We start from the raw sequence: 57,671 nt of genomic DNA on the forward strand, positions 1-57,671 counted from the left end.
GGTAGTGAAATGGGAATGGATCGTGCAGCTGCGGACTATATGGGCATGCTGGCAACCGTAATGAACTCCCTAGCTTTACAAGATGCACTTGAAAAATTAGGCATTGAAACACGTGTTCAATCTTCTATTGTGATGACTCAAGTAGCGGAGCCATACATTCGTCGTAAAGCAGTTAGACATCTTGAGAAAAAGCGTGTCGTTATCTTTGCAGCAGGGACAGGTAATCCGTTCTTCTCTACTGATACGACTGCCGCATTACGAGCAGCAGAAATTGACGCTGATGCAATTTTAATGGCTAAAAACAATGTTGATGGCGTTTATTCAGCAGATCCTAAATTGGATGAGACAGCCATTAAATATGATACACTCACATACTTAGACGTTATCCAACAAGGCTTACAAGTAATGGATTCAACGGCTTCTACTTTATGTATGGATAACGATATCCCGCTAATTGTTTTTTCAATTACGGAGCCGGGTAACATTAAACGTGCTGTACAAGGCGAGAAAATCGGAACAGTTGTTAGGAGGAATGTATAATGGCTAAACAAGTATTAGAACAAGCAAAAGAAAAAATGAACAAAACAATCGCTGCTTTCTCACGTGAACTAGCTTCTATTCGTGCAGGTCGTGCGAATGCATCTCTATTAGATCGTATTTCGGTTGATTACTATGGAGCCCCAACACCAATTAACCAACTTGGGGGTATTTCTGTACCTGAAGCGCGTTTATTAGTAATTACACCTTACGATAAATCAATTTTAGGTGATATTGAAAAAGCAATTATGAAATCAGATATTGGTATCACACCAACAAATGATGGTTCTGTCATTCGTCTAATGATTCCAGCTCTAACGGAAGAGCGTCGTAAGGATCTAGTAAAACAAGTGAAAAAAGAAGCGGAAGACGCAAAAATTGCTGTACGTAATGTTCGTCGTGATGCAAATGATGATTTGAAAAAACTTGAAAAAGCTGGCGAAATCACAGAAGACGATCTACGTGGCTTTGGTGAAGATATCCAAAAATTAACAGATGAATTCATTGTGAAAGTAGATCAAGTAGCGAAAGATAAAGAAAAAGAAATTTTAGAGGTGTAAACTATACTTTTACACGTCTATGATGGAACTTTTTGATGAGATGAAGGCGTCCTATACTTAACAGGACGTCTTTTCTCTTTATTATTCATAGTCAAATTGCTTACTCATGTAGAGAGCATTTATGAAATGTGAAAAGGTCATTAATGATACAATCATCGATTTTTTAACAAACTCATTCTTTAATATGTGTATAGTTCTAAAACAAGCTAGTACATACATAGTCAATTTAGAGGGAAAAAAAAGACAAAAGGCGCTTTTGTTTGTTATGATAGGTTAGTATACGTCCGATTAGTTGTAGTGGGGGAGTTAGCATGTTTAAAAAGCTATTAGGTAAACAAATAAATATGGATACACTATCATTGGAGGAGCGTGTGGCCCTAACTAAAAGCGAGCCGATTCCTGCCCATGTAGCGATTATTATGGACGGAAATGGACGTTGGGCGAAGAAACGAGCTATGCCACGTGTTGCTGGTCATCATGAAGGAATGAAGACGGTACGTAAGGTAACGAGATTTGCGTCAGACTTAGGTATTAAAGTCTTAACTGTCTATGCATTTTCCACTGAAAATTGGAAGCGACCAAAACCTGAGGTTGATTTTCTGATGCGGCTACCTGTTGAATTTCTAGGTTCTTTTTTACCAGAAATGATGGAGCGTAATGTACGTGTCGAAATGATTGGTGACCCCTCTTTATTACCTGCCCATACACAAAAAGCGTTGTATGAGGCAATGGAAGAAACGAAGCATAATACAGGGCTTATTTTAAATTTTGCGTTGAATTATGGTAGTCGTTCTGAAATGGTCAATGCCATGAAGAGGATGCTTCAGAAAGTGCAGGACGGTCAATTAACGATGCAAGACATAACAGAAGATTGCTTAACATCTCATTTAATGACGGCCCATTTACCTGAGCCAGATCTTTTAATTCGTACAAGTGGTGAAGTGCGATTAAGTAACTTTATGCTATGGCAGCTCGCCTATACAGAATTTTGGTTTACAGATACATTGTGGCCAGATTTTAGTGAGGAAACCTTACTGGAAGCGGTGGAAAACTATCAGAAACGTAATCGCCGTTACGGTGGGTTGAAGGGAGAAGAAACAACTTGAAACAACGTATTATCACGGCAATAATCGCAGCAGCACTTTTTATTCCGTTCGTTATTTATGGCAAAGTACCGTTTACCATACTTGTGCTTGCAATGGCTATTGTCGGTTTTTATGAAATATTAAAAATGAAAGGTATTTCCATTTTTTCTGTGCCTGGCTTCTTAGGGCTGGTCACGTTAATTTTACTTGTTATCCCGAAGGACTGGAGTGAACAGGTTGTAGAATTAATAGGCTACTCGTCTAATCTAATGGTAGTCTATGGTCTCATGATGCTACTTCTTATTTACGTGGTTTTAGTGAAAAATAAAATAACTTTTGATGAAGTTGGTTTTATTTTATTAGGTGCATTTTATGTGGGATTAGGATTCCATTATTTAATTGAAACAAGAAATGTTGGATTAGAGTATGTTGTTTATTGCTTATTGGTGGTTTGGACAACAGATTCCGGTGCTTATTTTGTAGGCAGAAAATTAGGGAAAAATAAGTTATGGCCAGAAATCTCACCAAAGAAAACGATTGAGGGTTTTATAGGTGGAATTGTCATTGCTGTCATTTTTGCAGTTGGTATGCAACTCATTTACCCATTCGCAAATGGTTATATATCACTTGTTTTTGTAACGATTTTTGCCTCAATCATTGGTCAAATGGGCGATTTGGTAGAGTCCGCTATTAAACGTCATTTTGATGTAAAAGATTCGGGCAATATTTTACCAGGGCATGGCGGGATTTTAGATCGCTTTGATAGTCTATTATTTGTCGTGCCACTACTTCATTTTCTACATTTATTTGGTAATTAATCTGTATACGAAAAGGCAGCTTGCTAAATCATTTGCTTAGATAGAAAAAAGGGGACAATTTGTTGTGAAAAAAATTAGTTTATTGGGTGCTACTGGTTCAATCGGTTGGCAAACCTACGATATTTTAAAAGAACAACGTGATGCTTTTCAATTAGTGGCTTTTTCTTCAGGGAAAAACTTAGAGAAAACGCGAGAAATGATTGAAACATTAAAGCCCGAATTAGTTTCAGTGCAATTAGAAGAAGACGCACTTACGCTTGCTAGTGAGTTTCCAAATATCCAATTTACGTTTGGAGCAAAAGGACTTGTAGAGGTCGCAACACACCCAGATTCGACTGTACTAGTCAATGCCGTGCTTGGAAGTGTAGGGCTTGAATCAACATTAGCAGCCATTCGTATGGGCAAAACGATTGCTATTGCTAATAAAGAAACCCTTGTAACTGCTGGACATTTAGTGATGGCAGAGGCGAAAAAATACAAGGCAACCATTTTGCCTGTAGATAGTGAGCACTCTGCCATCTTCCAATCGATGAATGGCGAGAATCCGAAAAATATTGAACGTTTGATTATTACTGCTTCTGGTGGTAGCTTCCGTGATAAAACGCGAGAGCAATTAAAACACGTGACGGTCGCAGATGCACTTAATCATCCGAACTGGTCTATGGGTGCAAAAATTACGATAGATTCCGCTACAATGATGAATAAGGGATTAGAAGTCATTGAAGCACATGTTTTATTTGATATGCCATATGATAAAATAGATGTACTTTTGCATAGAGAAAGTATTATTCACTCTCTAGTTGAGTATCATGATACTAGTGTTATTGCTCAGCTAGGTACACCAGATATGCGTGTGCCAATCCAATATGCTTTAAGCTACCCAGATCGTATACCATTACATAATGGTCAGCGACTAAATTTAGCGCAAATTGGTCAACTACATTTTCAAGAGATGGACTTTGAGCGATACCCTGCTTTACGTTTAGCATATGAGGCTGGTCGTATGGGTGGTACCATTTTGACAGCGATGAATGCAGCAAACGAAGCAGCAGTTGCAGCCTTTTTACAAGGGAAAATCACATTCCTTGAAATTGATGAGACGATTGAGCGTGTGATGCAAGCACACCAAAACATTGCAATACCAGATTTACAAACCATATTACATGTGGATAGTGAGACAAGAAAAATAGTGTTAGACATGGTAAAATAACGAAAGCACTGTATCGTTAACTAATCGCTATTAAAGGTGGGGTAATATGCAAACAGCCATTGCATTTATATTAATATTTGGCATGCTCGTCTTCTTCCATGAACTTGGACATTTCTTATTCGCCAAACGTGCAGGCATTTTAGTACGTGAATTTGCTATCGGAATGGGTCCCAAAATTTATGGGAGAACACATGGAGAAACAATGTATACCATTCGATTATTACCTATCGGGGGATACGTACGTATGGCCGGCGAGGATATGGATGGCACTGAATTACAGCCGGGCTACCGAATAGGGCTTATTGTGAATGAGGATAATATTGTTAAAAAAATTATTTTCAATCAAAATAATAAGCAGTTACCAGATTTATTATTTTTAGAAGTTGAACGTGCTGATTTAGAGAAGGAGTTATTTGTAGAGGGCTATGATGAAGAAGAACGTTTAGTTCGTTATCAAGTGGCTAGAGATTGTGTTCTTGTGGAAAATGGACGTGAACTGGTCATTGCACCACAGGATCGTCAATTTAATGCAAAAACAGTTGGCCAACGAGCAATGACCATCTTTGCAGGTCCTTTGTTTAACTTTATTCTTGCGTTTGTGATTTATTTAGTGATTGGATTAATCCATGGAGTACCAACTTATGAGCCAATCATCACGGAAGTAGTAGAGAATGATCCAGCTGCACAAGCAGGGATGCTTGCAGGAGATAGAGTAACATCTATTAACGGACAAGCTGTTGAAAAATGGCAGGATTTAGCCGCTATCGTTCAAGATCATCCAAACGAAGATATTGCCGTGACAGTTGAACGAAATGGACAATCTGTGAACTTAAATATGACCGTGAAGGAAATCCAACAGGACGGTGAAAAATATGGTCAAATAGGTGTGCGCTATGAAAGCCCAAGGGAGTTTAACCCAATAAAGGCGGTTGTCTATGGAGCACAAGAAACCTATAATATGACTGTGAAAATATTTGAACTATTAGGTATGCTGATTACTGGTAAGTTCACAATCGATGCACTTTCTGGTCCTGTAGGTATTTATAAAGCAACAGAGCAAGTTGCCCAGTATGGTATTATGAACTTAATGAATTGGGCAGCAATGCTAAGTATTAACTTAGGAATTATGAACCTACTTCCATTACCAGCACTTGACGGAGGTCGTTTATTATTCTTTGGTTTTGAAGCGCTACGTGGTAAACCAATTGACCGTCAAAAAGAAGGGATTGTACATTTTGTAGGAATCGTCCTACTGATGATTTTAATGGTGGTCGTTACATGGAACGATATACAACGATTCTTCTTTTAAATAATCTACAGTTAAATGAAATTTGATTTCCTAGCTTTGAGCGCAATTTCGATGAAACATTGCGCTCAAAGCTAAATTTGTTTATGCTATTGAGAGTATAAACTTATCTATTGAAAAAGGTGGAACACTGAATGAAGCAAAGTAAAACATTTATCCCAACGTTACGTGAAGTACCTGCTGATGCTGAAGTAAAATCACATAAGCAATTACTACGTGCAGGGTTTATTCGTCAAAATACAAGTGGGGTATACTCGTATTTACCGCTTGCAAAACGTGTGCTAACAAAAATTGAAACAATTATCCGTGAAGAAATGGAAGCTATCAACTCCATTGAGCTTCTAATGCCATCCCTACAATCTGCTGAGCTATGGCAGGAGTCAGGTCGCTGGGAAAAATACGGGCCAGAATTAATGCGTTTAAAAGACCGTCATAACCGTGATTTTGCATTAGGACCAACACATGAAGAAGTCATTACTACTTTAGTACGTGATGAAATTAAATCATACAAAAAATTACCGTTAACATTGTATCAAATTCAAACAAAATTCCGTGATGAAAAACGTCCTCGCTTTGGCTTACTACGAGGAAGAGAATTTATCATGAAAGATGCTTATTCTTTCCATGCGTCACGTGAAAGTTTAGATGAAACATATGAAGATATGTACCGTGCTTATTCTAATATTTTCTCCCGCCTTGGCTTAAACTACCGCGCCGTTATTGCAGATGCAGGTTCAATTGGCGGTAAAGGTACACATGAATTTATGGTGCTTTCTGAAATCGGTGAAGATACAATTGCATACTCGGATACTTCGGACTATGCAGCAAACATCGAAATGGCTGAAGTCATCGTTGACTATCAACCATCTGATGAAGCTTTAAAAGAAGTGGAAAAAGTAGCAACACCAGAACAAAAAACGATTGAAGAAGTTTCAGCATTCTTAAAAGTAGAGCCAGCCAATGTCATCAAATCTTTAGTTTTTGATGTAGATGGTGAGCTTGTTGTAGTCCTAGCACGTGGGGATCATGAAATTAATGATATCAAATTGAAAAATGCACTTGATGCAGGGTCAGTGGAACTTGCTAGTGAAGCAGCAATTAAAGATTTATTAGGCTGTGGCGTTGGTTCAATTGGTCCAGTGAAACTACCAGTAGACGTAAAAGTAGTAGCAGACCAAGCAATTAAATCCATCCGTAATGGTATTGCAGGTGCTAACGAAGATGGATTCCATTTAGTCAATGTTAACCCAGAGCGTGATTTTGCAGTTAATGACTATTTAGATATTCGTTTTATTCAAGAGGGAGATCCTTCTCCTGATGGACAAGGTATCATTAAATTTGCAGAAGGTATCGAGGTTGGTCATATTTTTAAATTAGGTACTACATATTCTGCTAAAATGAATGGTACTTTCTTAGATGAGCAAGGAAAGGCTCAACCATTTATTATGGGTTGCTATGGTATTGGTGTATCTCGTATTCTAGCTGCTGTAGCTGAGCACTTCCAAGATGACAATGGCTTTACATGGCCAACACAATTAGCGCCATATGATATTCATGTTGTGCCCGTTAACACAAAAGATGAGGCGCAAGTGGCATTAGCAGAGGAGCTTTATGGCTTATTAAAATCATACCGTTATGATGTGCTATTAGATGATCGTCCTGAACGTGCAGGTGTAAAATTCGCGGACGCTGATTTAATTGGTTTACCTGTTCGAGTAACTGTCGGTAAAAAAGCAACAGAGGGTATTATAGAGGTGAAATTCCGTCAAACGGGTGAAACATTTGAATGGAAAAAAGAAGAAGTCATTGATCACCTTAACGAATTTTTCCGTAAAAACTAATGACCTGCTAGAAGGTTGGTTATAATTGGAAGCTAATGCTTTTGATAGAGGCTTTCGTATAAATTTGATAAGATAGATATAAATAATTCGCGACACTTCTGCGGGACAGTGAGCCAAGCAAGCAACAACAGATGGTAAAATCTCTGTTAAACTTGAAGAGCGCCCGCAGTGTGGGAGCGAATTTTTTTCTTGAATTCTCATCATGCGTTTGAGACGAATTAGAACATGAGGCTAAATAAGCTGCCTCTTTCTGAAAGTAGGTGTCATTAGATTGGAACAGCAACAAGAGGCAAGAATGAGACTTCGAATGCTCTTGCAACAATTAGAGTTAACAGATGATGTATACATGTCATTTTTTGAGGAAGGTGAATTATCACGCCTGACAGTTCATAAAAAGGACAGACTTTGGCATTTCACCATTAAGTTAAGAGATATACTACCGTTTCCGTTATATCAGCTTTTCCGTACGCATTTGACAGAGAAGTTTTCAGCGATTGCGCAAGTTAATACGACATTTGAAACGTTAGAGCAAAATGTGACAGAGGAACTGGTGCAAGCTTACTGGCTAAATGTTGTGGAACAAATTGATGAGATGGCCCCACCGCTTAAAAATTGTCTCGTCTCTCAAATACCAACATGGAACGGCCAAAAGATGACATTATCCTGCATGCAGGAAATGGAATTTATGATGCTAAAAACAAAGTATGCTGACAAGCTAGCAGAAAGCTATGGTCAATTTGGTTTTCCTCGTATGGCAATCGACTTTGTGCTACAAGAAGAAACGGAAGAAATGATTGCGGCACAGGAAGCGTTTATGGAGCAGAAACGTCTGGAAGAAGTGGCTCTGGCACAGCAAGCGATGCAGGATTTCCAAAAGCGTGAGCAAGAGAAGAAGGACAATCCAGCACTGGCGAACCTTGGTGACCGTCCATTCCAACTTGGAATGCATATTAAAGATGATGAAATCATGGAAATTAAACGGATTGTTGAAGAAGAACGCCGTGTTATTATTGAAGGATTTGTCTTTGATGCGGAAATTAAAGAGTTAAAAAGTGGACGTTCCTTATTACAAATCAAAATTACCGACTATACAGATTCTATCATTGTTAAAATGTTTTCTCGTGATAATGATGATGCCGAATTAATGCAGCATCTGAAAAAGGGCATGTGGGTTAAAGTTCGAGGCTCTGTGCAAACAGATACATTCATTCGTGATTTAATCGTCATGGCGAATGATATTAATGAAATCAAAAAAGAAACACGACAGGATTTAGCACCAGAGGGTGAAAAGCGTGTTGAGTTACATTTGCATACACCAATGAGCCAAATGGATGCTGTTACACCTGTTGATCGGCTTGTTGCACAGGCTGCAAAGTGGGGGCATCCAGCAATAGCTATTACGGATCATGCGGTTGTGCAATCTTTCCCTGAAGCATATGCGGCGGGGAAAAAACATGGCATTAAGATTATTTATGGTCTGGAAGCAAATTTAGTGGATGATGGTGTACCAATTGCCTATGCTCCAGAGCATCGTTTATTGGCAGACACAACGTATGTTGTTTTTGACGTAGAAACGACAGGGCTATCCACTGCATACGATACGATTATTGAGTTGGCTGCAGTTAAAATTAAAGATGGACATGTTATCGATAAATATGAAAGCTTTGCAAATCCACATCATCCACTTTCGGCCACTACCATTGAATTAACAGGTATTACAGATGATATGGTTCGAAATGCACCAGAGGTAGAGCAGGTCATTAAAGAATTTCATGCCTTTATCGGTGACGCAATTGTTGTCGCTCATAACGCGTCATTTGATATAGGCTTCCTCTATACAGGCTATAAAAAATTTGGTCTTGAAGAGACGGTCCATCCTGTAATTGACACATTAGAGCTAGCAAGGTTGCTTTATCCTACAATGAAAAACCATCGTTTGAATACCCTTTGTAAAAAATTCAATATTGAATTAACACAACATCACCGAGCGATTTATGATACAGAGGCGACAGGGTATTTACTGCTGCAGCTATTAAAGGATGCGGATGAGCTAGCTATCAACTACCATGATGACTTCAATAAGCATGTTGGTGGTGGGGATGCCTATAAAAAAGGTAGACCTATGCATTGTACGATTTTAGCAGTAGATAATGCAGGCTTAAAAAACTTATTTAAAATCGTCTCTCATTCGCATACAAAAACATTCTATCGTGTTCCTCGGGTGACACGGGCAGTGCTTGAGCAATATCGCGAGGGTTTATTAGTAGGATCTGGTTGTAGTAATGGTGAAGTATTCGAAACAATGATGAATAAGTCTCCTGAGGAAGCAGAGAAAGTCGCTCGTTTTTACGATTATATTGAGGTGCAACCGAAGGCTGTATATGCGCCATTAATCGAACGAAATGTTGTGCGTGATGAATGGACATTAGAAGATATTATCCGTAAACTTGTTAAACTTGGGAAGAAGCTAGATAAGCCTGTTGTTGCTACTGGCAATGTCCATTATTTAGATCCAACAGATGGAATGTTCAGACAAATACTCATTGGTTCACAAGGTGGAGCGAATATTTTAAATCGATCCAAGCTACCGGAGGTTCATTTTAGAACAACTGATGAAATGCTGAAAGAATTTGATTTTTTAGGACCGGATCTTGCAAAAGAAGTGGTTGTGACGAATGCTCAAAAAGTAGCAGCAAGTATTGGCGACGTCAAACCGATTAAGGATGACCTCTATACACCAAAAATTGAAGGCTCTGATGATGAGGTAACCAATTTAACTTATGAAATGGCCCATCGTATTTATGGTGAGGACTTACCAGAAATCGTGAAAGCTCGAATTGAGAAAGAATTAAAATCGATTTTGGGTCACGGTTTTGGGGTAATTTATTTAATTTCTGCCAAGCTAGTGAAAAAATCATTAGCTGATGGCTATTTAGTAGGGTCACGTGGTTCGGTTGGTTCTTCGTTAGTAGCAACTTTTATGGAAATTACAGAAGTTAACCCATTACCTCCTCACTATATTTGTCCTAGTTGTAAACATTCCGAGTTTTTCGATGATGGATCTGTCAGCTCTGGCTTCGATTTACCAAATAAAGACTGTACAGAATGTGGAACACCTTATAAAAAAGATGGTCAAGATATACCATTTGAAACCTTCCTTGGTTTTAAAGGTGATAAGGTACCCGATATCGATTTGAATTTTTCGGGTGAATATCAACCACAAGCTCACAACTATACAAAGGTGCTATTTGGTGAGGATTATGTATACCGTGCCGGAACAATTGGTACAGTGGCGGAGAAAACAGCATATGGCTATGTAAAGGGCTATGCAAATGATCATAATTTACATTTCCGAGGTGCGGAAGTTGATCGTTTAGTTCAAGGCTGTACAGGCGTAAAACGTACATCAGGGCAACACCCTGGGGGAATTATTGTTGTACCTGATTATATGGATATTTATGACTTCTCTCCAGTACAGTTCCCTGCAGATGCGCAGGATGCAGAATGGCGGACAACCCATTTTGACTTCCACTCGATTCATGACAATATTTTAAAGCTTGATATACTTGGACACGATGATCCGACGGTGATCAGGATGTTGCAGGATTTATCTGGAATAGATCCAAAAACAATTCCAACCGATGATCCTGTCGTGATGAAAATTTTTAGTTCTCCAGAAACGTTAGGAGTCACAGAAAAGCAAATTGGCTGTAAGACAGGAACATTGGGTATCCCGGAATTTGGTACACGTTTCGTACGTCAAATGCTAGAAGATACAAAGCCTTCCACATTCTCAGAGCTTGTACAAATTTCTGGACTTTCACATGGAACAGACGTATGGCTAGGCAATGCACAGGAATTAATTCAAAACGGTACATGTGTGCTGAAAGAAGTAATTGGTTGTCGTGATGATATTATGGTGTATTTAATTTACCAAGGTCTAGAGCCGTCATTAGCCTTTAAAATCATGGAATCTGTTCGTAAAGGGAAAGGTTTATCAGAAGAGTTTGAAGCCGAGATGCTCGCCAATAAAGTACCAGGCTGGTATATCGAATCCTGTAAAAAGATAAAATATATGTTCCCAAAAGCCCATGCGGCAGCTTACGTGTTAATGGCTGTACGTATTGCATGGTTCAAGGTACATTTCCCAATTCTTTATTATGCAGCGTATTTCACAGTTCGGGCAGATGATTTCGATTTAATTGCGATGGTTCAAGGATCACAAATGATTCGAGCACGTATTGATGAAATTAATATGAAAGGTTTAGATGCATCCACTAAAGAGAAAAACTTATTAACGGTGTTGGAGCTTGCGTTGGAAATGTGTGAACGAGGTATGAGTTTCCAAAAGGTTGACTTATATCGCTCTCAAGCCAGTGAATTTGTCATTGATGGCAATTCACTCATCCCTCCATTCGACGCGATACCAGGCCTTGGGACTAACGTGGCCAAAACGATAGTAGCTGCTCGTGAAGAGGGAGAGTTTTTATCCAAGGAAGATTTACAGCAACGTGGTCGTGTATCCAAAACACTTATTGAATACATGGATCAGCTTGGATGTTTAGAAGGCATGCCTGATGCTAATCAGTTATCACTATTCTAGTATGGGATTTGTTTCGTATTGAAAGGTCTTCATGCATTTTCAAATTCCTGACACAATATGGTTATCTTTAATGACGGAAATTTGCATTGTGTCGAGAACTGTGCTATTCTTATGGTAATAATTTGTTGATATTTTTCCAGCAAAAGAGTGGGGCATACCCGCTCTTTTCTGTTGTTTAACCGTAGCAAAACAAATTTTGACTAACAGCAGGTAAGACCGTTAAATTTCACCAAAGCAACTGGTGGAATTTCTGTTTTATTATGGTTCATTACTGCGTTAACTGATAGTAATGAACAATTCATACGCTAGAATTTGATAAATACAGGAGGAAATAATGAGCAAAGTACCATCTTTAATTGAAGAGCTCGCTAAACCAATTGTGGATGAGTTAAATCTTGAGCTAGTGGATATTGAGTTCGTAAAAGAAGGACGTAACTGGTTTTTACGCGTCTATGTTGATACACCTGAGGGTGCAATTGACATTGACCAATGTGCTCAAGTTAGTGAACGACTAAGCTTGTTATTGGATGAAAAAGATCCAATTACACAAAATTATTATTTAGAGGTTTCTTCACCTGGAGCGGAACGTCCATTAAAAAAAGATACAGATTTTGAAAAAGCAGTTGGCAAATTTATTTACGTAAAAACCTACAAGCCCATCAAGGACATGAAGGAATTCCTAGGCTACTTAACGTCATACGATGAACATACATTAGTGATGGAAGTGCGTATTAAAACACGTAAAATGACAGTAACAATTGAACAAGAAAAAATCGCATTGGCACGTCTTGCCATTGATTTTTCAGCATAATGCATATTTAGGAGTGAAAACAAAATGAGTAGTGATTTGTTAGATGCGCTGAATGCGCTAGAAGAACAAAAAGGAATTTCAAGAGATGTGTTAATTGAAGCCATTGAAGCGGCATTAGTTACAGCTTACAAACGCAACTTTAACCAAGCACAAAATGTTCGAGTGGACTTAAATTTAGATAAGGGCTCAATTCGTGTATTTTCACGTAAAGATGTGGTGGAAGAGGTAGAAGATGATCGTTTGCAAATTTCGCTAGAAGATGCAAAAATCATTAATCCAGCTTATCAGCTAGAGGACATCGTGGAGCAGGAAGTAACGCCACGCAACTTCGGACGCATTGCTGCACAAACAGCAAAACAGGTAGTCACACAGCGTGTACGTGAAGCGGAACGAGGTTTAATCTATGAGCAATACGTAGATCGTGAAGATGATATCGTAACGGGTGTTGTTGAACGTTTAGATGCTCGTAATATCTATGTAGGTCTTGGGAAAGTAGAAGCGGCATTGCCAGTTAATGAACAAATCCAAGGTGAATCCTATCATCCACATGATCGTATTAAAGTATATATTACAAAAGTTGAACGTACGACACGTGGACCTCAAGTGATTGTGTCTCGTACACATCCTGGTTTATTACGCCGATTATTTGAGATGGAAGTACCTGAAATTTATGAGGGTATTGTAGAGATTAAATCAATTGCACGTGAAGCTGGAGATCGCTCTAAAATTTCTGTCTTTGCACATAATGAAGAAGTAGATCCAGTAGGTTCATGTGTTGGGGCAAAGGGAGCTCGTGTACAAACGATTGTCAATGAACTAAATGGTGAAAAAATTGATATCGTAGAATGGTCTGAAGATCCAGTTGTCTTTGTAGCTAATGCATTAAGCCCATCGAAAGTATTAGATGTTCAAGTGAATGAAGAAGAAAAATCGACAACAGTTGTCGTACCAGACTATCAATTATCTCTAGCAATTGGTAAACGCGGGCAAAATGCACGTCTAGCAGCGAAGCTTACTGGTTGGAAAATTGATATTAAGAGTGAGACAGATGCTCGTGGATTAGGTATTTATCCTTCGGCTACAAGCACTTTCATCCCTGCGGATGATGAAGAAAGTGATTTTGATGATGTAGCAGTTGACTTATATCAAGACGACGAAGAATAAGTAAGAAAGCCCGTGTGACAAGTTAGCTGACAGTATTCAGTGGGCCCCCTACGCCGACTGAATACTGTCAGAGCGTCAAGTAGAGCATAACTTGTCCACCTCTTACGACAAGCTTCAGAGAGGAATGGTGATTCTTATGGCTGTAAACAAAAAAGTACCTCTTCGTAAATGTGTAGCAACTGGAGAAATGCTACCAAAGAAAGAGATGGTACGTGTTGTTCGTTCAAAAGAGGGCGAAGTAAGTGTAGATGTCTCCGGAAAAAAACCTGGGCGTGGTGCCTATGTCTCTAAATCAGAGCAGGCAGTTGACATCGCGCGTAAGAAAAATGTATTAGGGCACCAGCTTGATGTTAAAATTCCTGAAGAAATTTATGAGGAACTTATTTTGCTGATTCGTAGGGAGTCAATTTTATGATAAATCAAGCAATATTTAATTTGCTTGGGATCGCGGCAAGAGCACGTAAAGTGATTTCAGGAGAAGAGCTAGTAGTAAAGGAAGTCCGTAATGGCAATGCTAAGATAGTATTGCTTGCAAACGATGCTTCTAAAAACTCTAGTAAGAAAATTCAAGATAAGTGCACGTACTACAACGTTGAGTATCATGTAATTGGAGATCGTTATGATCTAGGACATGCTACAGGTAAGGAGGCCCGAGTGGCTTTAGCTATTACCGATAAAGGTTTTGCACGTAAATTGTCTAGTCTACTCAACGAAAACTAATCGGGGGTGAGCAGATGACCAAAATCAGAGTTCATGAATATGCGAAGCAAGTGAATAAAACGAGTAAAGAGGTTATTGAAGCACTAAGTAAATTAAATGTGAGTGTAACAAACCATATGTCTATGTTAGAGAAAGACGCTGTGGCAAAGTTAAATCAAACATTTAAAGCAACACCTGAGAAAAATGTAGCAAAACAATCAACTCAAAACATGGCACAAAAACCTCAATCAAATGGCCAGCAAAAACCACAGCATTCGGTGAAAAAGCAAGAAGGACAAAGGCAGCAATCTGCTACTTCTAAGCCAAAAGCAAACAACCAGCAACACGCACAGCAAAACTCAAATTCGTCTAACGAAAAATCTAAGAATACAAAAGGTAATCAAAATAGAAATATGACACAAAATAATAATAATAACAATAATAATAATAATCGTAGAGGTGGCGGTGGTTACAACCAACGTCCAAAACCAGGGATTCATGGAGGCAAACGTCGCCATCCAAAAACGCATCAACCGTCTATACCAGTTAAACAAAAGGAACTGCCAGAAAAAATTACTTTTGTTGAATCATTATCAGTAGCGGAATTAGCAAAAAAATTACACCGTGAGCCGTCTGAAATCATTAAGAAATTATTTATGCTTGGGGTAATGGCAACAATTAACCAAGAATTAGATAAGGATGCAATTGAATTAATTTGCGCAGACTATGGTGTAGAAGTGGAAGAAGAAATTCGTGTAGATATTACGGATTTAGAAACACACTTCGAGCAAACAGAAGAAGTGAACGAAGCTGAATTATCAGAACGTCCACCAGTTGTAACAATCATGGGTCACGTTGACCACGGTAAAACAACATTATTAGATTCTATTCGTAATACTAAAGTGACAGCAGGAGAAGCTGGCGGTATTACACAACATATTGGCGCATACCAAGTAACGGAAGGCGATAAGAAAATTACTTTCCTTGATACTCCAGGGCACGCAGCTTTCACAACAATGCGCGCACGTGGTGCAAAAGTAACGGATTTAACAATTCTAGTTGTAGCTGCTGATGATGGCGTCATGCCACAAACAGTAGAAGCGATTAATCACGCTAAAGCAGCCGAAGTACCAATTATTGTAGCTGTGAATAAAATGGATAAACCATCAGCAAATCCTGATCGTGTGATGCAAGAATTAACAGAGCATGGCCTAGTTCCTGAAGCATGGGGTGGCGAAACAATTTTCGTACCAATTTCTGCATTAAAAGGTGAAGGCATCGATACATTGCTCGAAATGATTCTACTTGTAGCTGAGGTTGGTGAGCTTAAAGCGAACCCAGATCGTTTAGCACTTGGTACAGTTATTGAAGCGCAACTTGATAAAGGACGTGGCTCTGTTGCTACGTTATTAGTACAAGATGGAACTTTAAAAGTAGGTGACCCGATTGTTGTAGGTCATGCGTATGGTCGTGTACGTGCGATGGTGAATGACAAAGGTCGTCGTGTGAAAGAAGCTGGCCCATCAACACCAGTAGAAATTACAGGTTTAAATGATGTACCTCAAGCTGGTGACCGCTTCGTAGTCTTTGAAGACGAGAAAACAGCACGCCAAGTTGGGGAAACTCGTGCCATGTCAGCAATTCAAGCACAGCGTTCAGAAAAGCAACGTGTTACGCTGGATAACTTATTTGAACAAATGAGCCAAGGCGAAATGAAAGAGCTTAACTTAATTGTGAAAGCTGACGTTCAAGGTACTGTTGAAGCAATGGCTGCTTCCTTAATGAAAATTGATGTAGAAGGCGTAAATGTGAAAATCATTCACACAGGTGCTGGTGCTATTACAGAATCTGATATTTCTCTTGCAGCAGCTTCTAATGCGATCGTTATTGGATTTAACGTACGTCCAGATGTTAATGCAAAACGTGCAGCGGAAGAAGAGGGTGTAGATATTCGCTTACACCGCATTATCTATAAAGTAATTGAAGAGATTGAACAAGCGATGAAAGGTATGCTTGATCCAGAGTTTGAAGAAAAAATTATTGGTCAAGCAGAAGTTCGTCAAACAATTAAAGTATCAAAAGTTGGTACAATTGCTGGTTCATATATAACAGAAGGAAAAGTAACGCGTGATTCAGGTGTACGTGTGATCCGTGATAACGTAGTAATATTTGAAGGTGAGCTAGATACGCTTAAACGCTTCAAAGATGAAGTGAAAGAAGTGGCAAGAGGATACGAATGTGGTATTACGATTACAAACTTCAACGATATTAGAGAAGGCGATATTATTGAAGCCTATATTATGGAAGAAGTTAAACGCGTCTAATGATCGTATATGCAGAGGTTGAATTCATCATTCAAACTGCCCATTCGTTAAAGGAAAAACGTGCTGTTTTACAGCGTATGATTACCCGCACAAAGCAGAAATTTAATGTTTCTATTGCGGAAATTGACCATCAAAATGTATGGCAGCGTACGAAATTAGGACTTGTTGCTGTTTCTTCATCAAAAGATGCAGCTGAACGGGAAATAAACCACGCGCTCCATTATTTGCAGTCAAATCCATCATGGGAACAGCTTGATGTGTGGCGAGATTATTTATAAGTAACAGTAGATAGTTGAGAGCGTGATACAGCAATAAAATATCAACTATCTGTACATCGAAATAGAGGTGATAAATTATGTCTCTACGTTCAAACCGTGTTGCTGAGCAAATGAAAAAAGAGCTTGGCGATATTATTGGCCGTAAAATAAAAGATCCGCGTGTTGGTTTTGTGACTGTTACAGGTGTTGATGTAACAGGTGATTTACAGCAAGCGACAATTTATATTACATCTTTAGGCAATGAGCGTGAACGTGAAGAAACGCTAAAAGCTTTAGTAAAAGCTTCTGGCTTCATTCGTTCTGAAATCGGATCACGCATTCGTTTACGACGTACACCAGAATTAATCTTTGAATTTGATTCATCGATTGAATATGGTAACCGTATTGATTCATTGCTAAGAGATTTACACAAAGAATAAGCTAAAAAAGTCTGCCACATGCATGTTTATGCAGGCAGACTTTTTATCTTCATGGAAAAGGTTATATTGCCAATGAGTAATTAATTATAGAGTAGGCAATTTGGGAGGAGCTATATGAACGGTATTTTACCGCTTTGGAAAGAAAGAGGCATGACGAGCCATGATTGTGTCTTTAAATTACGCAAAATTTTGCGGACAAAAAAAGTTGGGCATACAGGTACACTTGATCCAGGTGTTGAGGGCGTACTACCAATTTGTATTGGCCAAGCAACTCGAATAGCAGAATATTTAACGGACGCAGGGAAAACCTATGAAGCAATTATTTCAATCGGTCGTACCACGACAACCGAGGATGCAGAAGGTGAAACCGTTGAAGAAAATCTTACGATAAAAAAATTTTCTCGTGAACAGTTGCTAGAGGTTTTAGCTTCATTAACTGGAGTTATTGAACAAACACCACCCATGTTTTCAGCAGTAAAAGTAAATGGGAAGCGCCTCTATGAATATGCGCGAAAAGGCGAAAGTGTTGAAAGACCAACTCGTCAAGTCACAATTTATGATTTAGAGCTTCTTGATGAGCTAGCACAATATGAGGGGCAAGAAATTACATTTCCAGTCCGTATCGCTTGCAGTAAAGGGACCTATATACGAACATTAGCTGTGCAAATTGGTGAGGCGCTTGGCTATCCAGCACATATGAAGGAACTCGTACGAACTGCTTCAGGTACCTTTACACAGGATAACTGTTTTACATTAGCACAGGTTGCTGAGCTAATGGAGGCTGAGCAAGGGGCTACCTGTATTTTACCTGTCGAGTATGCATTAGCAGACTATCCATATATTGAGATTACGAATGCCAATGAAAAAGAAATTTTCAATGGACAAGTGCTTCCAGCAGATGCATTATTAAATAGTCATGATAAAATTGTGTATGGAATCAATGGAAAGGCAGTTGCGGTTTATCAGGCTCACCCTACAAAGGATGGTTTGATGAAGCCACATAAGATGTTTCCGACGATAGAGTAGGAGGATTTTTTCAATGGAGGTCATTCATTTAAAATACCCACATCAATTACAGCAACGAGAAAGTATCCAGCCGTATTCATTAGCTCTTGGCTTTTTCGATGGTGTACATAGAGGGCATCAAGCAGTTATCAAGGCAGCTAAGGAAGAGGGGGACAAGCGACAAATTCCAACTGCAGTGATGACATTCGATCCACATCCTTCATTAGTCCTTGGTGGACGTAACGAAAAGGTTTTTTATATTACACTCTTACAACAGAAATTACAGTTGTTTGAAGAACAGGGTGTGGATACGGTATTCGTTGTCCATTTCACTTCTGATTTTGCCAAACTTTCACCAGCAGCGTTTATTGATACATTTATTCGTGGATTAAATATTCAACATGTGACAGCTGGCTTCGATTATTCGTTTGGCGCATTTGGTAAGGGAACAATGGAAGATATGCGTGTATTAAGCAATGGTGAATATGGGGTAACGATTGTTGAGAAGAAAACAGATGATGTTGAGAAAATCAGCTCTACCCGTATCCGCAAGCTATTACAAGAAGGCGACATGGAAGAAGCAACAGTGCTATTAGGGAGACCATTTGAAATCAATGGCATTGTTGTACATGGTGATAAACGTGGGCGTACCATTGGCTTCCCTACAGCAAATGTCCAAGCTTTAGAAGGAACGTTTATTCCAGCAAGTGGTGTCTATGCTGTTCGCCTGCTTGTGCAAAATAACTGGTATGATGGTGTTTGCAATGTGGGCTATAAACCAACTTTCAAAGATCCAAATGATAAGCAATTATCGATTGAAGTCCATATTCTAAACTTTGATAAAAATATCTATGGTGAAGAAGTACATGTAGCATGGTATAAACGCATTCGAAGTGAACGAAAATTTGATGGTATTGAGGCATTGAAGACGCAAATTGAAAAGGATAAACAAGAAGCAATTCGTTACTTTAACGAGCTATAAGCCTTACTTCATTTCGTAATTAGAAGATCTAATTCGACGTTTTACTTGCTTGACCAAGTGATTTATGGTAACATTCATAAGTGCATAAATGCTTAACCTTAGCTTGGTATATCGATGACTCCAACGTTTACTGTGCTAATGGGGATTAATTATAATTTAGGAGGTCCATACAAATGGCTATTACAAAAGAACGTAAAAACGAAATTATCGCTGAGTACCGTACTCACGAAAGTGACACTGGTTCACCAGAAGTACAAGTTGCAGTATTAACAGCAGAAATCAATGCTCTAAATACTCACTTACGTACACACAAAAAAGATTTCCACTCTGAGCGTGGTCTTCTTAAAATGGTAGGTCGTCGTCGTCACTTATTAAAATATCTTCGTGAAACTGACGTACAACGTTACCGTGAACTAATCAACCGTTTAGGCTTACGTCGCTAATTTATAGCAGAAGTAATCCTATATTAGACTGTAGACAAACAGTAGTTTGTCTACAGTCTTTTTTTATAGCTAATCATCAATACGAAATAACATTCATAATGATTGTTATTTTGTTCAACAATAAGCCATAACTTTTTTACACTACGATGAACGATAGATAAAAATGATTTGATACTTCATAAAAGGGTGATATATTCTAATCACATTTCACAGCCCATGTTCAAGTCATTGTAATCATCTTTTGCAAGTGCAATTGAAGTAGATAAATTGAATGCGAGGTTGCTTTTATTTTTCATGAATTATAATCTAGCAAATTATAGGTAGAGGCTCGAAACAATTGGTAGATAAGCGTCAATCATACAATCTAAATGCTATCATTGAATACTAGTAAAACGATGGCTATGGGTTAGAAAACGTTCTGTATTAATGGTGAAATGTAAACTTAAACTAAATCATTTAGAAGGGTGAGTAAGATGTTTAACCAATTATTAAGAGAGAATAATATTGTTGCAGGTATATTAACAGTTATTCGTGTTTATTTAGGCTGGCATTGGCTTACAGCAGGTTGGGGAAAACTGTTTAATGGCTTTGATGCATCTGGTTTTTTAGCTAATGCTATTGCAAATCCAGTGACAAGTGGAGAAGAGCTCGCATATCCACTGTATGTAAAGTTTATTGAATCGTTTGCTTTACCAAATGCTGGGGTAATTAATATTCTCGTGCCTTGGGGAGAATTTTTAGTAGGGCTAGGATTAATTCTGGGATGTTTAACGACATATGCTGCATTTTTCGGTATGGTCATGAATTTTGCTTTCTTAATGGCAGGTACTATATCTAGTAATCCTTGGGACATTTTACTTGCAATCTTTATTGCCGTTGCTGGTTATAATGCTGGGAAATTTGGGCTTGACCGCTTCATTATGCCTATCTTAAGTGAAAAGATGGAGAGAAATAAGAAAAAAGAAGTAGTTCAACCAATTTCTAAAATTACATAATAAACTTTTTGCATATCTTATATAGGAGACTACTCATTAGTCTGAATATACCCCGCCCATTATATGGGTGGGGTATATTGTTGTTGAAAAAAATCATGTCACTAGCAGAAAAAGACCTATTAGCAAGGTGAGGGGTTGATTTCCGTTCCGCCAGCGTCCTTTCCAGGGGGCGTCCGAGGAGCCGCTTCACTCACTTCCGTTCGCTCCAGGGTCTCCTCTGTAACGCTAAATCCCCTAGGAGTGACGCTGGCTCCACTCCAATCAACCATGCTGCAAAGTGTCTTTACTTTTTTTCATAGTAGCATAGCGATCAAATCGCCCATTAACTGTATTCTTAGAGGGGATAAACTCTTATTTTCAATGTGGAGAAGTGAAGCGTGACAACACCCCTCTATAAAGAGTAGTAAACACCTTCACTTTATTTGAAAACCTTTGCTAAAAAGTTAGTCGGTTGAAGTGGAAGGCTACTTGACTCCCGTGGGATAGCGAGACAGGCAAAACTTTAAACGGAGCGGTAGCGGAGGAAGCGGCTCGGCGCTCGCCCACAGGAAAGCAAGTAGCCTGCAACGGAAATGCATTTTCACCTTTCACAAAAATTCTATTGATGGTTTTGTTTTTCAACAATATGTATACCCCGCCCATTATATGTGAGAGGTATTTGTGTGCCTGACTTATTAATTTTACTAGATGATCCGACTTTCTTTTACCTTATAGGATGTTGTATGATAAGCTCCATGTTATAATGAGTCTATTGTTTAAACTTGTACTTGAAAAACTAATGTTAGCGAAGCAGTTATTTCCATTTACATACATTACTTTTCGTCAAGAAGGAATCAATATAAAAAAATCCATATACCAAAAATGCTTTTTCAATGAAATATAGAAATAAATCTTAAATAAATTGGCAATAACTGAATTTAAATGTATGATTATTTCATGAAATATTATTTAGCATAGAACAAGCATTTTTGGTACACTTACTATTAGTACATACAGACGAAGTAAGTGTTTTTATAATAGAGAGGGGTTCATTGAATGAACGAAAAGAAAGTCTATTCCTATGAATGGGCTGGCCGTCCACTTGTAATTGAAGTAGGACAGTTAGCAAAACAAGCAAACGGAGCCGCATTAGTACGCTATGGCGATACTTCTGTACTTGCTACAGCAACAATGTCAAAATCACCAAAACCACTTGATTTCTTCCCATTAACAGTAAACTATGAAGAACGTCTATATGCTGCAGGTAAAATTCCTGGCGGCTTTATTAAGCGTGAAGGACGTCCATCTGAAAAAGCGATTTTAGCGAGCCGTTTAATCGACCGTCCTATTCGTCCGATGTTCCCAGATGGTTTCCGTAACGAAGTACAAGTTATTTCTATGGTTATGTCAAATGATCCTGATTGTACATCTGAAATGGCAGCAATGGTTGGTTCCTCATTAGCATTAGCTATTTCTGATATTCCATTTGATGGACCAATCGCAGGTGTACAAGTTGGTTATATTGACGGAGAGTTTATTGTAAACCCGACAGTAGAACAATCGAATCACTCAACAATTCACTTATCTGTAGCAGGGAACAAAGATGCTATCAACATGGTTGAAGCGGGTGCACTTGAAGTACCAGAAGAAATTATGTTAGAAGCGATTATGTTCGGTCATGAAGAAATCAAAAAAATCATTGCTTTCCAAGAGCAAATTGTGGCAGAGGTTGGTAAAAAAAAGTTACCAGTGACACTATTTGAAATTGACGAAGCGATTCAAGCCGATATAAAAGCAGCTTGTGAGACTGATATGCATGATGCAATTCAAACGGCGGAGAAACATGCACGTGATGAGGCGATTCAAGCTGTTAAAGATCGTGTTATTGCTTCTTATGAAGAGCAAGAAGCAGATGACGATACAATGAAACAAGTGTATAACATTCTTGATAAGATGGTGAAAGAAGAAGTACGTCGTCAAATCACGGAAGATAAAATTCGTCCAGATGGTCGTAAGCTCGACGAAATTCGACCACTTTCTTCTGAAACAGGCTTATTACAACGTACACACGGTTCTGGTCTATTTACACGTGGACAAACACAAGCCCTATCTATTTGTACACTAGGGGCGCTAGGTGATGTACAAATTATTGATGGCTTAGGTGTTGAAGAATCAAAACGCTTTATGCACCATTACAACTTCCCTCAATTCTCTGTAGGAGAAACAGGCCCAATCCGTGGACCAGGTCGTCGTGAAATCGGTCATGGTGCGTTAGGTGAACGTGCACTTGAAGCTGTTATTCCTGATGAATCGGCTTTCCCATATACAATTCGTTGTGTATCAGAAGTACTTGAATCAAACGGATCAACTTCTCAAGCTTCTATCTGTGCCTCCACATTAGCCATGATGGATGCGGGTGTACCATTAAAAGCACCAGTTGCAGGTATTGCAATGGGTCTTATAAAAAAAGGCGAGCACTATTCCATTTTAACGGATATTCAAGGGATGGAAGACCATTTAGGTGATATGGACTTTAAAGTTGCTGGTACAGCTAAAGGTGTAACAGCACTACAAATGGACATTAAAATCGACGGTTTATCTCGCAATATTTTAGAAGAAGCACTGACACAAGCGAAAGTTGGTCGTATGCATATTCTAGAGTCAATGCTTGCAACACTTGCTGAACCTCGTGAAAAATTGTCTGAATTTGCACCGAAAATTGTCATCGTGAAAATTAATCCAGATAAAATTCGTGATGTGATTGGACCTGGTGGTAAACAAATTAACAAAATTATTGAAGAGACAGGCGTTAAGATTGATACAGAACAAGATGGTACAATCTACATTTCTTCTGCAAATGAGGAAATGAATGCACGTGCAAAACAAATTATAGAAGATATCGTACGGGAAGCAAAAGTAGGGGAATATTACTTATCGACTGTGAAACGTATTGAAAAATTCGGTGCATTTTGTGAGATCTTCCCAGGAAAAGATGGTTTGCTACACATTTCCGAAATTCAAGAGGAACGTACAAAGCAAGTGGAAGATGTCTTAAAACTTGGCGATCAATTACTTGTGAAGGTTATTGAAATTGACAAGCAAGGTCGTGTGAATTTATCTCGTAAAGTAGTAATACAAGAGGAAAAAGAACGCGCTGAACAAGAAAAATAATAACGATTCCAAAGGCTGCGTATGATTGCGCAGCCTTTTTAAATAGTAGCAAAAAGACTAGTAGAGAATTTTTATAATTGGGGGAGATTTTTTGGTTCAAGTACATACATGTCAAAATGGTGTTCGGATTGTATCAGAGCAAATAGATCATGTGAGGTCTGTTGCATTAGGCATTTTTGTGAATGCTGGCTCTCGCTATGAGCTACCTGAAGAGAATGGTATCACACATTTTATTGAGCATATGTTGTTTAAAGGAACAACCACTCGCTCAGCTCGTCAAATTGCTGAAGAATTTGATCGAATTGGGGGAGAGTTAAATGCCTTCACATCGAAAGAAAATACATGTTACTATGCGAAGGTTTTAGATCATCATGCGGAACTGGCTGTCGCAATACTAGCAGATATGTTTTTCAATTCTACATTTGCGGAAGAAGAATTAGAAAAAGAGCGACAAGTGGTATTAGAAGAAATATTAATGAGTGAAGATGCTCCTGATGATGATGTTCATGAAAAGCTGTGGGGTGTCATGTATCCGAATGATGCGCTTGGTCGCCCAATACTTGGTACGGCTGCTACGTTAAAGACATTTACAGCAGATGCTATACGACATTATATGGATAAACATTATGGGCCAGAGTCTGTTGTTATTTCTATTGCGGGTAATATTTCAGCTCAGCTTATGCAAACGATTGAAGATTTATTTGGACACTATCAACCTTCACCACATGCCATGGCGCCTGTCCTGACAAATCCTTCATTTTATCCAGGAGAAATTTCAAAAATACGCGATACAGAGCAGGCACATGTAGCGATTTCGTATCCAGCAATCGGTGTAAAAGATCCAGATATGTATAGCTTTATTGCGCTGAACAATATTATTGGAGGCAATATGAGTTCTCGATTGTTTCAAGAAGTACGAGAAGAACGTGGGCTAGCTTATTCTATTTTTTCCTATCAATCGTGTTATGCTGATGTAGGTGCTTTTACGATTTATGGTAGTACGAGTCGACAGCAATTAGCACAGCTTCAGCATACTATTGATGCCACTTTACTAGATATTGTAGCAGGTGGTGTTACAGAGGAGGAGCTTGATAATGCAAAAGAGCAGCTTAAAGGCAGCTTTGTCCTTGGGTTAGAGGGGACAGGTGCTCGTATGAATCGCAATGGAACAAGTGAACTTGTCCATCGCAAGCATCGAACTGTAGACGAGGTTCTTAAATCGATAGATGCCGTATCGATGGAGTCTGTAGATCGGCTGATTGCCAAAATTTTAAAAGCAGAACCAGCTATCTCAATCATTGGTCCTAGCGAATAAAAATATTTTAACAAGGATAGCATTTATCCATTATATTGAAACATATAAAGAGGAGAACTTTGAATATTTTCAAAGTTCTCCTCATGTTGTTGAAAAAAGAACATGTCACTAACAGAAAAAGATCTTTTAGCAGGGTGAGGGGTTGATTTCCGTTCCGCCAGCGTCCTTTCCAGAGGGCGTCCGATGAGCCGCTTCACTCACTTACGTTCGCTCCAGGGTCACATCTGTGACGCTAAATCCTCTAGGAGTGACGCTGGCTCCACTCCAATCAACCATGCTGCAAAATGTCTTTACTTTTTTTCATACTAGCATATCAATCAAATAGCCCAATATCTTTATTCTTAGAGGGGATAAACTCTTATTTTCAATGTGGAGAAGTGATGCGTGACAACACCCCTCCATAAAGAGTAATGAACACCTTCACTTTATTTGAAAACCTTTGCTAAAAAGGTAACACTTTTATGGGTTGGAGTGGAAGGCTACTTGACTTCCGTGGGATAGCGAGACAGGCAAAACTCTAAACGGAGCGATAGCGGTGGAAGTGATTCGGCGCTCGCCCACAGGAAAGCAAGTAACCTGCAACGGAAATCCATTTCTACCTTTTAATTGACTGTTTTGTTTTTCAACACTATGAGGAGAACTTTGAATATTTTCAAAGTTCTCCTTTTTTAATGTTTTTTCCTTTATCAGTTAGGTATTGAAATTCTCAATTAACTTTGATAGTATGAGTGATATTGAAAATCATTTTCATTTAAATGGAGGATATACACGTTATGAAAAAATGGCTTACAGTCAGTACATTGGCATTATCACTTGCACTCGTTGGATGTGCAGATCAAGAAGAGAAAAGTGCTGACAAAGAATTAAAGGAAGAAACAACACAAACACAACAAGAAACAGCAAATACATCAGAGGTAGAAAAAGAGGCATTTCAAGATGGTGTCGATGAGGAAGCTTTTCAAGAGGCTTTAGCAAGCTTCCCAACAACAGCACCAGAAAAAATTGTCACGACGTCTGTGCCTTTAACAGAAATGTTACATCTTTTGGACATCACACCAGTAGGGGTACCAACATCGACAAACCCTATCCCAGCAGACTTTGATTCCATTACAAAAATTGGCTCACCAATGTCACCCGATTTAGAGGTTATTTCAAGCTTACAATCAGACCTAATACTTGGGGCTTCTTCTTTACAAAGTTCACTTGATCAAGCTCTTCAAGGAATGAATTTACCGACAGCTTATTTACCAACAGATTCATATGAAGACTTAAAATTAAGCTTCAAAGTGCTCGGTACGTACTTTGGTAAAGAAGAAAAAATGAACGAGGTCTTACAAAATCTCGTAGCAAAAGAAAAAGAATTGGAAGGAAAGGCGAAAGGAAAAGAATTACCATCTGTGATGCTTGTGATTGGAACATCAGATTCCTTTATGGTAATGAATGATCAATCTTACTTAGGAAGCTTAGTAGAACGATTGGGTGCAGACAATATTGCCAAATCTGTGCTGAAAGCAGAATCGACATACTCGCCAATGAATCTAGAAGATATAGTTGTAGCTGATCCAGATATCGTTTTTGTTTTAGCATCTGGTGATCATGGAGCAAATGAAGATAAATTTAAACAAGAGATTGAAAAAAATAGCGCATGGCAACAATTATCAGCCTATAAAAATGACAAAATCTATATGCTTGATTACAGTACATTCGGTGTCACATCGATTACAAATGCGGAGAAAGCACTGACAACAATTGCAGATTATTTCTATAAATAAGTACGTGAGGTAGAGGTATGATTCATACAGCAAGAAGTCGCATGATTATTATGACGACATTTGTGGTAACAATTTTAGCAGCCATCGTAGCAATCGGGTTAGGCAGTGTTCATATTTCGATTCCCGATATTTTAGCTACTCTGATTAATGGGCGCAATCAAGAAGGCGTCTACACAACCATCATCTGGGATATCCGCCTACCACGCGTGTTGCTAGCACTAATCATTGGTGCAAGTATAGCCATTTCGGGAGCCTTATTGCAGGCAGTCATGGGCAATCCATTAGCTGATCCTGGATTAACAGGCGTAACGAGCGGTGCCGCAGCCTTTGTGCTACTTATCCTTTTAGCAAATCCAGAGCTTACACACTTAATTCCACTTGCTGCCTTCGTTGGTGGTTTGATTGCAGCAGCCATAGTCTATGCCCTAGCGTGGAGACGTACAGGCATTACACCCATTACCATTATTTTATCGGGAGTCGCTGTAAATGCTTTATGTGGTGGGGTAATTGGGTTCTTGTCTATTCTTTATAGTGATCGTTTGCCAGCAGCTGTGCAATGGATGAATGGAAGTCTCGCAGCTAAAGGCAATGCCTCTCTGCAGATGATTTATGTGTATGCCGTCATTGGTTGGATACTCGCTATTTTCGCCATTCGTAAAGCGAATATTATTCGTTTAGGTGATCAGGTCGCAACCAATTTAGGGGAAAGTGTAACCCGTATTCGTATTATGTTATCTATTTTAGCTGTCTTTCTAGCAGCCATTTCGGTTGCGGCAGTTGGCATGATTAGCTTTGTAGGATTAATCGTACCGCATATGGCACGCTTACTTGTAGGCTCTGATTATAAGTATATGTTGCCTATGAGTATGGCCATGGGGGCGATTGTCTTATTGATTGCTGATACTGGTGGACGTACATTATTTGCACCACTGGATATTCCAGCAGGGATTTTAATGGCTGTCATCGGTGGACCTTACTTCTTATACCTAATGAGAAAGAGGGCGTTTTAATGTTAAAAATTGAACAGCTATCCATCAGCTATGAACAAAAGGAAGTTGTCCATAATTTTTCATTCGAAGTAAAACAAGGCGAAATTCTATCGATCATTGGACCAAATGGTTCTGGTAAGTCGACGATATTAAAAGCGATTGCGCGAATGCAGCCGTACAATGCAGGAACCATTCTGTTTGAGGGAGAAAATATGCGTCAATTATCCTCAAAGCAAATCGCACGCAAAATGTGTATGTTGAGTCAACAGAATCAAGCTCCAAGCGATATATCTGTTAAAAATTTAGTTGCCTATGGTCGTTATCCACATAAAAAGTGGTTTGAACGTCTCAATGCAGAGGATGAGGCTATTATCGATTGGGCATTAGAAAAGACCTATCTTGCCCATTACAAAGAAAAGCCTATTGTTGCTTTATCAGGTGGGGAGGCACAGCGTGCGTGGATTGCCATGGCTTTAGCACAGCGTCCCCAAGTTCTATTATTAGATGAGCCTACAACCTTCTTAGATATTGCTCATCAACATGAAGTGCTAGAATTAGTGAGGGAGCTTAATCGTGACATGGGAATGACCGTTGTGATGGTGCTCCATGATTTAAACCAGGCTTCTAGCTATAGCGATCAAATCGTGGTCGTAAAGGATGGCTGGAGGGCACAAATGGGAACACCTGATGAGGTCATGACGGAACAGATGATCCAACAAATTTATCGCATGGAGGCAGAAATTCAATATGTCTCGTGGGATAATGCCCCTCGGGTGCAATTAAAAAATACGGTGAAAGTATAGGAGGAAATAAGATGCCGAAAGCAGTGGATATTGAACAAGTAAAACAGGGGTATGAAACATTTATTCAAAGCAAGAAAAATTGTGTACTAAGTTTTGTAGATGGAGATGGCAAACCTTTTAGTAGTACGACGCCATTTGTACGTCTGAACGGAAAATTTTATGTCTATATTAGTCGCATTGCTGAACATTACCAGCTAATGGAGCAATCAGAAGTAGTCGATTTAATTTGTGTAGCAGATGAGGCTGTAACAGCTAATCCATTTGCCACAGAGCGAGCACGTTGGCAATGTCAGCCTAAAAATTTAGGGAATGACGGCCATGAAGAGGTATTTGCTGCCTTCGACCAGCTATTTAATGCCAAGATGATGGAAATGTTGCGTTCACTCGATTTCTCATTGTTTGAGTTAACACCACTAGATGGACGCTATGTCGTTGGATTTGGTAAAGCCTTTACAATTGATCTAGCTAATGACACATTAATCCATGTTGTAATTGATAAAAAATAGGTTGCCAATTTAGGCAGCCTATTTTTTGCTGAATGTTTAACAGATTTCTTTTGTCATATATAAATGAAGACATTTGTGAAACACAATAAAACTGATGAAGACACTAATCAATGTTGGCAACAACAAAATGAATAAATGGGCTGCTACTAGTGATAAGTAGTAATGAATGACAAAATTTAAAAGAATAATAAGCACGCTAGCTGTAAGCATTCTAACCGTTCGCATTCCCTCCGTTTCCTCCAGTTGCTGAATATAAAATTGACTACAGATGAGGAAAGAAGCGCTACTTATAAAAGCAAAGTACATAGCAAAATGCTCTATAAAATTTTCATTTGCTCCAGGTTGTGAAAAATACATTGGCGCTAGGATAATAAAGAGTAATGTAATAAGGCCATAGCAAAATAAAAAATCGGATTGCAATTGTGTTTTCTTTGATAGAGGTAGTGTATTGACATATACTGTCCACTTTACTTGACGATCACCTCTATATAAATTATCTACAAGGTTGGCTGAAATAACGACAATAAATAATCCGATAGAAGGACTATCTACAAAAGGTAAATGAACAAAATGAAGAAGTAAACATATCGTCATTGCAAAAAGAATAGTCCATTTTTGTACGACAATTCTTTGTAACAACAGTGCTCGCATGAAATCCCTCCTAAAACTCTTTTCTTTTATAAATAGCTGTAGAAACTAGAGAGGAGAGGCATAGCAGTATAAGCCCGACAAAAGGTGCTACATAGATAAATTGCTTTAAATATAAAAAGGTATGGGTCGTATCAGGGATATACTGTTTAAACATCCCCATTAAGAAGCCAGGGATAAAACAAAGCGCAATGAGGACTATCCTTCCTTTAATAGAGCCAAATTGAATATAGATAGGTAGTAATAAAGCTAACAGACAGAGCGCCAATGTTACAATCAAATTAAATGTTAGAAAAAATTCTGAAGTGATTTCGTTATTGGTAAAAAAATTAATAAAAAATAGGAGAGGTAAAGCCGTAACAAGACCGATAATCATTAGCACAACACTAAGTATATATTTACTAAGAACTATATCCCCTTTAGAAATTGGCAAAGTATTGGCATACTTATCCCAGTTACTTTGTTCATCGTAGCTAAGGGCAGTTATGGCTTGTATCGTTACAATAAAGACAACAACAGCTAGAAGCATTGAGCTTTGCTGCATAAATATCGCCATCATAAGAAGAAATAATAGAACAAATGCCTGTGCTTTCATTTGACGTTGAATGGTCATTAAATCTTTGAGGATAAGACCTACCATATTCAAACACTACCTTTCACAAAAAATAGCATGATATCTTCTATAGAAGGTCTTTCAAGTCTGAAAGCCTCATTTACTTCATTTTTCAGAACTAAAGCTTCTATTCCAAACGCACCAGGACGTGTTCTCAGGATAGCATGCTCTGGTAAGTCGCTTACTTCCTCACTGTTCCCTTTGAAAATCCCATATTCATATAATAGAGCATCTTTACTCTCACTCAATAAAATTTCACCATTATGAATTAACGTAATATAGTCAGCAATTTTTTCTAAATCGCTTGTAATATGCGAAGAAAATAAAATGCTATGTGTTTCATCCTGCATAAATGCTAAAAATAAATCTAAAATTTCATCCCGAATAATAGGGTCTAATCCACTTGTTGGTTCATCTAAAATCAATAATTTTGGATGATGTGCCAATGCTAATGCGATCGATAGCTTCATCCTCATCCCTCGTGATAGTTCCTTAATCTTCTTCCTCTTTGGCACATTAAATTGAGCTAATCGATCAAAATAATAGCCTGAATCCCATGTTTGAAATACTTTTCTCATGATTTTGTCGAGTTGCGTCGCATTTAGCGTTTCTGGAACATGTAAATCGTCAAATACCACGCCGATGTCGTTTTTTATCGATAGCTCATGTTCGACATGATCTTTGCCAAATAGCAAAATTTCGCCATATTCTTTTTTTAATAAATTTAGCATGCATTTTATCGTTGTTGATTTTCCAGCTCCATTTTCTCCAACAAAGCCCATAACAGTTCCTTGTGGGACGGAAAAACTTATATCTTTTAGAGAAAAGCCTTCAAAGCCCTTATGTAAATCATGAATTTCAATGGCGTTCATTTTACTTATCCTCCTCTAACATTAAAGATAGTAGTTCTTGCAATTCTTCACTAGAAAGACCAGCCGTTTTCGCTACTTTTACTGCCTTTTGCAAATGCTCCTCTACCTGCCTTAATAGCTCCTCGCGTAGAAAGTCTTGGTTTCGTTCTGTGACAAAGCTCCCTTTACCAGCAACTGTTTCAATGAAACCATCTCGCTCTAAATCAGCATAAGCACGTTTAGTGGTCATCACACTTATTTTTAAATCCTTTGCTAGGGCACGGATAGACGGTAGAGCATCACCTGCCTGTAATTTATTGGCTAAAATAGCTTCTTTGAGCTGTATGGTGATTTGCTCATAAATAGGTTTTTCACTCGCATTACTCAAATGGATATGCACAAATCATCACCTCTTATAACTGTGTATATACAGTATATACAGGTGGTAATACAAATGCAACATTTTCGTACTTTTGGTAGGGGTCACGATTTGCAAAAACTCGGCATATATTGAGGTAACGGCTCAAGGAGGGAGATGAGGCATGCTACTATCTGAGATGGTGGATAAGGAGTTAATTCAAATTGAGGGTGGCGTACATTTTGGCATCTTGGCACATACAGAATGCCTATTAGATGTGCAAACAGGGAAAATACATGGTTTTGAAATTGTGAAAGATAAACTACCATTCCAAAAAAAGAAAATGAAAGTTAGTGAAATGATACCTTGGCATGAAATTATTTTAATTGGTGAAGATCGTATTTTATTTAATAAGACATCAACAGTACAGTCAGAATATTTACAGTGAGGTGAGCTTTTGGAAAACGAAAAATGGCTTGTTATCGGTGAGGACTCACGGTTAAAGGAACTAGCTACAATGCTAAGAAGTCCATCGAGAACAGTGTTTTATAAAAGAACGACCGTATGGAACGAGGAGTTAAATAAACTTGTTTTAGAATACCAGCCTAATAAAATCATACTACCGATTCTTCCATTAAAAATAGAAGTTGAGCAGCTCTATGGTATATCACAAGTGAAATTTTATACAGGTCGATTAACTATGCATTGGAAGCAATTACTAGAGAAGAATGAATCGATTTGTTATTTACAGCAAGAATCTTTTATTTGGCAAAATGCTCGGTTAACAGCGGAGGGATTTATCGCCACGTTTTACGGACTCGAGCAAAAATGTATTTACGGACAAAATTTCACAATCGCAGGCTTTGGGCGCATCGCCAAAATGCTCGCCTCTTTACTAGTTAAAATGGGTGCGAATGTTCATATTGTTGCACGTTCTGTTGTACAAGTGAGTGAAGCAAAAGCATATGGTTATAAAGCCACGAATTTAGATGATCGTCAATGGTCTATTACGGATGGCATTTTTATTAATACAATTCCTGCTAAATGGATTACAGAGTCTTTTATAGAGCATGTTCCAGCAGTATTATATGACTTGGCCTCCGAGCCAGGCTGTTTAGATATAGATACTGAGCAATTACAAACATATGTACTATTGCCATCATTGCCTGGGAAATACTTTGCACATGACGCAGCTACAATATTGTGCAAGGCAATAGAGGAGGAAGAAAATTGTTAACGGGGAAACGAATAGGCCTAGGTATTACTGCTTCTCATTGTACGTATGAAGATGTAGTACCTAAAATTCAAAATTTTATTGATGTCGGAGCAACAGTTATTCCAATCATTACGCATTCCGTTTTACATGCAGCTACCCGCTTTGGTACTGGTGAAGAATGGATTGCCAAAATAGAAGCATTGACAGGAGAAAAAGTTATTTCTTCTATAAAAGAGGCGGAGCCATTTGGCCCATCCAATCCATTAGATGCAATGGTTATCGCACCCATGACGGGCAATAGCATAAGTAAATTTGCTAATGCAGCAACAGATAGTCCTGTCTTAATGGCAGCGAAGGCAACTTTGCGTAATGGTTCGCCTGTAGTTTTAGGTATTTCCACAAATGATGCACTAGGCTTAAATGGCATAAATATTATGAAGTTGTTAAATGCCAAAAATATATACTTTATCCCATTTGGTCAGGATGCCCCCCACTCCAAACCAAATTCTTTAATTGCTGATTTTGAACAAATGGTGGATACTGTTCATGCAGCAATTACGCAGAAAAAGCAATTACAACCGCTGTTGATACAATATTTCAAATAAATAAGAGATTACACACAATTTTCAGTATTTTTGTGATACAATAGCACACATTATGGAACATGTATTCAAGGAGAGATGACAGATGACAAAGCAGTTAACAGTTGCGGTTGTTGGGGCAACAGGAGCAGTAGGTTCGAAAATGATGGAGCAATTAATTAAACGTAAATTTCCGATTGGACATATTAAATTTCTAGCTTCTGCTCGTTCAGCAGGAAAATCAATCGAATTTAATGGTGAAACATATACAATTGAAGAAGCGACACCTGAGGCTTTCGAAGGCGTCAATGTCGCTTTATTCTCAGCTGGTGGTTCAGTATCAGCTGTGCTTGCACCAGAAGCAGCTAAGCGTGGTGCAGTAGTTATTGATAATACGAGCCATTTTCGTATGGATCCAGAGGTACCGCTTGTCGTGCCTGAAGTGAATCGAGGCGACTTAGCGAAGCATAAAGGGATTATTGCGAATCCAAACTGCTCTACAATTCAAATGGTAGCTGCACTTGAACCAATTCGTAATGCATTTGGTTTAACAAAAGTAATCGTTTCAACTTATCAGGCAGTATCGGGTGCGGGGATTTCTGCGATCCAAGAATTAAAGGCACAAAGCGAAAACTGGGATGCAGGTAAAGATGTAGAAGCAAATATTTTACCGTCTGGTAGTGATAAACGTCATTACCCAATTGCTCGTAATGTCATTCCACAAATCGATAAATTCACAGATAATGGATTTACATACGAAGAAATGAAAATGATTAATGAGACGAAAAAAATCATGCATGCACCAGAGCTAAAAGTAGCGGCTACTTGCGTTCGTGTGCCAGTCGTTTCAGGTCACTCTGAATCTGTTTATATTGAGGTAGAGAAAGAAGCGTCAATCCAAGAGATTTTTGACGTATTACGCAATGCACCAGGTGTGGTATTACAAGATGATATTGCAACACAAACTTACCCAATGCCTATTTATGCAGAAGGAGAAGACGCTACTTTTGTAGGACGTATCCGTCAAGATTTAGACAACAGCAAAGGATTCCATCTATGGATCGTTTCTGACAATTTATTAAAAGGCGCCGCATTAAACTCTATCCAAATTGCAGAAGCAATGCTTGAGGATAACTTACTATAAGAGGGGTGTAAGGATGAATTTAGGTCGAATTGGAACGGCTATGATTACGCCGTTCAAAAATGATGGCACGATTAATTATCCAGAACTAGAACGTATTATTAATCATTTAATAGATAACGGTACAGATTGTATTGTTGCTTGTGGTACGACTTCTGAAAACCCAACTATGTCTACTGAAGAAAAAATTGAAGTTGTGCGCTTTACAGTAGAGAAAGTAGCAGGTCGCGTACCTGTTATTGCAGGTACTGGGGACAATGAAACAGCTTACTCTATCGCTATGACACATAAAGCAGAAGAAAATGGAGCGGACGGCATTATGCTTGTAGCTCCCTACTATAATAAGCCTAATCAACGTGGGATTTTTGCTCACTTTGAAACCATTGCTAAACAAACGAGTCTTCCTGTTATGCTCTATAATGTCCCAGGGCGTACTGGTGTCAATGTTGCCTATGAAACTTCTGTTGCTTTAAGCAAGATTCCTAATATTGCTTGGATTAAAGAAGCGAGCGGTAACTTAGATCAGATGGGTGATGTTATTGAGAACGTTGATCCAGATGATGATTTCTTAGTGTATAGTGGGGATGATGGTTTAACACTCCCACTAATGGCCATTGGCGGAGCAGGTGTTATTTCTGTAGCGGCCCATGTGGTAGGCAATGATATGCAATTAATGATTAAAGCGTTTGAAGAAGGAAATCATAAGCTAGCAGCCAAAATTCACAGAGCCTTATTACCTTTAGTACGTGCGCTGTTCGCTCAACCCAACCCTTCGCCGATTAAATATGCGATGACAAAATTAGGCTTTGATACACTCAATGTTCGTTTGCCAATGATGGAAATGACAGATGAAGAGAAAGCTAATTTTGATCGAATTTGGGATACGTATCAAGAAAAAGCGAAAAGTTTTAGATAAATAGCAACGAGGCTGAAACTCTATCAGCCTCGTTTTTTGTATGCATAAAGTAAAAAAAATTCACAAATCCGTAACTCCTCGTCCTCACAAATACTTATATGACTCTATTTATACAGGATATCCAATATTTGTTTTCCATCTGCAAGTAATAAGCAAATAGCAAGAAAATCTATTTCCAACATGAAACATGTATTTTTAATTTGTGCAAAAGCTTTGCAAACCGTATAATAAATGTTAAGTGGTTGCTGTTCGGGATATTTTTTAGGAGGAAATAAATTGACAAAAAAGAAAAATGAATTAATCCGCATCATCCCTCTTGGGGGTGTTGGCGAAATTGGGAAAGCAATGTACGTAGTAGAAATTGATGAAGAGCTATTTGTGGTGGATAGCGGCTTAATGTTCCCAGAAGATGAAATGTTAGGTATAGATATCGTAATTCCTGACATTACGTACTTAGAAGAAAATAAAGAACGTGTGAAAGGTATTTTCTTAACACATGGTCATGAAGATGCGATCGGCTCTATTGCCTATGTTTTACAAAAAATTAAGGCACCTGTGTACGGATCGAAATTAACCATTGCATTAGCAAAGGAACATTTAAAAGAATTACCTGCACCACATCAGGTGAAATTTTTTGAAGTAACAAACCGTAGTCGTATGAATTTTAACTCAACGTATGTAACATTCTTCCACACAACACATAGTATTCCCGATTCGTTAGGGGTAGTGTTCCATACATCTGAAGGCGCGATTGTTCATACAGGAGAGTTTAAATTCGACCAGTCAGCGACAGGTAAATTTAAACCTGATTTAGCAAAAATGGCACAGCTAGGCGAAGACGGCGTCTTTATTCTATTATCTGAGTCTTGCGAAGCTGAGCGACCAGGATATACAACATCAGAGATTGTCATTGAAGAACAATTATCAAAAACATTCCACTCAGCACCAGGTCGTATTTTAGTAGCTGTTTATGCATCGAATTTTATTCGTATTCAACAAGTTTTTGCCCAAGCCCAGAAATCATTCCGTAAAGTTGTGATTGTGGGTAAACCATTGGAAAAAGCGGTTGATCTAGGCGTACAGCTTGGTTATTTAACAGTTGAAGAAGATACAATTATTCCAATTTCGGAAATGCAAAAATATCAAGATGATGAAATTATCATTATTGCAACAGGCAATAGAGGAGAACCGCTCGATGCTTTAGAAAAAATTGTCCGTAAGCACCATCGTGACATTAAAATTAAACAAGGTGATACAGTATTAATCACCTTTACACCTTCTCCAGGTATGGAAGTACAAATGGCGAATGCAATGAACTCGATGTCAAAAGCAGGCGCTGAAATTTTGACTTCTAGCAAAAATGTTCATGTTTCAGGACATGGTAGTCAAGAAGATTTAAAGCTGATGCTAAACTTAATGCAGCCAAAATATTTTATTCCTGTACAAGGTGAATACCGTATGCTAATTGCGCACTCCAAATTAGCACAACAGCTTGGTATGCAAAAATCCCAAATTTTTATCGCCGATAAAGGGGATATCGTAGAATATAAAAATAATAAAATGCGCATGAGTGGTCGTGTACAAGCTGGTAATGTCTTGATTGACGGTATTGGTGTAGGCGATGTAGGTAATATTGTACTTCGTGACCGAAAATTATTATCACAGGATGGCATTTTCATTGTGGTGGTAACATTAAATCGAGCACAAAAGAAAATTGCCTCAGGCCCAGAGATTTTATCACGAGGCTTTGTCTATGTACGAGAATCAGAGGAATTAATGATTGAGGCATCTGACATTGCGAAGAATGTGATTGAAAAGTATGTTGGGAAAGAAACCTTTGAATGGACGAATATTAAACAAGAAATTCGAGATACTCTCAATACGTATTTATTCCAAAAAACAAAACGTCGCCCAATGATTATTCCTATTATTATGGAATATTAATTGAACAAGCTCATCGTATATGCTTTGAGGAAAAAATAAATGAAAAAGGATTTTCTCCCAATTGCGGTGGAAAATCCTTTTTTTGAAATATTCAAGTTCTACATGTGATGATTCGCTACATATATAGAATGGATTGCAGAAGAAGGTGAAATAGATGGCAGTTAGTAAGAGGAAAAAAGTTACTAAAAGTAAATCGACAGCGGAAAAAAAAGAAATGCATCCGCTGATGTACGAAATTTTAGGACTGCTTTTAATTGCATTAGCAGTCATTATGATTTTTGAATACGGCATGATCGGGCGTATTCTACAAACAATCGCCATGTTTCTTTTAGGTAATTTACATTTTGCTGTTCCATTTATGCTTATATTTATTGCATTGTTAATGATGATTGGCCGTAAAAAAATAGGAATAAAGGATCGATTAGTACTTGGTATGTTCCTCATCGTTATGAGCTTAACGATTTTTAGTCATGGCATATTATTTGAACAACTATCCAAATCAGGTGGCCTACTATCTGATTCTGTGCTACGTGAATCGTGGCGAATTTTGATTAATACAGATGGCATACTTCATCGTAGTAATGCGCTTGGTGGTGGGATGCTTGGTGCCCTATTATTTAGTGGGCTTCATGTGTTGTTTGAAGCCTCGGGGGCGAAAGTTGTTGCTTGGGTTATTTTCTTTATTGGATTAATTCTTGTCACGGGTAAAGCATTGATGCCTTATTTAGCAGAAAAAACGCCAGATCTATTTGGCAAATGGAAAAAAAAGCACCGTGATAAGAAAAAAAATACACCGAAAAAACCAAATAATCGTCGTTCGAGAGTAGAGAGTGGGGATGAGGTAGCAGCTGTTAATCAATCTATAGATATGCCTGAACAAGAAGAGGAAATGCCTCATGAGCCGATTATCTCTGCTTTTACACAGAACGTGTCACAGGAAAGAGAAGTGTTTGATACGCCTCACATGGTGGAAAATGAACTAGAAGAAGCAACGGATGATGTCCAGATTCAGGGTACAGATGCAGTAGAAAATGCAGACTATCAGCTTCCATCTTATAGTCTATTGCAATTACCACCACAACATGATCAAAGTGGTGAATATTCAGTGATTCAAGCGAATGCCAAAAAGCTTGAGCAAACATTACAAAGCTTTGGAGTAAAGGCAAAGGTGACACAAGTGCATTTAGGTCCGGCCGTCACGAAATATGAAATTTTACCAGATATCGGTGTGAAAGTAAGTAAAATTGTCAATTTGCAAGATGATCTTGCATTAGCATTGGCGGCTAAAGATATTCGGATGGAAGCCCCAATTCCTGGGAAATCCGCGATTGGTATTGAAGTACCTAACAGTGAGGTAGCCATTGTAACACTTCGTGAGGTATTAGAATCGAAGGATAGTGCGAAGCCTGAAGCATTATTACAAGTAGCATTTGGTCGTGACATAACAGGACAAGCTGTACTAGCGGAACTCAATAAAATGCCACATTTACTTGTAGCTGGTTCAACAGGTAGTGGGAAAAGTGTTTGTATAAATGGCATTGTTGTATCCATACTAATGCGTACAAAACCGCATGAAGTAAAGCTCATGATGATCGACCCAAAAATGGTAGAATTAAACGTTTATAATGGCATACCGCACTTATTAGCGCCTGTCGTAACGGATGCCCGCAAAGCTTCGCAAGCACTGAAAAAAGTGGTGTCTGAAATGGAACGTCGCTATGATTTGTTTTCTCATACAGGTACAAGAAATATTGAGGGCTATAATGCACATGTACAAAAGGTTAATGAGCAAACAGAAGAAAAGCATCCAAAGCTACCTTATATTGTAGTGATTGTAGATGAGTTAGCGGATTTGATGATGGTCGCATCAAGTGATGTAGAGGATTCGATTACACGATTAGCTCAAATGGCACGTGCAGCGGGAATCCATTTGATTATTGCAACGCAAAGACCAAGTGTAGATGTTTTAACAGGTGTCATTAAAGCTAATATTCCATCGCGAATTGCTTTTGCAGTTTCTTCAGCTATTGATTCGAGAACGATTTTAGATATGGGCGGAGCAGAACGATTACTTGGTCGCGGAGATATGTTATTTTTACCAGCAGGTGCATCGAAACCAAAACGGGTACAAGGAGCCTTTTTATCGGATCAAGAGGTTGAGGCTGTTGTGAATTTTGTTATAGAACAGCAAAAAGCTCAGTATCAGGAGGAGATGATACCGACTGAAGAAGAAACCATATTAGAAGAAACCGATGATTTATATGATGAAGCGGTTCAATTAGTTGTCAATATGCAAACAGCATCTGTCTCTATGCTTCAACGTCGCTTCCGTATTGGGTATTCAAGAGCTGCACGTATTGTTGATCAGATGGAGCAACGCGGTATTGTCGGGCCACCAGAGGGTAGTAAACCTCGTCAAGTACTTGTTCACCAATACGATAACTAAAACTCGATAATGGTGAGAGCAATTGTATTTTTGTCCAAAAATTTGCAAATAAAATAAAGAAAGAATGAATTCTATAACAGATTTTACTCAAAACTGTTTATTTCATTCTGCAAAAATGTTATATTTATGAACGATTAGTAGGAATGTTGTACATCAGATGTCTGATCTCTGATTTTGGTGGTGATATATGTGACTATTAAAGCAGATCATCGTCATCTCTATCTTCAAGTAATCGATCGTTTAAAATCTGACATTGAGGCTGGCATTTTTAAAGAAAATGAAAAGCTGCCTTCAGAATTTGAATTATCGAAATCACTAGGAGTCAGTCGAGCAACACTTAGAGAAGCACTTCGACTGTTGGAAGAGGAAAATGTGATTGTGCGCCGACATGGGGTAGGGACTTTTGTCAACCCTAAGCCGTTGTTTACATCAGGCATCGAGCATTTATCAAGCATTTCTTCAATGATTGAGACAGCAGGTATGGAGCCGGGTTCGCGTTTTTTAAAAGCAACTGAGCACGTACCTTCTGAGGAAGATTTAAAACGCTTCCAAAGTGATGGCGAAGATAAAATACTCACGATTGAACGTGTCAGAACAGCAGATGGTGAGCCAGTAGTATACTGCATAGACAGGCTACCCGCAAGCTTCCTGCCTACTGACTTTGTCGAAAAAAAAGAAGTTTCACTGTTCTCTGCACTTGAACAATCTGGCAAAATTCATGTAGCTTATGCCGTAACTTATATTGATCCAGTTGGGTATCATGAACAAGCCTCACCGATTTTAAATTGTGGACGTGAGACAGCTCTTTTAGTGTTAAAGCAATTGCATTACGACGATCATGATCAAGTAGTGCTCTATTCAAAAAATTATTTCCGAGCTGATAAATTCAGCTTCCATGTAGTTCGTAAACGGGTGTAGAACATTTCTAAATTTTTTCCTGCTAATTACAATACCTTTGGGGGGTTAATTAAATGAAAAAACGTAAATTTGGTTTAGTATTAACATCAGTATTAGCGGCAAGTGCTATTTTAGGTGCTTGTGGTACGAAAGACGACGAAAAGCCAGCGAAAGAAAATGACAATGCTTCAGGTGGCGAAAGCACAGAAGAAGCTTTCTCAGTAGCAATGGTTACTGACGTAGGTGGCGTTGATGACAAATCATTCAACCAATCTGCATGGGAAGGTGTACAAGCTTACGGTAAAGAGCACGGTTTATCAAAAGGTGATGGTGGTTTTGACTACCTACAATCAGCTTCAGATGCTGACTATGAAACAAACTTAAACAACTTAGTTCGTCGTGACTTTAACTTAGTATTTGGTATCGGGTTCATGATGGCTGATGCAATTGATGCAATTGCTTCTGAAAATCCAGATAACCACTTTGCATTAATCGATGCTGAAGTAGAAGCAGACAACGTAGTAAATGTACTGTTCAAAGAGCAAGAAGGTGCTTTCTTAGCAGGTGTTGCTGCAGCAAAAACATCTAAAACAGGTAAAATCGGCTTCGTAGGTGGCGTTGATATTCCAGTTATTAACCGTTTCCACGCTGGTTTCGTTGAAGGGGCTAAAGCAGTAAACCCAGATATCGATATTCAAGTAAAATATACTGGTGCGTTTGATAAAGCAGATCTTGGTAAAATTACAGCGAACAGTATGTATTCTTCAGGTGTAGATGTAATCTTCCACGCTGCTGGTGCAACAGGTAACGGTGTATTCTCTGAAGCAAAAGAGCGTAAAGCGAAAGATCCAAATGCAGATGTATGGGTTATCGGTGTAGATGCTGACCAATACGAAGAAGGTAAAATTGACGATAAAACAAATGTTACATTAACTTCTATGTTAAAAGGTGTTAATACAGCAGTAGTAGATATTTCAAATAGAGCAAAAAATGGTGATTTCCCAGGTGGAGAAACACTTGTTTACGGTTTAGCTGAAGATGGTGTTAAACTTGCGGATTCTCGCGGTGCGATTCCAGAAGATGTACAAAAAGTAATCGACGAATATAAAGAGAAAATTGCTAAGGGTGAAATCAAAGTTCCTGAAAAAGTGGAAAAATAATTCATCTTTTGATCATCATAAGGGACTTCTAGAAGGACCTTATGATGATTTTTCAATCTATCGTTGTATTTAGATTATTTGCAATACTCTATTTAACTAGATTTATATGAAACTTATAGAGGTAGTAATTATGAGTATGGTAACAAGTTAATAGAAGAAAGGTTTCTAACGATGACCTTTCCTGTATTAATTTAGCAAAACACCTACCTCTATAGGTGGGATATTAAATCGGTCAAATAAAATATATAGCCTCTGGTAGAAATTTAATTACTGGACGTATGGCTTGTCTGTACCATCAATCATGTAGCAGCAGATACTATACGCTAAGGCGAAAATACTTAATAATAGTGCCTATTAAGGGAGTGACAAATTTGGATTATGTGATTGAAATGCTAGGAATCCGTAAAGAATTCGGTAATTTCGTGGCGAATAATAATATCACCCTCCAACTGAAACAAGGCGAGATTCATGCATTGCTAGGTGAAAATGGTGCAGGTAAATCGACTTTGATGAACGTACTTTTTGGTTTGTATCAACCAGAGGGTGGCGAAATTCGTGTACGTGGGAAGGCTGTAAAAATTACAAACCCGAATATTGCCAATGATTTAGGGATTGGCATGGTGCATCAACATTTTATGTTGGTAGAGAACTTTACGGTAACAGAAAATATCATTTTAGGCACTGAGCCTACTAAAATGGGAATTGTTAATATAAAAGATGCAGCTAAGAAAGTACAAGCACTTTCTGAAAAGTATGGATTAGATGTTGATCCAAATGCCAAAATCGAGGACATCACGGTTGGTATGCAACAACGTGTTGAGATTTTAAAAACATTGTATCGTGGTGCTGAAATTTTAATTTTTGATGAACCAACTGCATCATTAACACCACAAGAAATTACTGAATTAATTCAAATAATGCGTCGGCTTATTGCAGAAGGTAAATCCATTATTTTAATTACGCATAAGCTAAAAGAAATTATGGAAGTTTCAGATCGTGTAACGATTATCCGCAAGGGAGAAGGGATTGGCACTGTTGTAACCGCTGCCACAAATCCTGAACAGCTTGCTGAAATGATGGTTGGCCGTCAAGTTGAATTTAAAACGGAAAAAACGGATGCGAAACCAACTGACGAAGTGCTAGCGGTTGAGAACTTGGTTGTTACGGATTATCGAAACATTGATAAAGTAAAAGGTCTTAATTTAAATGTTCGTAAAGGTGAAATCGTAGGTATTGCTGGGATTGATGGTAATGGTCAATCTGAGCTAATTGAGGCCATTACAGGTCTACGTAAAATCAAAAGTGGTAAAGTCAAACTGAATGGTAAAGATATTACAAACATGAAGCCTCGTAAAATTACTGAGGAAGGTGTGGGGCATATCCCACAAGACCGTCATAAGCATGGTTTAGTTTTAGATTTCCCGATTGGTCATAATATTGTTTTGCAAACATATTACCAATCTCCAATCGCGAAGGGCTTTGTCATGGACTATAAAAAAGTGTCAGAGAAAGCTCGCCAAATTATTAGTGAGTACGATGTGCGTACAGGTAATGGGGAAATGACGCCAGCTCGTGCATTATCTGGTGGTAACCAACAAAAAGCTATTATTGGTCGTGAAATTGATCGTAACCCTGATCTATTAATTGCTGCTCTACCAACACGAGGACTTGATGTAGGAGCTATTGAATTCATTCACTCGCGCCTAATTGAGCAACGTGATAAAGGGAAAGCCGTTTTGTTAATCTCATTTGAATTAGATGAGGTTATGAATGTTTCGGATCGAATTGCGGTTATTTATGATGGACAAATTGTCGATGAGTTAAATCCAAAAGAAACGACAGAACAAGAGCTAGGCTTACTAATGGCAGGGCAAAGTAAAAAAAATAACAAGCGTGATGCGAAGGAGGGGAACGAATAATGTCAAATCGTGTCATTAACTTACTCGTTCCTATCATCTCTATCATTATCGGTTTAATTGTAGGAGCTATCGTCATGGTAGTCAGCGGCTATGACCCAGTACAAGGTTATATCGCTCTTTGGACAGGTATTTTTGGAGATTCATATTCAATTGGGAACACAATTCGTCAAATTACACCATATATTTTGGCAGGTCTTGCAGTAGCATTTGCATTCCGTACGGGTCTGTTCAATATCGGTGTTGAAGGTCAGCTGATTTTAGGTTGGCTAGCAGCAGCTTGGGTAGGATATGCTTTTGAATTACCTAAAGTCATTCACTTACCATTGGCATTGCTTGCTGCAGCAGCTGCAGGTGCATTTTGGGCCTTTATTGCAGGTTTCTTAAAAGCGAAATTTAAAGTTCATGAAGTTATTGCGACAATTATGCTAAACTACACTGCGCTTTATATCGCAAACGCAGTGATAAAAAAATTGTCCGATGGCAGCTTTAAAACAGAACGTATCCATGAATCTGCTTCATTACGTTCTCCGTTTTTAAGAGAGCTTACAGACAATTCAAGTCTTCACTATGGGATCATTGTTGCACTTTTAATGGTAGTTGTAATGTGGTTCATTTTAGAAAAAACAACACGTGGCTACGAGCTAAAAGCAGTAGGTTTTAACAAAAATGCTGCTGATTATGCGGGTATGAGTGTTAATAAAAATATTATTTTAGCTATGACGATTTCAGGTATGTTTGCAGGTCTAGGTGGGGCGATGGAAGCTTTAGGTACGTTCCAAAACGCATCCATTAAACCTGGTTTCACAGGAATTGGTTTTGATGGTATTGCCGTTGCGCTACTTGGTGCCAATACACCACTTGGGGTAGTGTTTGGGGCATCACTGTTCGGTTCTTTAAAATATGGTGCATTAAATATGCCAAATGCTGCAGGTATTCCAGAAGAAATCGTATCGATTATCATTGCATTGATTATCTTCTTCGTCGCATCAGGCTATATTATTCGAGTGGGCTTACAGAAGCTGAGCAAGAAAAAGGAGGGACAATAACATGAGCTTTTTAGAAATGTTATATTTCATCATCCCTTCAGCGATTCTTTATGCAACACCGTTGATTTTTACGGCCATCGGTGGGGTGTTCTCTGAACGCTCTGGTGTTGTCAACATCGGGCTAGAAGGCTTAATGATTGTTGGTGCTTTTGTTGGTATTTTTGTCAATTTAGAATTCGCTTCATCATTAGGTGCAGCAACAGTCTGGGTAGCTATGTTAGCAGCTGTTGTGATTGGTGCAATTTTCTCACTTTTCCATGCGGTTGCTTCTATTTCATTCCGTGCCGATCAAACGGTATCAGGGGTAGCGATCAACCTACTGGGCTTGGCTGCTACAGTATTCTTAGTAAAAATGATTTATGATAAAGGTCAAACAGATATGATTGACCAACCGATTCGTCGCTTTGGTATCCCTTACTTAGAGGATATTCCATTCTTCGGTCGTTTACTGTTCCATGATGTTTACAGCACATCTATTTTAGCGTTTGCAGTAGCATTTGGAGCATGGTTTATTATCTATAAAACGCCATTCGGTTTGCGTTTACGTGCTGTAGGTGAACACCCAATGGCAGCAGATACAATGGGTATTAATGTAAATAAAATGCGCTATATTGCAGTGATGATTTCTGGGGCATTGGGTGGTCTTGGTGGTGCAGTTTATGCGCAAACAATTACACACGATTTCTCACACGCAACAATTGCAGGTCAAGGTTTCATGGCCATTGCTGCAATGATTTTCGGGAAGTGGCATCCAATTGGAGCGCTAGGTGCAGCCTTATTCTTTGGTTTAGCGCAAACATTAAGTATTGCAGGGAATCAAATTCCGCTAATCGAGAATGTACCAGCAGTTTATCTGCAAATTTTACCATATGTCTTGACAATCCTTGCTTTAGCAGGCTTTATTGGTAAAGCAAATGCACCAAAAGCGAGTGGACAACCTTATATTAAAGGTAAACGCTAAGAAAAGAATTTCAAGGACTGGGCAAGCTATGCTCAGTCCTTTTTATATATAATTGGCGTATTTTTTAATTTTTCCCATACATACTTTGGATTCCTTTTGCAATTATAGACAATAGACATGTATAGTATGTGTAGTACATCGTTATATTAAGAAGGATAGGAGGGTTTCATATGTTTAAAACAATACCTTTTGCAAAAGGTGTCAATTTGCATATCCGACAAACGACCCAATTTAAAACCGTAAATTTTTCAATTAAATGGAGAAGAGCATTAACGGCTAAAAGTGCATCAGAACGTACAGTATTAACAAATGTACTGCAGCACAGTAATGCTAAATATAAGACGACTGCTGCTTTTCGAAGCTTTTTAGATGACTTGTATGGTACAGTTTTGTATTTTGATACATCGAAGCGAGGAAATGAACATACGGTACTAATGAATGTAGAGACTGTGAATGATCATTATCTAGCGAATACGAGTGTCTTAAACGAGGTTCTTGGTTTATTGCATACAGCCATTTTTGAACCTAATTTAGAAAATGGTGTCTTTAAGGAATCCATTGTAGAACGTGAGAAAAAAACTGTCATTCAACGTATTGAATCTATTTTTGATGATAAATCTCGTTTTGCTCAATTCCGTCTCCAACAAATCCTGAGACCAAATGAACCTGCATCGATTTCAGCCAATGGTAGTGTCGAAGAAATTCAAAAGATTACACCTGCCTCTTTATTTGAGGCTTATGAATCTATGCTAGCTAACGACAAAATCGATATTTATGTTGCTGGAGACATTAATGAAGAAGAAATTGTAGCGAAATTAAAAAAAGCGCTACCATTTAATGATCGTACACCTGAAGAAGTTCCAGCAATACTCCCACAACAACATCCTGACAATGACTATGTAAGAGAACAGCATGAAATGAAACAAGGTAAACTTCATATAGGCTTTAGCACACCTGTCAGATTTGGTGATGCGGATTTTGCTAAAATGCAGATTTTTAATGGCGTCTTTGGTGGATACCCTCATGCCAAATTGTTTATGAATGTTCGGGAAAAAGAGAGCCTTGCTTATTATGCTTCTAGTTCCTATGCATCGCATTATGGTCTCGTGTTCGTTGTATCTGGTATTGAAGCTAAAAATGAAGAAAAAGCACTGTCATTAATAAAAGAACAACTTGCCGTCATGCAGACTGGAAATATTACAGATTTAGAACTTGAGCAAACAAAGGCTATGCTGACGAATCAGCTAAAAGAATCCTTAGATTCTGCACGAGGACAAATCGAAATTTTTGACCAATATAAAGATTTACCTGAGGAATTCTCGGTTGAAGCCTGGGCAAATAAGTGGAAAGCTGTAACAAAGGAAGATGTTGTTGCAATGGCAAAGCAAGTGCAGCTTGAAGCGGTCTATTTCTTATGTGGAAAGGAGCAAGCCGCACAATGAAAACAATAGAATTTAAACAATTAGATGAAACACTTTACTATGAAAAGCTAGACAATGGCTTAGATGTTTATATTTTGCCGAAAAAGGGCTTTTCTAAAACATTTGTTACATTTACAACAAAGTACGGCTCTGTCGATCGTACGTTTGTGCCAATTGGTGAAACGGAAAGTATTACTGTACCAGATGGTATTGCACACTTTTTAGAGCATAAAATGTTCGAAAAAGAGGATGGCGATGTTTTCCAAAAGTTTAGCGAATACGGTGCTTCTGCCAATGCATTTACATCGTTTACACGTACGGCTTATTTATTTTCATCTACTGACAATATTTATAAAAGTACAGAAACTTTATTGAATTTTGTCCAAGAACCATATTTTACAGAAGCTACTGTCAACAAAGAAAAAGGAATTATTGGGCAAGAAATTACAATGTACGATGATCAACCAGATTGGCGTCTATATTTTGGCACGATCGAAAATATGTATCATCATCACCCTGTAAAAATTGATATCGCCGGTACGATTGAATCGATTGATGGCATTACTGCGGAGCATTTATATACGTGCTACAACACGTTTTATCATCCTTCGAATATGTTGTTATTTGTAATTGGTGCTGTAGAACCAGAGGAAATGATGACGTTTATTCGTGACAATCAAGGCAAGAAAGAGTTCCCAGAGCCAGCGCCAATTCAACGCTTCTTTGATACAGAACCAACAGAGGTAGCGGTGAAAGAACGTACATTAAATATGGATGTTCAAAAACCGAAAATTTATGTTGGCTTAAAAGCGAAAGACACTAATTTATCTGGTCAAGACATGTTAAAGCATGAGTTATCGGTTCAGATTGCGCTTGAACTTATTTTTGGACGTACCTCTGATTTTTATGAACGTGTTTATGAGGAAGGTTTAATCGATGAGACATATGCTTTTGATTTTACCTTAGAAAATGGCTTTGGGTTTGCCATGATCGGTTCAGATTCAGCAGAGCCTGATAAATTGGCAAAAACAATTATGGACGAATTAGCAAAATATGAAGGAATTAGCCAATTTGATCGTGCTGGTTTGGATCGTATAAAACGCAAAAAAATTGGTTTCTTCCTACGTGCACTTAATTCGATCGAGTTTATCGCAAACCAATTCACACGATATTCCTTTAATGACATGAATTTATTTGATGTAGTACCTGTACTTGAGACATTAACCGTTGAAGATTTACAAAAAGCATTTGCCTCTATCCAAGGTGAAACGCAGCAAACAGTCTTTAAAATTCTGCCAAGTAAGCAGGCTAAACAGTGAAAAAGTTTGCCCTTGTTTTAGGTGCATCAGGTGATATCGGTCATGCCATTTGTCAAAGCTTAGCTGAGGACGGCTGGTCCATCTATATACATTATTCAAACAATCAAAATGCGGCACAGAGATTATGTGAAATGCTTTCCGAAAATTTCCCTGCACAAGAGTTTATGCTTGTACAGGGGGATTTTTCAATCGTTAATGGAGCAGAAATGGTAGCAGCGCAAATTTTTAATGTGCAGGCTATTGTATTTGCCAATGGTCAAGCCCATTATTCATTGCTGGAAGATACGACAGTGGGGGATATGGATGCTTTATGGCGTGTTCATGTTCAAAATCCCATGCGGCTGACAGCTTTACTTTCTGGAAAACTTCGCAAGCATGATGTGAGCTATGTCTTATTTATCGGCTCCATTTGGGGAGAGGCTGGTTCAGCAGGAGAGGCACTTTATGCAACTGTTAAGGGTGCGCAACATGCTTTTGTCAAATCCTATGCAAAAGAAGCGGCATTATCTCGGATTAGAGTGAATGCTATTGCTCCTGGCTTTATAAATACCTCCATGAACAGCCATCTAAGTCAAGAAGAGCTTCAATACATTTTGGACGATATTCCACTAGGCTCCATTGGACAAACAAAGGATGTAGCTGAAATGGTCCGTTTTTATTTGTCTGGTAAAGCCGATTATGTGACAGGACAAATCGTACGATTAAATGGTGGTTGGTACATATAATATTCTCTTTTGCACATACTACATGTGAAAAGGAGGAGGAAATATGACCATTTTAGAAAACTGGCAAAAATGGACATCGTTTTTAGGGCAAAACGTTATGCAAGCTGAATCAAGTGGTATGCCGAAGAAAATGATTCAAACGGCTGCTGTCCAAATTGGGGAATATTTGGCGACAAATGTCGACCCTAAAAACGAACAAGAGCGAGTGCTGTCGGATTTATGGGGCGTTGCCTCTGAAGATGAAAAACATGCATTAGCGAATTGTGTCATTAAGCTCGTACAAAATAAGCATGTGCAGTAAATAAAAGAGGAGAGCCAATCTCCTCTTTTTGCTATACAAAAAGTTATTTTTCTGTGAAAACGGGAACGTATGTAAGCCTATTTAACAGGCATCAAAAAAAATTAGCAAATAACGCTGTAATTCCATGTATTCTAACTTTCCATTACATAAAAAATCAGCTATGATGGAACTTATAAAGGATTTTTTACGTTAACTAATAGGAAGGGAACGAGTGTGTTGAGCGATTGGTACTTTGAATATGAAATTCAGGTGAATCGCCCTGGATTATTAGGAGATATTGCTTCACTTTTAGGGATGCTTCGTGTCAATATTATATCAATAAATGGTGTAGATGAGGATCGGCGTGGTATGTTAGTGCATACAGACAATGATGAGGCAATTGAGCGTTTTCGTACAATTGTTTCGACAATGGAACATATTAACGTAACCAAATTTCGACAACCAAAACTTCGTGACCGTTTAGCCATTAGGCATGGTCGTTATATTCCTCGAGATGCAGACGAAAAAAACACATTCCATTTCGTAAGAGACGAACTAGGTATTTTAGTTGACTTTATGGCAGAACTCTTTAAAAAAGAGGGACATAAGCTGATTGGTATTCGTGGCATGCCGCGTGTTGGAAAAACTGAATCCATAGTAGCCGCGAGTGTCTGTGCCAATAAAAAGTGGATCTTTTTATCATCTACAATGATTAAGCAAACAGTTCGTAATAAGCTTGTGGGAGATGAATTTAGTCGTAACAATATTTTTATTCTAGATGGTATTGTGACTCGACGTTCATCTGATGAGAAACATTTGCAATTAGTACGTGAAATGATGAATATGCCTTGTATCAAAGTTGTAGAGCATCCAGATATGTTTGTTCAGCATTCAGAATATAAAATAGAGGATTTTGATTATATCATTGAACTGCGTCATCACACTGATGAAGAAATTACTTATGAAATAATGGAAAAAAATCATATGTCCGAATCCGATTCTTTTGGAGGATTTAATTTTTAATTTGATGTTAAAGTAGGTGTTATTAGTGGCAGAATTAGGGACTCGACTGAAAGAGGCGAGACTGTCTAAAGGCTACAGCTTAGACGATTTACAAGAAATAACGAAAATCCAAAAACGTTATTTAGTAGGAATTGAAGAGGGCAATTATTCCATTATGCCTGGTTCGTTTTATGTACGAGCTTTTATTAAACAATATGCAGAAGCTGTTGGTTTGGACGCGGAAGAAATTTTAGAGACATATAAAAAAGAACTACCGAGCACTCCAAACGATCAAGTAAGTCAATCGATGACGAATAGTCCTAGCAGAAGAAAAGTAACGAAAGGCCCTTCGAATAAAATGATGGAGGCTATGCCCAAAATCATTGTTGCTTTATTTATTGTAGTCATTATTGTGGCTATATGGGTGCTATGGCAATCAAAAAACAGTCCAGGGACAAGCGAAGAAAACAATTCTACTCCTGAAATGGAATATGACACAAATGTCAAACCAATTGATAGTGAGAAGGATAAAAAAGAACAAGAAACTAAAGATGCACAGAAAAATGATAAAGAAGATACAAACTCTACAGAAGAAACACCAACTGATGAGGATGACACTGATCAAACCGAAGAGATGAAGCAAACAATTTCCGCAGGTACTGTTGAAGCAGATGGAGCGACAACTTCTTATACGTTAACAGGTACGGATACAATGAAACTTAAAATCGAAGTATCAGGCCCTACATTTGTTGGTATTCGCAATCAACAGCAACAAGAAATATTAACAGATACGCGTGTCTATAATGCCGGGGAAGTAATTGAATTTGACGCCTCAACACAAAACTATGTTCGTATTCGTCTCGGTAATTCAACGCAAGCTAAAATTTATATTAATGACGAACTTCTAACGTATGCACAACAAATTGTAACGCAAAATATCGTCATCAATTTCAATAAAGAACAGTAGTCATCACATGATGACTACTTTCTTTCATCATGAAAGGTGTTAGAAAAATGAACATTCCAAATAAAATTACCATCTCTCGAATCTTGCTTATTCCATTCTTTGTCATTGTTATGATGTTTGATTTTGGCTGGGGAACATTATCACTTTTTGGTGCAGAGATGCCAATCCATCATTTTATAGGCGCACTTATTTTTATCTTTGCTTCAACAACCGATTGGGTGGATGGTTATTATGCACGTAAGTATAATCTTGTGACTACATTTGGGAAATTTTTAGATCCCTTAGCTGACAAATTACTAGTTTCAGCAGCCTTCATTTTAATGGTAGAACTTAATATGGCACCTGCCTGGGTGATTATCATTATTATTAGCCGTGAATTTGCCGTAACGGGCTTACGTCTGATTTTGGCAGGTGGGGGAGAAGTCGTTGCTGCCAATCAGCTTGGTAAAATTAAAACTTGGGCACAAATTGTAGCGATTGCTGCTGCTCTTTTACACAACACAATCTTTACATTGGTTGGTATTCCATTTGATACAATCATGCTCTATATTGCATTGTTCTTTACACTTTGGTCTGGGTGGGATTACTTCTATCTAAATCGACGTGTGTTACTTGAGTCTAAATAAGAAAGGTCTTGGGGATCATGAATGCTGAAATTCTTGCGGTTGGCTCAGAACTATTATTAGGTCAAATTACGAATACAAATGCGAGATTTATCTCAAGTCAATTATCCGAGCTAGGCATAAACGTTTTTTATCACACCGTAGTTGGTGATAATGCGAAACGTCTAGAACAAGCTATCGAAGTGGCAGAGTCTCGTGCAGATCTTATTATTTTTTCGGGAGGACTTGGACCTACGAAAGATGATTTAACAAAGGAAACGATTGCACGTCATCTTGGAGTTTCTCTTGAGTTTGATGAAGTAGCATTAACATATATTGAGCAATTTTTTGCTAAACGAGGACGTCCAATGACGGAAAATAATCGTAAACAGGCATTAATTTTAGCTGGAAGTGAAGTACTAGCCAATCACCACGGAATGGCTCCAGGTATGATCTTCACAAAAAATGATCGCACTTATATTTTATTACCAGGACCTCCAAAAGAGTTAGAACCAATGTTTCAATTTGAGGCTAAACCTAAACTGGCTGCGATGTTTAATGATGGAGGGATCATTGCATCACATGTTATGCGTTTTTATGGAATTGGTGAGGCCGAGCTTGAAGTACAAGTTCAAGATATTTTAGATGCACAAACTAATCCAACAGTTGCCCCACTGGCTTCTGATGGAGAGGTAACGTTACGCGTAACAGCCAAAGCCGCAACAGAGCAGCAAGCCGGGCAGCTTATTGCGGCAAAGGTTGCAGAGATACAGACACTTGTTGGTGATTATCAATATGGTGTAGATGATGATTCTCTTGCCTCAAAAACGGTTGAAATGCTACTGGATAATGAGCTAACAATTGCGGCTGCAGAAAGTTTAACAGCTGGGTTATTTCAATCTGAGCTTGCGGAAATTCCAGGAGTAGGAAATGCGCTTATAGGAGGCGTTGTTACCTATGCAGCTGATGCGAAAGTAAAACAGCTAGGCATATCACAGCAATTAATTGATACACATGGTGTTGTGAGTGCTGAGTGTGCAGCGGCAATGGCAAGCGCTGTTCGTAAGAAATTTGCTACAAATATTGGGATTGGTCTTACTGGAGAAGCAGGTCCTACAGCGCATGATCATCAGCCAGTAGGTACGGTTTGGATTGGTATTGCCATCGATGATGAGGAGCCACTTACCTATTTACTTCATTTATCAGGCATGCGGAATACGAATCGACTCCGTGCGGTGAAATTTACATGCTATTATTTAATGCAGCTATTAGAAGAACGAGGCTACACAAAACGTTATTAAATAGAGTAAAACATAGGAATTTGGGTAGAGGAAAACTATCCAAATTTTTATTTTGGAGAAAAATCGAATAAACGTTCGCTTTTTTCTTGCGTGTTTTCTCAAAAACAAGTATAGTAGAGATAGATAAAAACAGTGAACAGTTTTCGAAGGAGGAAAATGAATGAGTGATCGTAAAGCAGCCTTAGAACAGGCTCTAAAACAAATTGAAAAGAATTTTGGTAAAGGTTCCATCATGAAACTCGGTGAAAAAACCGATTTAGAAATTGCAACATCTTCAAGTGGTTCACTAGCACTTGATGCTGCATTAGGAGTGGGTGGATATCCACGTGGACGTATCATTGAAGTATATGGTCCCGAATCATCTGGTAAAACAACAGTTGCTTTACATGCTATTGCTGAAGTACAGGCAACAGGTGGACAAGCAGCATTTATCGATGCGGAGCATGCATTAGACCCAATCTATGCACAAAAATTAGGTGTCAATATTGATGAGCTATTATTATCACAGCCCGACACAGGTGAGCAAGCACTTGAAATTGCAGAAGCATTAGTGCGTAGTGGTGCTATTGATATTATCGTTATTGACTCTGTTGCTGCCTTAGTGCCAAAAGCTGAAATTGAAGGGGATATGGGTGACTCTCATGTCGGCTTACAAGCACGTTTAATGTCTCAAGCTTTACGTAAACTTTCAGGTGCGATTAATAAATCAAAAACAATTGCTATTTTCATTAACCAAATTCGTGAAAAAATTGGTGTCATGTTCGGTAATCCAGAAACAACACCAGGTGGACGTGCGCTTAAATTCTACAGCTCTGTCCGTTTAGAAGTGCGTCGTGCAGAAGCTATTAAACAAGGTAATGATATTGTTGGTAACCGTACTAAAATTAAAATTGTTAAAAATAAAGTAGCACCACCTTTCCGTACAGCTGAGGTAGATATTATGTATGGAGAAGGAATTTCTAAAGAAGGCGAAACAGTGGATTTAGGCGTGGAATTAGACATTGTGCAAAAAAGTGGTTCTTGGTATGCATATGGTGACGAGCGCTTAGGTCAAGGACGAGAAAATGCTAAACAGTATTTAAAAGAAAATGTTGCTGTTCAGGAAGATATAGCAAATAAAATTCGAGCTTCTTATGGTATTGCGGCTTCTTCTTATACAATTGCTGCACATGATGAAGAAGAGATGGATGAAGAATTAATGTCACTTCTTGAAGAAGAATAATCAACGACTGCATTGTTCCCACTTTATTGAGGGTACAATGCATTTTTTTGTCTATATTCTTAAATTTTTACACATAATAAGAGAGAGGCTAAATAATTCGGTGTTTATTTCCTATGTACTGTTTTTTTTATTAATTGTATTTAACATGAAAATTTTTCTAGTGAAATAGTAATAGGGGGAAAATTCACTGAATGGATAGTACTTACTTTTTTTGGCTAAAGTGGCGAACAGACGCCCGACTATCCTTGACAGAGCTTGAGGCTAGCTATACAATTAAATATGTATAATTTCTGAATTATGACTTTAAATAGGCAGTACATTTTATCTTCATTTAGCAAATGTTTTCTAGTGAAATGTCCTTTTAAATGGATGTCTAAACGCCTACTGGATGAAGATAATGCCTTTGGCCGATGAAACGGGTTTTGTACAAATTCTAACAAAATCTGGTGCATTATTGCTAGGGCGACATAGATGTATGCGCCGACTGAAACTGTAATACCCAAATAGCAAGAGGAGGTGTTCATATGGATGGAATTACTATCATCTCCGCTTTGCTTGGACTCATCGTTGGTGCCGCTGTTAGCTATATCTACATGAAAAAAGTGAATGACTCAAAAATCACTGGTGCTAAACATGTCGCTGAAACAATCGTTGAAGAAGGAAAACGAGAAGCGGAGGCAATGAAGAAAGAAGCACTACTTGAAGCCAAAGATGAAACTCACAAATTTCGTACTGAAGCTGAAAATGACATTCGTGAACGTCGTTTAGAACTTCAAAAACAAGAGAACCGTTTATTGCAAAGAGAAGAGAATCTTGATCGCAAAGATGATGCTCTAAATAAGAGAGAAGCTGGCTTAGAGCGCAAAGAACAAGCGCTAGCCGAAAGACAACAGCATATTGAACAGATGGAGAGCAAAGTGGACGAGCTCATGGCATCACAAAAAACAGAGCTAGAACGTATTTCTGCTTTAACTAGAGATGAAGCTAAATCAATTATCCTAAATGAAGTAGAAAAAGAGTTAGCAACTGATATTGCTGTGATGACGAAGGAAGCTGAAACACGTGCGAAAGAAGACTCGGATAAAAAAGCACGTGAAATTTTATCATTAGCACTACAACGCTTTGCTGCAGATCACGTAGCAGAAACAACTGTATCTGTTGTGAACCTGCCAAATGATGAAATGAAGGGACGTATTATTGGTCGCGAAGGCCGTAATATCCGTACATTGGAAACGTTAACAGGAATTGATTTAATTATCGATGATACGCCAGAAGCGGTAATATTATCAGGCTTTGATCCAATTCGTCGTGAAACAGCTCGACTTGCACTTGAAAAACTTGTACAGGATGGCCGCATCCACCCAGCTCGCATTGAGGAAATGGTGGAAAAAGCTCGACGTGAAGTGGATGAACAAATCCGCGAAACAGGTGAGCAAACTACATTTGAAATTGGTATTCATAACTTACATCCGGATTTAATGAAAATTTTAGGCCGCATGAAATATCGTACAAGCTATGGACAAAACGTCCTAAAACATTCAATTGAAGTCGCACATTTGGCAGGATTACTTGCTGCTGAACTTGGTGAAGATGTAGCATTGGCTCGTCGTGCAGGCTTATTACATGATATTGGAAAAGCCATTGACCATGAAGTTGAAGGAAGCCATGTCGAAATCGGTGTGGAATTAGCAACGAAATATAAGGAACACCCAGTTGTTATTAATAGTATTGCTTCGCATCATGGTGATACTGAAGCAACATCTGTTATTGCGGTATTAGTCGCTGCAGCTGATGCATTATCAGCAGCTCGTCCAGGTGCACGAAGTGAAACACTTGAAAACTATATCCGCAGACTTGAAAAGTTAGAGGAAATTTCAGAAAGCTATGATGGTGTAGAAAAATCTTATGCTATTCAAGCTGGACGTGAAATTCGTATTATTGTACAGCCTGAAAAAATTGATGATTTAGCATCCCATCGTCTTGCGCGTGATATTCGCAAACGTATTGAGGAAGAACTCGATTATCCAGGTCATATTAAAGTAACAGTCATTCGCGAAACACGTGCTGTGGAGTACGCGAAATAATATTGAAAGTTAGAGGTTTCTTTAGATTAACATCTAGAGAGCCTCTTTTTTATTAGAAGCAGAGTCATGTTTAAGGTACATTCATCATAAAAAAGAAGAAGGCTAAACTTTGATTAATGATGAAAGATGTGATGACCATGATTGATCTCCATGCACATATACTGAATGGTGTAGATGATGGGCCAAAAAATGAAATGGACTCCTTGAATATGTTGAAGCAAGCTACAAGAGAAGGAATAACAGAGATTATATGTACATCTCATGCCATGCACCCACAATATCACGTTCCCTATAGAAAAGTAGCAGAGCAGGTAAAAGATTTACAACAACTGCTGCTACAGCATGAAATTCCAATTACACTCCATACTGGCCACGAAATTCGCTTACATGACGAACTTCCTGCATTACTTCAACAGCAGCAACTTCATACTTTAGC

The 57,671-nt window shown here is 38.4% G+C and carries 52 protein-coding genes (2 of these 52 only partly in view); 48 read left to right on the forward strand and 4 right to left on the reverse strand.

What is annotated here, in order from left to right; genetic code table 11:
* From pyrH to JTI58_RS14690, 25 genes are all read left to right on the forward strand, one after another.
* Positions 1 to 540, forward strand: the 3' portion of a protein-coding gene (pyrH, locus tag JTI58_RS14570) for a UMP kinase (protein ID WP_205441977.1). 186 nt of this gene lie to the left of the window's left edge; the window shows 540 of its 726 coding nt (coding positions 187–726); its start codon lies off the left edge, out of view; its stop codon occupies positions 538 to 540.
* Positions 540 to 1,097 (forward strand): ribosome recycling factor, encoded by a 558-nt coding sequence (frr, locus tag JTI58_RS14575; protein WP_205441979.1) that lies wholly within the window; start codon positions 540 to 542, stop codon positions 1,095 to 1,097. The genes pyrH and frr overlap by 1 nt, the downstream gene beginning before the upstream one ends.
* 311 nt (positions 1,098 to 1,408) lie before the next feature.
* Entirely contained in the window at positions 1,409 to 2,203 is a 795-nt protein-coding gene (locus JTI58_RS14580) for an undecaprenyl pyrophosphate synthase (RefSeq protein WP_205441980.1), read from the forward strand.
* A complete protein-coding gene (locus JTI58_RS14585) occupies positions 2,200 to 3,000 on the forward strand; it encodes a phosphatidate cytidylyltransferase (protein WP_205441981.1) in 801 nt (266 codons plus the stop codon). Before JTI58_RS14580 ends, JTI58_RS14585 begins: the two co-directional genes overlap by 4 nt.
* 64 nt (positions 3,001 to 3,064) lie before the next feature.
* Complete coding sequence (gene dxr / locus JTI58_RS14590; RefSeq protein ID WP_205441982.1) at positions 3,065 to 4,210, forward strand: 1-deoxy-D-xylulose-5-phosphate reductoisomerase; 1,146 nt, start codon at positions 3,065 to 3,067, stop codon at positions 4,208 to 4,210.
* 46 nt (positions 4,211 to 4,256) lie between these two features.
* Positions 4,257 to 5,519, forward strand: coding sequence for an RIP metalloprotease RseP (rseP, locus tag JTI58_RS14595; protein ID WP_205441983.1), 1,263 nt, complete (start codon positions 4,257 to 4,259; stop codon positions 5,517 to 5,519).
* 131 nt (positions 5,520 to 5,650) lie between these two features.
* A complete protein-coding gene (locus tag JTI58_RS14600; RefSeq protein WP_205441984.1) occupies positions 5,651 to 7,357 on the forward strand; it encodes a proline--tRNA ligase in 1,707 nt (568 codons plus the stop codon).
* A gap of 271 nt (positions 7,358 to 7,628) precedes the next feature.
* Complete coding sequence (locus JTI58_RS14605; RefSeq protein ID WP_205441985.1) at positions 7,629 to 11,960, forward strand: PolC-type DNA polymerase III; 4,332 nt, start codon at positions 7,629 to 7,631, stop codon at positions 11,958 to 11,960.
* Between the two features lie 334 nt (positions 11,961 to 12,294).
* Positions 12,295 to 12,771, forward strand: coding sequence for a ribosome maturation factor RimP (rimP, locus tag JTI58_RS14610; RefSeq protein ID WP_205441986.1), 477 nt, complete (start codon positions 12,295 to 12,297; stop codon positions 12,769 to 12,771).
* 24 nt (positions 12,772 to 12,795) lie between these two features.
* On the forward strand, positions 12,796 to 13,935 hold the full coding sequence (nusA, locus tag JTI58_RS14615) for a transcription termination factor NusA (RefSeq protein WP_205441988.1): 1,140 nt from the start codon (positions 12,796 to 12,798) through the stop codon (positions 13,933 to 13,935).
* Between the two features lie 136 nt (positions 13,936 to 14,071).
* Positions 14,072 to 14,350 carry an RNase P modulator RnpM gene (rnpM, locus tag JTI58_RS14620; RefSeq protein ID WP_205441989.1) on the forward strand — a complete coding sequence of 93 codons (279 nt, stop codon included), beginning with the start codon at positions 14,072 to 14,074 and terminating at the stop codon, positions 14,348 to 14,350.
* On the forward strand, positions 14,347 to 14,655 hold the full coding sequence (locus JTI58_RS14625; protein WP_205441990.1) for a YlxQ family RNA-binding protein: 309 nt from the start codon (positions 14,347 to 14,349) through the stop codon (positions 14,653 to 14,655). Before rnpM ends, JTI58_RS14625 begins: the two co-directional genes overlap by 4 nt.
* 14 nt (positions 14,656 to 14,669) lie before the next feature.
* The gene (gene infB / locus JTI58_RS14630) at positions 14,670 to 16,958 is read left to right on the forward strand and encodes a translation initiation factor IF-2 (protein ID WP_205441991.1); all 2,289 of its coding nucleotides are present in this window, start codon (positions 14,670 to 14,672) and stop codon (positions 16,956 to 16,958) included.
* Positions 16,958 to 17,236: a DUF503 domain-containing protein gene (locus JTI58_RS14635; protein ID WP_036121391.1), complete on the forward strand. Its 279-nt coding sequence runs from the start codon at positions 16,958 to 16,960 to the stop codon at positions 17,234 to 17,236. The genes infB and JTI58_RS14635 overlap by 1 nt, the downstream gene beginning before the upstream one ends.
* A 77-nt stretch (positions 17,237 to 17,313) precedes the next feature.
* Positions 17,314 to 17,655 (forward strand): 30S ribosome-binding factor RbfA, encoded by a 342-nt coding sequence (rbfA, locus tag JTI58_RS14640; RefSeq protein ID WP_205441992.1) that lies wholly within the window; start codon positions 17,314 to 17,316, stop codon positions 17,653 to 17,655.
* A 114-nt stretch (positions 17,656 to 17,769) separates the two neighbouring features.
* On the forward strand, positions 17,770 to 18,681 hold the full coding sequence (truB, locus tag JTI58_RS14645; protein WP_205441993.1) for a tRNA pseudouridine(55) synthase TruB: 912 nt from the start codon (positions 17,770 to 17,772) through the stop codon (positions 18,679 to 18,681).
* 13 nt (positions 18,682 to 18,694) lie between these two features.
* Positions 18,695 to 19,642, forward strand: a complete 948-nt coding sequence (gene ribF / locus JTI58_RS14650) for a riboflavin biosynthesis protein RibF (protein WP_205441994.1) — start codon at positions 18,695 to 18,697, stop codon at positions 19,640 to 19,642.
* 173 nt (positions 19,643 to 19,815) lie between these two features.
* Complete coding sequence (rpsO, locus tag JTI58_RS14655) at positions 19,816 to 20,085, forward strand: 30S ribosomal protein S15 (protein WP_008178982.1); 270 nt, start codon at positions 19,816 to 19,818, stop codon at positions 20,083 to 20,085.
* A 473-nt stretch (positions 20,086 to 20,558) separates the two neighbouring features.
* A complete protein-coding gene (locus JTI58_RS14660; RefSeq protein WP_205441995.1) occupies positions 20,559 to 21,080 on the forward strand; it encodes a DoxX family protein in 522 nt (173 codons plus the stop codon).
* A gap of 1,035 nt (positions 21,081 to 22,115) precedes the next feature.
* On the forward strand, positions 22,116 to 24,230 hold the full coding sequence (gene pnp / locus JTI58_RS14665; RefSeq protein ID WP_205441996.1) for a polyribonucleotide nucleotidyltransferase: 2,115 nt from the start codon (positions 22,116 to 22,118) through the stop codon (positions 24,228 to 24,230).
* A gap of 91 nt (positions 24,231 to 24,321) precedes the next feature.
* Positions 24,322 to 25,545: a M16 family metallopeptidase gene (locus JTI58_RS14670; protein WP_205441997.1), complete on the forward strand. Its 1,224-nt coding sequence runs from the start codon at positions 24,322 to 24,324 to the stop codon at positions 25,543 to 25,545.
* Between the two features lie 773 nt (positions 25,546 to 26,318).
* On the forward strand, positions 26,319 to 27,317 hold the full coding sequence (locus tag JTI58_RS14675; protein ID WP_205441998.1) for an ABC transporter substrate-binding protein: 999 nt from the start codon (positions 26,319 to 26,321) through the stop codon (positions 27,315 to 27,317).
* A 17-nt stretch (positions 27,318 to 27,334) separates the two neighbouring features.
* A complete protein-coding gene (locus JTI58_RS14680; RefSeq protein ID WP_205441999.1) occupies positions 27,335 to 28,327 on the forward strand; it encodes a FecCD family ABC transporter permease in 993 nt (330 codons plus the stop codon).
* Positions 28,327 to 29,109, forward strand: a complete 783-nt coding sequence (locus tag JTI58_RS14685) for an ABC transporter ATP-binding protein (RefSeq protein ID WP_205442000.1) — start codon at positions 28,327 to 28,329, stop codon at positions 29,107 to 29,109. The genes JTI58_RS14680 and JTI58_RS14685 overlap by 1 nt, the downstream gene beginning before the upstream one ends.
* An 11-nt stretch (positions 29,110 to 29,120) precedes the next feature.
* Complete coding sequence (locus tag JTI58_RS14690) at positions 29,121 to 29,615, forward strand: HugZ family pyridoxamine 5'-phosphate oxidase (RefSeq protein ID WP_205442001.1); 495 nt, start codon at positions 29,121 to 29,123, stop codon at positions 29,613 to 29,615.
* Between the two features lie 36 nt (positions 29,616 to 29,651).
* Here the strand turns inward: JTI58_RS14690 and JTI58_RS14695 are convergent, their stop codons facing one another.
* The 4 genes from JTI58_RS14695 to JTI58_RS14710 are packed head-to-tail and all read right to left on the reverse strand — an operon-like array spanning position 29,652 to position 32,127.
* On the reverse strand, positions 29,652 to 30,266 hold the full coding sequence (locus JTI58_RS14695) for an ABC-2 transporter permease (protein ID WP_205442002.1): 615 nt from the start codon (positions 30,264 to 30,266) through the stop codon (positions 29,652 to 29,654).
* Between the two features lie 10 nt (positions 30,267 to 30,276).
* Positions 30,277 to 30,903: an ABC-2 transporter permease gene (locus tag JTI58_RS14700; protein ID WP_205442004.1), complete on the reverse strand. Its 627-nt coding sequence runs from the start codon at positions 30,901 to 30,903 to the stop codon at positions 30,277 to 30,279.
* A gap of 2 nt (positions 30,904 to 30,905) precedes the next feature.
* Positions 30,906 to 31,748, reverse strand: a complete 843-nt coding sequence (locus JTI58_RS14705; protein ID WP_205442005.1) for an ABC transporter ATP-binding protein — start codon at positions 31,746 to 31,748, stop codon at positions 30,906 to 30,908.
* Position 31,749: 1 nt separating this feature from the next.
* Positions 31,750 to 32,127 (reverse strand): GntR family transcriptional regulator, encoded by a 378-nt coding sequence (locus tag JTI58_RS14710; RefSeq protein ID WP_205442006.1) that lies wholly within the window; start codon positions 32,125 to 32,127, stop codon positions 31,750 to 31,752.
* Positions 32,128 to 32,269: 142 nt separating this feature from the next.
* Between JTI58_RS14710 and JTI58_RS14715 the strand changes: the two genes are divergently transcribed.
* The 23 genes from JTI58_RS14715 to JTI58_RS14825 form a co-directional block, all read left to right on the forward strand.
* Positions 32,270 to 32,533 (forward strand): YlmC/YmxH family sporulation protein, encoded by a 264-nt coding sequence (locus JTI58_RS14715; RefSeq protein WP_004224966.1) that lies wholly within the window; start codon positions 32,270 to 32,272, stop codon positions 32,531 to 32,533.
* Between the two features lie 9 nt (positions 32,534 to 32,542).
* Positions 32,543 to 33,322 (forward strand): NAD(P)-dependent oxidoreductase, encoded by a 780-nt coding sequence (locus JTI58_RS14720; protein WP_205442007.1) that lies wholly within the window; start codon positions 32,543 to 32,545, stop codon positions 33,320 to 33,322.
* Positions 33,316 to 33,906, forward strand: a complete 591-nt coding sequence (locus tag JTI58_RS14725) for a dipicolinate synthase subunit B (protein WP_004224962.1) — start codon at positions 33,316 to 33,318, stop codon at positions 33,904 to 33,906. Before JTI58_RS14720 ends, JTI58_RS14725 begins: the two co-directional genes overlap by 7 nt.
* 82 nt (positions 33,907 to 33,988) lie before the next feature.
* A complete protein-coding gene (locus JTI58_RS14730) occupies positions 33,989 to 35,026 on the forward strand; it encodes an aspartate-semialdehyde dehydrogenase (RefSeq protein WP_205442008.1) in 1,038 nt (345 codons plus the stop codon).
* 13 nt (positions 35,027 to 35,039) lie between these two features.
* Positions 35,040 to 35,939 (forward strand): 4-hydroxy-tetrahydrodipicolinate synthase, encoded by a 900-nt coding sequence (gene dapA / locus JTI58_RS14735; RefSeq protein WP_205442010.1) that lies wholly within the window; start codon positions 35,040 to 35,042, stop codon positions 35,937 to 35,939.
* Positions 35,940 to 36,215: 276 nt separating this feature from the next.
* Positions 36,216 to 37,883: a ribonuclease J gene (locus tag JTI58_RS14740; RefSeq protein ID WP_205442011.1), complete on the forward strand. Its 1,668-nt coding sequence runs from the start codon at positions 36,216 to 36,218 to the stop codon at positions 37,881 to 37,883.
* Positions 37,884 to 38,037: 154 nt separating this feature from the next.
* Positions 38,038 to 40,329, forward strand: coding sequence for a DNA translocase FtsK (locus JTI58_RS14745; protein WP_205442013.1), 2,292 nt, complete (start codon positions 38,038 to 38,040; stop codon positions 40,327 to 40,329).
* Between the two features lie 189 nt (positions 40,330 to 40,518).
* Positions 40,519 to 41,247 (forward strand): GntR family transcriptional regulator, encoded by a 729-nt coding sequence (locus tag JTI58_RS14750; RefSeq protein ID WP_205442014.1) that lies wholly within the window; start codon positions 40,519 to 40,521, stop codon positions 41,245 to 41,247.
* Between the two features lie 53 nt (positions 41,248 to 41,300).
* Positions 41,301 to 42,386, forward strand: a complete 1,086-nt coding sequence (locus tag JTI58_RS14755) for a BMP family lipoprotein (RefSeq protein WP_205442015.1) — start codon at positions 41,301 to 41,303, stop codon at positions 42,384 to 42,386.
* A gap of 371 nt (positions 42,387 to 42,757) precedes the next feature.
* A complete protein-coding gene (locus JTI58_RS14760) occupies positions 42,758 to 44,305 on the forward strand; it encodes an ABC transporter ATP-binding protein (RefSeq protein ID WP_205442016.1) in 1,548 nt (515 codons plus the stop codon).
* The gene (locus JTI58_RS14765) at positions 44,305 to 45,351 is read left to right on the forward strand and encodes an ABC transporter permease (protein WP_205442017.1); all 1,047 of its coding nucleotides are present in this window, start codon (positions 44,305 to 44,307) and stop codon (positions 45,349 to 45,351) included. The genes JTI58_RS14760 and JTI58_RS14765 overlap by 1 nt, the downstream gene beginning before the upstream one ends.
* Position 45,352: 1 nt before the next feature.
* Positions 45,353 to 46,312: an ABC transporter permease gene (locus JTI58_RS14770; protein ID WP_205442018.1), complete on the forward strand. Its 960-nt coding sequence runs from the start codon at positions 45,353 to 45,355 to the stop codon at positions 46,310 to 46,312.
* Between the two features lie 170 nt (positions 46,313 to 46,482).
* A complete protein-coding gene (gene yfmF / locus JTI58_RS14775) occupies positions 46,483 to 47,754 on the forward strand; it encodes an EF-P 5-aminopentanol modification-associated protein YfmF (protein WP_205442019.1) in 1,272 nt (423 codons plus the stop codon).
* Positions 47,751 to 49,052 (forward strand): EF-P 5-aminopentanol modification-associated protein YfmH, encoded by a 1,302-nt coding sequence (yfmH, locus tag JTI58_RS14780; protein WP_205442020.1) that lies wholly within the window; start codon positions 47,751 to 47,753, stop codon positions 49,050 to 49,052. Before yfmF ends, yfmH begins: the two co-directional genes overlap by 4 nt.
* Positions 49,049 to 49,777, forward strand: a complete 729-nt coding sequence (ymfI, locus tag JTI58_RS14785) for an elongation factor P 5-aminopentanone reductase (protein WP_205442021.1) — start codon at positions 49,049 to 49,051, stop codon at positions 49,775 to 49,777. Before yfmH ends, ymfI begins: the two co-directional genes overlap by 4 nt.
* 43 nt (positions 49,778 to 49,820) lie before the next feature.
* A complete protein-coding gene (locus JTI58_RS14790) occupies positions 49,821 to 50,078 on the forward strand; it encodes a DUF3243 domain-containing protein (protein ID WP_004224939.1) in 258 nt (85 codons plus the stop codon).
* Positions 50,079 to 50,294: 216 nt separating this feature from the next.
* On the forward strand, positions 50,295 to 51,080 hold the full coding sequence (locus JTI58_RS14795) for a DUF3388 domain-containing protein (protein ID WP_026023397.1): 786 nt from the start codon (positions 50,295 to 50,297) through the stop codon (positions 51,078 to 51,080).
* 16 nt (positions 51,081 to 51,096) lie between these two features.
* The gene (locus JTI58_RS14800; protein ID WP_205442023.1) at positions 51,097 to 52,026 is read left to right on the forward strand and encodes a helix-turn-helix domain-containing protein; all 930 of its coding nucleotides are present in this window, start codon (positions 51,097 to 51,099) and stop codon (positions 52,024 to 52,026) included.
* Between the two features lie 47 nt (positions 52,027 to 52,073).
* Entirely contained in the window at positions 52,074 to 52,652 is a 579-nt protein-coding gene (gene pgsA / locus JTI58_RS14805; RefSeq protein WP_205442024.1) for a CDP-diacylglycerol--glycerol-3-phosphate 3-phosphatidyltransferase, read from the forward strand.
* Between the two features lie 17 nt (positions 52,653 to 52,669).
* Positions 52,670 to 53,929: a competence/damage-inducible protein A gene (locus tag JTI58_RS14810; protein WP_205442025.1), complete on the forward strand. Its 1,260-nt coding sequence runs from the start codon at positions 52,670 to 52,672 to the stop codon at positions 53,927 to 53,929.
* A gap of 160 nt (positions 53,930 to 54,089) precedes the next feature.
* The gene (gene recA, locus JTI58_RS14815; RefSeq protein ID WP_205442026.1) at positions 54,090 to 55,151 is read left to right on the forward strand and encodes a recombinase RecA; all 1,062 of its coding nucleotides are present in this window, start codon (positions 54,090 to 54,092) and stop codon (positions 55,149 to 55,151) included.
* A 524-nt stretch (positions 55,152 to 55,675) separates the two neighbouring features.
* The gene (rny, locus tag JTI58_RS14820) at positions 55,676 to 57,235 is read left to right on the forward strand and encodes a ribonuclease Y (RefSeq protein ID WP_205442027.1); all 1,560 of its coding nucleotides are present in this window, start codon (positions 55,676 to 55,678) and stop codon (positions 57,233 to 57,235) included.
* Positions 57,236 to 57,351: 116 nt separating this feature from the next.
* On the forward strand, positions 57,352 to 57,671 hold the beginning of the coding sequence (locus JTI58_RS14825; RefSeq protein ID WP_243456046.1) for a tyrosine-protein phosphatase. The gene runs 478 nt beyond the window's last position; 320 of the gene's 798 nt are visible here — the first part of the coding sequence; the start codon lies at positions 57,352 to 57,354; its stop codon lies off the right edge, out of view.

Source organism: Lysinibacillus fusiformis (assembly GCF_016925635.1).
In the GTDB taxonomy this organism is placed as follows: Bacteria; Bacillota; Bacilli; order Bacillales_A; family Planococcaceae; genus Lysinibacillus; species Lysinibacillus fusiformis_F.

Bases quoted from the DNA above. Each gene is read 5' to 3' on its own strand.
- JTI58_RS14745 (WP_205442013.1), top strand. From the start codon at position 38,038: ATGGCAGTTAGTAAGAGGAAAAAAGTTACTAAAAGTAAATCGACAGCG.
- JTI58_RS14685 (WP_205442000.1), top strand. From the start codon at position 28,327: ATGTTAAAAATTGAACAGCTATCCATCAGCTATGAACAAAAGGAAGTT.
- JTI58_RS14730 (WP_205442008.1), top strand. From the start codon at position 33,989: ATGACAAAGCAGTTAACAGTTGCGGTTGTTGGGGCAACAGGAGCAGTA.
- JTI58_RS14675 (WP_205441998.1), top strand. From the start codon at position 26,319: ATGAAAAAATGGCTTACAGTCAGTACATTGGCATTATCACTTGCACTC.
- recA (WP_205442026.1), top strand. From the start codon at position 54,090: ATGAGTGATCGTAAAGCAGCCTTAGAACAGGCTCTAAAACAAATTGAA.
- JTI58_RS14660 (WP_205441995.1), top strand. From the start codon at position 20,559: ATGTTTAACCAATTATTAAGAGAGAATAATATTGTTGCAGGTATATTA.
- pgsA (WP_205442024.1), top strand. From the start codon at position 52,074: ATGAACATTCCAAATAAAATTACCATCTCTCGAATCTTGCTTATTCCA.
- JTI58_RS14625 (WP_205441990.1), top strand. From the start codon at position 14,347: ATGATAAATCAAGCAATATTTAATTTGCTTGGGATCGCGGCAAGAGCA.
- rimP (WP_205441986.1), top strand. From the start codon at position 12,295: ATGAGCAAAGTACCATCTTTAATTGAAGAGCTCGCTAAACCAATTGTG.
- infB (WP_205441991.1), top strand. From the start codon at position 14,670: ATGACCAAAATCAGAGTTCATGAATATGCGAAGCAAGTGAATAAAACG.
- rny (WP_205442027.1), top strand. From the start codon at position 55,676: ATGGATGGAATTACTATCATCTCCGCTTTGCTTGGACTCATCGTTGGT.
- JTI58_RS14695 (WP_205442002.1), bottom strand. From the start codon at position 30,266: ATGCGAGCACTGTTGTTACAAAGAATTGTCGTACAAAAATGGACTATT.
- nusA (WP_205441988.1), top strand. From the start codon at position 12,796: ATGAGTAGTGATTTGTTAGATGCGCTGAATGCGCTAGAAGAACAAAAA.
- truB (WP_205441993.1), top strand. From the start codon at position 17,770: ATGAACGGTATTTTACCGCTTTGGAAAGAAAGAGGCATGACGAGCCAT.
- JTI58_RS14600 (WP_205441984.1), top strand. From the start codon at position 5,651: ATGAAGCAAAGTAAAACATTTATCCCAACGTTACGTGAAGTACCTGCT.
- rpsO (WP_008178982.1), top strand. From the start codon at position 19,816: ATGGCTATTACAAAAGAACGTAAAAACGAAATTATCGCTGAGTACCGT.
- JTI58_RS14755 (WP_205442015.1), top strand. From the start codon at position 41,301: ATGAAAAAACGTAAATTTGGTTTAGTATTAACATCAGTATTAGCGGCA.
- JTI58_RS14715 (WP_004224966.1), top strand. From the start codon at position 32,270: ATGCTACTATCTGAGATGGTGGATAAGGAGTTAATTCAAATTGAGGGT.
- JTI58_RS14580 (WP_205441980.1), top strand. From the start codon at position 1,409: ATGTTTAAAAAGCTATTAGGTAAACAAATAAATATGGATACACTATCA.
- yfmF (WP_205442019.1), top strand. From the start codon at position 46,483: ATGTTTAAAACAATACCTTTTGCAAAAGGTGTCAATTTGCATATCCGA.
- rnpM (WP_205441989.1), top strand. From the start codon at position 14,072: ATGGCTGTAAACAAAAAAGTACCTCTTCGTAAATGTGTAGCAACTGGA.
- frr (WP_205441979.1), top strand. From the start codon at position 540: ATGGCTAAACAAGTATTAGAACAAGCAAAAGAAAAAATGAACAAAACA.
- rseP (WP_205441983.1), top strand. From the start codon at position 4,257: ATGCAAACAGCCATTGCATTTATATTAATATTTGGCATGCTCGTCTTC.
- JTI58_RS14705 (WP_205442005.1), bottom strand. From the start codon at position 31,748: ATGAACGCCATTGAAATTCATGATTTACATAAGGGCTTTGAAGGCTTT.
- JTI58_RS14765 (WP_205442017.1), top strand. From the start codon at position 44,305: ATGTCAAATCGTGTCATTAACTTACTCGTTCCTATCATCTCTATCATT.
- dapA (WP_205442010.1), top strand. From the start codon at position 35,040: ATGAATTTAGGTCGAATTGGAACGGCTATGATTACGCCGTTCAAAAAT.
- ribF (WP_205441994.1), top strand. From the start codon at position 18,695: ATGGAGGTCATTCATTTAAAATACCCACATCAATTACAGCAACGAGAA.
- JTI58_RS14770 (WP_205442018.1), top strand. From the start codon at position 45,353: ATGAGCTTTTTAGAAATGTTATATTTCATCATCCCTTCAGCGATTCTT.
- yfmH (WP_205442020.1), top strand. From the start codon at position 47,751: ATGAAAACAATAGAATTTAAACAATTAGATGAAACACTTTACTATGAA.
- JTI58_RS14790 (WP_004224939.1), top strand. From the start codon at position 49,821: ATGACCATTTTAGAAAACTGGCAAAAATGGACATCGTTTTTAGGGCAA.
- JTI58_RS14680 (WP_205441999.1), top strand. From the start codon at position 27,335: ATGATTCATACAGCAAGAAGTCGCATGATTATTATGACGACATTTGTG.
- JTI58_RS14635 (WP_036121391.1), top strand. From the start codon at position 16,958: ATGATCGTATATGCAGAGGTTGAATTCATCATTCAAACTGCCCATTCG.
- JTI58_RS14810 (WP_205442025.1), top strand. From the start codon at position 52,670: ATGAATGCTGAAATTCTTGCGGTTGGCTCAGAACTATTATTAGGTCAA.
- JTI58_RS14690 (WP_205442001.1), top strand. From the start codon at position 29,121: ATGCCGAAAGCAGTGGATATTGAACAAGTAAAACAGGGGTATGAAACA.
- rbfA (WP_205441992.1), top strand. From the start codon at position 17,314: ATGTCTCTACGTTCAAACCGTGTTGCTGAGCAAATGAAAAAAGAGCTT.
- pnp (WP_205441996.1), top strand. From the start codon at position 22,116: ATGAACGAAAAGAAAGTCTATTCCTATGAATGGGCTGGCCGTCCACTT.
- JTI58_RS14700 (WP_205442004.1), bottom strand. From the start codon at position 30,903: ATGGTAGGTCTTATCCTCAAAGATTTAATGACCATTCAACGTCAAATG.